General features: G+C 66.7%; 51 protein-coding genes (1 of these 51 running past the window's edge). 20 read left to right on the top strand and 31 right to left on the bottom strand.

The window, feature by feature from the left end; all coding sequences use genetic code 11:
• The 4 genes from rpsK to infA all read right to left on the bottom strand — a co-directional run.
• Positions 1-148: the 5' portion of a 30S ribosomal protein S11 gene (gene rpsK / locus GORHZ_RS25105; RefSeq protein WP_006338095.1), read on the bottom strand. It extends 260 nt beyond the left edge of the window; only the first 148 of its 408 coding nucleotides appear in the window; it begins with the start codon at positions 146-148; the stop codon falls past the left edge of the window.
• Positions 148-516 carry a 30S ribosomal protein S13 gene (gene rpsM, locus GORHZ_RS25100; RefSeq protein ID WP_006338093.1) on the bottom strand — a complete coding sequence of 123 codons (369 nt, stop codon included), beginning with the start codon at positions 514-516 and terminating at the stop codon, positions 148-150. The genes rpsK and rpsM overlap by 1 nt, the downstream gene beginning before the upstream one ends.
• Before the next feature lie 212 nt (positions 517-728).
• Positions 729-842, bottom strand: a complete 114-nt coding sequence (gene rpmJ / locus GORHZ_RS25095; RefSeq protein ID WP_005207978.1) for a 50S ribosomal protein L36 — start codon at positions 840-842, stop codon at positions 729-731.
• A gap of 78 nt (positions 843-920) precedes the next feature.
• Entirely contained in the window at positions 921-1,142 is a 222-nt protein-coding gene (gene infA, locus GORHZ_RS25090; protein ID WP_005170487.1) for a translation initiation factor IF-1, read from the bottom strand.
• A gap of 254 nt (positions 1,143-1,396) precedes the next feature.
• On the opposite strand from infA, the gene GORHZ_RS25085 reads away from it, so the two are divergent.
• The 6 genes from GORHZ_RS25085 to GORHZ_RS25060 all read left to right on the top strand — a co-directional run bounded on the left by GORHZ_RS25085 (position 1,397) and on the right by GORHZ_RS25060 (position 9,336).
• A complete protein-coding gene (locus GORHZ_RS25085) occupies positions 1,397-2,527 on the top strand; it encodes a DUF4236 domain-containing protein (RefSeq protein WP_006338092.1) in 1,131 nt (376 codons plus the stop codon).
• Positions 2,528-2,858: 331 nt separating this feature from the next.
• Positions 2,859-6,122 (top strand): acetyl-CoA carboxylase family protein, encoded by a 3,264-nt coding sequence (locus GORHZ_RS25080; RefSeq protein WP_006338091.1) that lies wholly within the window; start codon positions 2,859-2,861, stop codon positions 6,120-6,122.
• Positions 6,123-6,161: 39 nt separating this feature from the next.
• Positions 6,162-7,910, top strand: coding sequence for an AMP-binding protein (locus GORHZ_RS25075; RefSeq protein WP_006338090.1), 1,749 nt, complete (start codon positions 6,162-6,164; stop codon positions 7,908-7,910).
• Positions 7,907-8,566, top strand: a complete 660-nt coding sequence (locus GORHZ_RS25070) for a TetR/AcrR family transcriptional regulator (protein WP_006338089.1) — start codon at positions 7,907-7,909, stop codon at positions 8,564-8,566. The genes GORHZ_RS25075 and GORHZ_RS25070 overlap by 4 nt, the downstream gene beginning before the upstream one ends.
• 86 nt (positions 8,567-8,652) lie before the next feature.
• Complete coding sequence (locus GORHZ_RS25065) at positions 8,653-8,904, top strand: hypothetical protein (RefSeq protein ID WP_157205357.1); 252 nt, start codon at positions 8,653-8,655, stop codon at positions 8,902-8,904.
• A gap of 45 nt (positions 8,905-8,949) precedes the next feature.
• Positions 8,950-9,336: a phage holin family protein gene (locus GORHZ_RS25060; RefSeq protein ID WP_040533415.1), complete on the top strand. Its 387-nt coding sequence runs from the start codon at positions 8,950-8,952 to the stop codon at positions 9,334-9,336.
• A gap of 97 nt (positions 9,337-9,433) precedes the next feature.
• Here GORHZ_RS25060 and GORHZ_RS25055 read toward each other — a convergent pair whose 3' ends face one another.
• Positions 9,434-10,633, bottom strand: coding sequence for an FAD-dependent monooxygenase (locus GORHZ_RS25055; RefSeq protein WP_040533402.1), 1,200 nt, complete (start codon positions 10,631-10,633; stop codon positions 9,434-9,436).
• Positions 10,634-10,704: 71 nt separating this feature from the next.
• On the opposite strand from GORHZ_RS25055, the gene GORHZ_RS32020 reads away from it, so the two are divergent.
• The 4 genes from GORHZ_RS32020 to GORHZ_RS25035 all read left to right on the top strand — a co-directional run bounded on the left by GORHZ_RS32020 (position 10,705) and on the right by GORHZ_RS25035 (position 12,713).
• Positions 10,705-11,166 carry a MarR family winged helix-turn-helix transcriptional regulator gene (locus GORHZ_RS32020; RefSeq protein WP_006338085.1) on the top strand — a complete coding sequence of 154 codons (462 nt, stop codon included), beginning with the start codon at positions 10,705-10,707 and terminating at the stop codon, positions 11,164-11,166.
• A gap of 9 nt (positions 11,167-11,175) precedes the next feature.
• A complete protein-coding gene (locus tag GORHZ_RS25045) occupies positions 11,176-11,517 on the top strand; it encodes an iron chaperone (protein ID WP_006338083.1) in 342 nt (113 codons plus the stop codon).
• An 81-nt stretch (positions 11,518-11,598) separates the two neighbouring features.
• A complete protein-coding gene (locus GORHZ_RS25040) occupies positions 11,599-11,985 on the top strand; it encodes a phage holin family protein (RefSeq protein WP_006338081.1) in 387 nt (128 codons plus the stop codon).
• Positions 11,982-12,713 (top strand): SIMPL domain-containing protein, encoded by a 732-nt coding sequence (locus GORHZ_RS25035; protein ID WP_006338080.1) that lies wholly within the window; start codon positions 11,982-11,984, stop codon positions 12,711-12,713. Before GORHZ_RS25040 ends, GORHZ_RS25035 begins: the two co-directional genes overlap by 4 nt.
• 25 nt (positions 12,714-12,738) lie before the next feature.
• On the opposite strand, the gene GORHZ_RS25030 is transcribed toward GORHZ_RS25035, so the two are convergent.
• Positions 12,739-13,266 (bottom strand): flavodoxin domain-containing protein, encoded by a 528-nt coding sequence (locus GORHZ_RS25030; protein WP_006338078.1) that lies wholly within the window; start codon positions 13,264-13,266, stop codon positions 12,739-12,741.
• Positions 13,267-13,442: 176 nt separating this feature from the next.
• Here GORHZ_RS25030 and dtd point away from each other — a divergent pair, with 176 nt between their 5' ends.
• Both dtd and fdhD read left to right on the top strand, forming a co-directional pair.
• The gene (gene dtd / locus GORHZ_RS25025) at positions 13,443-13,895 is read left to right on the top strand and encodes a D-aminoacyl-tRNA deacylase (RefSeq protein WP_040533413.1); all 453 of its coding nucleotides are present in this window, start codon (positions 13,443-13,445) and stop codon (positions 13,893-13,895) included.
• A 31-nt stretch (positions 13,896-13,926) separates the two neighbouring features.
• Positions 13,927-14,790, top strand: a complete 864-nt coding sequence (gene fdhD / locus GORHZ_RS25020; RefSeq protein WP_040533400.1) for a formate dehydrogenase accessory sulfurtransferase FdhD — start codon at positions 13,927-13,929, stop codon at positions 14,788-14,790.
• Positions 14,791-14,834: 44 nt separating this feature from the next.
• Here the strand turns inward: fdhD and GORHZ_RS25015 are convergent, their stop codons facing one another.
• The 10 genes from GORHZ_RS25015 to rpsH all read right to left on the bottom strand — a co-directional run bounded on the left by GORHZ_RS25015 (position 14,835) and on the right by rpsH (position 22,851).
• The gene (locus GORHZ_RS25015) at positions 14,835-16,946 is read right to left on the bottom strand and encodes a bifunctional lysylphosphatidylglycerol flippase/synthetase MprF (RefSeq protein ID WP_006338074.1); all 2,112 of its coding nucleotides are present in this window, start codon (positions 16,944-16,946) and stop codon (positions 14,835-14,837) included.
• Between the two features lie 284 nt (positions 16,947-17,230).
• On the bottom strand, positions 17,231-18,025 hold the full coding sequence (gene map / locus GORHZ_RS25010; protein WP_006338073.1) for a type I methionyl aminopeptidase: 795 nt from the start codon (positions 18,023-18,025) through the stop codon (positions 17,231-17,233).
• Positions 18,026-18,061: 36 nt separating this feature from the next.
• Positions 18,062-18,616: an adenylate kinase gene (locus tag GORHZ_RS25005; RefSeq protein WP_006338072.1), complete on the bottom strand. Its 555-nt coding sequence runs from the start codon at positions 18,614-18,616 to the stop codon at positions 18,062-18,064.
• Positions 18,613-19,938 carry a preprotein translocase subunit SecY gene (secY, locus tag GORHZ_RS25000; RefSeq protein WP_006338071.1) on the bottom strand — a complete coding sequence of 442 codons (1,326 nt, stop codon included), beginning with the start codon at positions 19,936-19,938 and terminating at the stop codon, positions 18,613-18,615. The genes GORHZ_RS25005 and secY overlap by 4 nt, the downstream gene beginning before the upstream one ends.
• 227 nt (positions 19,939-20,165) lie before the next feature.
• On the bottom strand, positions 20,166-20,606 hold the full coding sequence (gene rplO, locus GORHZ_RS24995) for a 50S ribosomal protein L15 (protein WP_006338070.1): 441 nt from the start codon (positions 20,604-20,606) through the stop codon (positions 20,166-20,168).
• Positions 20,606-20,788 carry a 50S ribosomal protein L30 gene (gene rpmD, locus GORHZ_RS24990; RefSeq protein ID WP_006338069.1) on the bottom strand — a complete coding sequence of 61 codons (183 nt, stop codon included), beginning with the start codon at positions 20,786-20,788 and terminating at the stop codon, positions 20,606-20,608. Before rpmD ends, rplO begins: the two co-directional genes overlap by 1 nt.
• Positions 20,789-20,793: 5 nt before the next feature.
• Positions 20,794-21,447, bottom strand: coding sequence for a 30S ribosomal protein S5 (rpsE, locus tag GORHZ_RS24985; RefSeq protein WP_006338068.1), 654 nt, complete (start codon positions 21,445-21,447; stop codon positions 20,794-20,796).
• A gap of 46 nt (positions 21,448-21,493) precedes the next feature.
• Entirely contained in the window at positions 21,494-21,895 is a 402-nt protein-coding gene (gene rplR, locus GORHZ_RS24980) for a 50S ribosomal protein L18 (protein ID WP_006338067.1), read from the bottom strand.
• Positions 21,896-21,898: 3 nt separating this feature from the next.
• A complete protein-coding gene (rplF, locus tag GORHZ_RS24975) occupies positions 21,899-22,435 on the bottom strand; it encodes a 50S ribosomal protein L6 (RefSeq protein WP_006338066.1) in 537 nt (178 codons plus the stop codon).
• Positions 22,436-22,452: 17 nt separating this feature from the next.
• Positions 22,453-22,851, bottom strand: coding sequence for a 30S ribosomal protein S8 (gene rpsH, locus GORHZ_RS24970; protein ID WP_006338065.1), 399 nt, complete (start codon positions 22,849-22,851; stop codon positions 22,453-22,455).
• Positions 22,852-23,255: 404 nt separating this feature from the next.
• On the opposite strand from rpsH, the gene GORHZ_RS24965 reads away from it, so the two are divergent.
• Together GORHZ_RS24965 and GORHZ_RS24960 are read left to right on the top strand one after the other, a co-directional pair.
• Positions 23,256-23,585, top strand: coding sequence for a cupin domain-containing protein (locus GORHZ_RS24965; RefSeq protein ID WP_040533398.1), 330 nt, complete (start codon positions 23,256-23,258; stop codon positions 23,583-23,585).
• Positions 23,586-23,624: 39 nt separating this feature from the next.
• Positions 23,625-24,284 (top strand): TMEM175 family protein, encoded by a 660-nt coding sequence (locus tag GORHZ_RS24960; RefSeq protein ID WP_006338063.1) that lies wholly within the window; start codon positions 23,625-23,627, stop codon positions 24,282-24,284.
• Between the two features lie 39 nt (positions 24,285-24,323).
• Here the strand turns inward: GORHZ_RS24960 and GORHZ_RS24955 are convergent, their stop codons facing one another.
• The 5 genes from GORHZ_RS24955 to GORHZ_RS24935 are packed head-to-tail and all read right to left on the bottom strand — an operon-like array spanning position 24,324 to position 32,054.
• Positions 24,324-24,836 carry a hypothetical protein gene (locus tag GORHZ_RS24955; protein WP_006338062.1) on the bottom strand — a complete coding sequence of 171 codons (513 nt, stop codon included), beginning with the start codon at positions 24,834-24,836 and terminating at the stop codon, positions 24,324-24,326.
• Complete coding sequence (locus GORHZ_RS24950) at positions 24,833-25,687, bottom strand: ParA family protein (RefSeq protein ID WP_006338061.1); 855 nt, start codon at positions 25,685-25,687, stop codon at positions 24,833-24,835. The genes GORHZ_RS24955 and GORHZ_RS24950 overlap by 4 nt, the downstream gene beginning before the upstream one ends.
• A gap of 24 nt (positions 25,688-25,711) precedes the next feature.
• Positions 25,712-28,642 carry a Z1 domain-containing protein gene (locus GORHZ_RS24945; protein ID WP_006338060.1) on the bottom strand — a complete coding sequence of 977 codons (2,931 nt, stop codon included), beginning with the start codon at positions 28,640-28,642 and terminating at the stop codon, positions 25,712-25,714.
• Positions 28,639-30,099 carry an ATP-binding protein gene (locus tag GORHZ_RS24940; protein ID WP_245551508.1) on the bottom strand — a complete coding sequence of 487 codons (1,461 nt, stop codon included), beginning with the start codon at positions 30,097-30,099 and terminating at the stop codon, positions 28,639-28,641. Before GORHZ_RS24940 ends, GORHZ_RS24945 begins: the two co-directional genes overlap by 4 nt.
• The gene (locus GORHZ_RS24935) at positions 30,078-32,054 is read right to left on the bottom strand and encodes a hypothetical protein (RefSeq protein WP_006338058.1); all 1,977 of its coding nucleotides are present in this window, start codon (positions 32,052-32,054) and stop codon (positions 30,078-30,080) included. Before GORHZ_RS24935 ends, GORHZ_RS24940 begins: the two co-directional genes overlap by 22 nt.
• A 420-nt stretch (positions 32,055-32,474) precedes the next feature.
• Between GORHZ_RS24935 and GORHZ_RS24930 the strand changes: the two genes are divergently transcribed.
• Together GORHZ_RS24930 and GORHZ_RS24925 are read left to right on the top strand one after the other, a co-directional pair.
• Positions 32,475-33,827, top strand: a complete 1,353-nt coding sequence (locus tag GORHZ_RS24930) for a S1 family peptidase (RefSeq protein WP_006338057.1) — start codon at positions 32,475-32,477, stop codon at positions 33,825-33,827.
• 122 nt (positions 33,828-33,949) lie between these two features.
• Complete coding sequence (locus GORHZ_RS24925) at positions 33,950-34,543, top strand: DUF4262 domain-containing protein (RefSeq protein ID WP_006338056.1); 594 nt, start codon at positions 33,950-33,952, stop codon at positions 34,541-34,543.
• 232 nt (positions 34,544-34,775) lie between these two features.
• On the opposite strand, the gene GORHZ_RS24920 is transcribed toward GORHZ_RS24925, so the two are convergent.
• From GORHZ_RS24920 to rplN, 4 genes are read right to left on the bottom strand one after another with little or no spacing between them, the layout of a single operon-like run.
• A complete protein-coding gene (locus GORHZ_RS24920) occupies positions 34,776-34,961 on the bottom strand; it encodes a type Z 30S ribosomal protein S14 (RefSeq protein WP_006338055.1) in 186 nt (61 codons plus the stop codon).
• A 1-nt stretch (position 34,962) separates the two neighbouring features.
• Positions 34,963-35,541, bottom strand: a complete 579-nt coding sequence (gene rplE, locus GORHZ_RS24915) for a 50S ribosomal protein L5 (RefSeq protein WP_006338053.1) — start codon at positions 35,539-35,541, stop codon at positions 34,963-34,965.
• A gap of 1 nt (position 35,542) precedes the next feature.
• Positions 35,543-35,860: a 50S ribosomal protein L24 gene (gene rplX, locus GORHZ_RS24910; protein WP_006338052.1), complete on the bottom strand. Its 318-nt coding sequence runs from the start codon at positions 35,858-35,860 to the stop codon at positions 35,543-35,545.
• A gap of 1 nt (position 35,861) precedes the next feature.
• The gene (gene rplN, locus GORHZ_RS24905; protein WP_006338051.1) at positions 35,862-36,230 is read right to left on the bottom strand and encodes a 50S ribosomal protein L14; all 369 of its coding nucleotides are present in this window, start codon (positions 36,228-36,230) and stop codon (positions 35,862-35,864) included.
• 345 nt (positions 36,231-36,575) lie between these two features.
• Here rplN and GORHZ_RS24900 point away from each other — a divergent pair, with 345 nt between their 5' ends.
• On the top strand, positions 36,576-37,547 hold the full coding sequence (locus tag GORHZ_RS24900; RefSeq protein WP_006338050.1) for an alpha/beta hydrolase: 972 nt from the start codon (positions 36,576-36,578) through the stop codon (positions 37,545-37,547).
• A gap of 24 nt (positions 37,548-37,571) precedes the next feature.
• Here GORHZ_RS24900 and GORHZ_RS31830 read toward each other — a convergent pair whose 3' ends face one another.
• Positions 37,572-37,910, bottom strand: coding sequence for a response regulator transcription factor (locus GORHZ_RS31830; protein WP_373279632.1), 339 nt, complete (start codon positions 37,908-37,910; stop codon positions 37,572-37,574).
• 531 nt (positions 37,911-38,441) lie between these two features.
• Between GORHZ_RS31830 and GORHZ_RS24890 the strand changes: the two genes are divergently transcribed.
• Both GORHZ_RS24890 and GORHZ_RS24885 read left to right on the top strand, forming a co-directional pair.
• Positions 38,442-39,209 carry an acetoacetate decarboxylase family protein gene (locus tag GORHZ_RS24890; protein WP_006338032.1) on the top strand — a complete coding sequence of 256 codons (768 nt, stop codon included), beginning with the start codon at positions 38,442-38,444 and terminating at the stop codon, positions 39,207-39,209.
• A gap of 41 nt (positions 39,210-39,250) precedes the next feature.
• Positions 39,251-40,264 (top strand): pirin family protein, encoded by a 1,014-nt coding sequence (locus tag GORHZ_RS24885; protein ID WP_006338031.1) that lies wholly within the window; start codon positions 39,251-39,253, stop codon positions 40,262-40,264.
• A gap of 9 nt (positions 40,265-40,273) precedes the next feature.
• On the opposite strand, the gene GORHZ_RS24880 is transcribed toward GORHZ_RS24885, so the two are convergent.
• Both GORHZ_RS24880 and GORHZ_RS24875 read right to left on the bottom strand, forming a co-directional pair.
• Positions 40,274-40,951 carry a CE1759 family FMN reductase gene (locus GORHZ_RS24880; protein ID WP_006338030.1) on the bottom strand — a complete coding sequence of 226 codons (678 nt, stop codon included), beginning with the start codon at positions 40,949-40,951 and terminating at the stop codon, positions 40,274-40,276.
• Positions 40,948-42,057, bottom strand: coding sequence for an LLM class flavin-dependent oxidoreductase (locus GORHZ_RS24875; RefSeq protein WP_006338029.1), 1,110 nt, complete (start codon positions 42,055-42,057; stop codon positions 40,948-40,950). The genes GORHZ_RS24880 and GORHZ_RS24875 overlap by 4 nt, the downstream gene beginning before the upstream one ends.
• A 132-nt stretch (positions 42,058-42,189) precedes the next feature.
• On the opposite strand from GORHZ_RS24875, the gene GORHZ_RS24870 reads away from it, so the two are divergent.
• Positions 42,190-42,738 (top strand): MTB12 C-terminal domain-containing protein, encoded by a 549-nt coding sequence (locus tag GORHZ_RS24870; protein ID WP_006338028.1) that lies wholly within the window; start codon positions 42,190-42,192, stop codon positions 42,736-42,738.
• Between the two features lie 160 nt (positions 42,739-42,898).
• Here the strand turns inward: GORHZ_RS24870 and GORHZ_RS24865 are convergent, their stop codons facing one another.
• The 3 genes from GORHZ_RS24865 to GORHZ_RS24855 all read right to left on the bottom strand — a co-directional run.
• Complete coding sequence (locus tag GORHZ_RS24865) at positions 42,899-43,207, bottom strand: hypothetical protein (RefSeq protein WP_245551507.1); 309 nt, start codon at positions 43,205-43,207, stop codon at positions 42,899-42,901.
• A 276-nt stretch (positions 43,208-43,483) separates the two neighbouring features.
• Positions 43,484-43,705 carry an MbtH family protein gene (locus GORHZ_RS24860; protein WP_006338025.1) on the bottom strand — a complete coding sequence of 74 codons (222 nt, stop codon included), beginning with the start codon at positions 43,703-43,705 and terminating at the stop codon, positions 43,484-43,486.
• Between the two features lie 2 nt (positions 43,706-43,707).
• Positions 43,708-57,671: non-ribosomal peptide synthetase (locus tag GORHZ_RS24855; protein ID WP_006338024.1), on the bottom strand; the 13,964-nt coding region annotated here is incomplete at its 5' end.

Below are 57,671 nucleotides of genomic sequence, written 5' to 3'. Positions count from 1 at the left end.
AGCTGATGACGTTGCCGTTGGGGTCGGTGATCGACACGATGGTGTTGTTGAACGTCGACTTGATGTGTGCGTTGCCGTGCGGGACGTTCTTCTTATCGCGACGGCGTGCGCCCTTCTTGGGGCCTGCGCTACGTGACTTAGGAGGCATTACTTCTTCTTCCCGGCGATGGTCTTCTTCGGGCCCTTACGAGTACGGGCATTGGTCTTGGTGCGCTGTCCGCGGACGGGCAGGCCACGACGGTGGCGCAGACCCTGGTAGCAGCCGATCTCGATCTTGCGACGGATGTCGGCCTGCACCTCGCGGCGCAGGTCACCCTCGACCTTCACCGAGGCCTCGATGTACTCACGCAGCTTTGCGACGTCTGCGTCGGTGAGATCCTTCGCGCGCAGGTCGGGGCTCAGCCCGGTGCCCTCGAGGATCTCCTTGGAGGTGGTACGGCCAACTCCATAGATGTAGGTCAGTGCGATCTCCAGCCGCTTCTCACGGGGGAGATCCACACCAGCAACACGTGCCATGTGGCAGATTTCCTTTACTTCTCAGAGGTCTGCTCCTGGTCCGTCCCCGACTCTTCTCTACTGCTTGTGCTGCGGGGCTCCGGCCTCTGAACCGGAGGTGGGCGCCGACCCGTTTGTCGACGCTGGTGCCAGGAGGGCTTCACAATGTGCTGTTCAGCTCTGTCATCGATATTCAGTTATGTTTCTCAAGCGACCCCGAGGGTTGCGAGTGATCAGCCCTGACGCTGCTTGTGACGCAGGTTCTCGCAGATCACCATGACCCGGCCGTTGCGGCGGATCACCTTGCACTTCTCGCAGATCGGCTTGACGCTCGGCTGAACCTTCACGTCCGCTTCTCCTTGAATGGTCCAGGCACGACGAAAGCCGCACCTGTCGGTGTCCTCACCCGAAATTCGGGGGAAGTCCTACTTGTACCGATAAACGATGCGCCCACGACCGAGGTCGTAGGGCGAGAGTTCCACGACGACCCGGTCCTCGGGCAGGATGCGGATGTAGTGCTGCCGCATCTTGCCGCTGATGTGGGCGAGAACCTTGTGACCGTTCTCCAGCTCAATGCGAAACATCGCATTGGGCAGGGGTTCGATGACTCGTCCCTCGACCTCAATGGCCCCGTCTTTTTTCGCCATGTCCTCCGCGATCCTGGCCGCTCATCCGATTGGCCCGGTTGACTCCGTGTTTATCCGTTACGGTGTTGGCACCGAGTCGGCTGACCGGTACCGGTGGTGGGTGTCCCAACCCGGCCCCACGTGTACAAACTCGTTGTCGACACGCCGAGGCCGGCATGCGACGCACACCGACGTTCTATGTTACGCGAACTGCTGTAACAGACCAAACCGCCCACTTGGACCGCGCTCGCCGGGTCTGCGGTGAAAATAGAGCCGTGGCTGGTTTCTTCTCCGTCCGACTCGCACCCGGCCTGCGGATCAGTGCCTCGCGGCGCGGTCTGCGCGCCCACGTCGGACCACGCGGCGCGCGTCTGCACGTTGGTGGTGGCCGCACCGGCGTGTCCACCGGGGCCGGTCCGTTCACCTACTACACGAGCCTCCCCCGGCCCGGGGGCACCGGGACCGCCGCCGCATCGCGGCAGCTCGTCGAGGTCCGCACGCAGGCGCAGCGGGCGAAGCTCGGGCAGGCGCAAGAGATTTCCGCGACCCTCGACGCGATCATGGCGATCCACCGCACCGAGTTCCCCCCGGCCATCCGACCGCAAGCACCCCCGGCACCGCCGGTCGACTTCGCCCCGATCCTGGCCGGACACCGCAAAGCCGCCAAACGTGCCACGAGCGTCTTCGACCGAACGGCTCGAAAGAACGCGCTCGCGTGGGCCGAGCACAACGCCCGCCTCGAATGGGAGCACGTCAACGCCGGGCGCGAAGCGGAGCGTGCCCACCGGCAGGCCGATGTGGATGCCTGGTGGGCGAGGCTGTGCGGCTGCGATCCCGACACGGTCCTCGCCGCGCTCGCCGCGGCCTTCGAGGACAACGAGGCTGCCGCGGCCGCGGTCGGGGTCAGGGGCACCGAGGTGTCGCTGGTCGTCGAGGTGCCGGCCGAGGACGCGATCCCCGAACGGCTGCCGACCACCACCGAGGCCGGCAACCTGTCGCTGCGCAGGATGACCAAGACCGAGGTCGCCGAGTTCTACATGGCACTGGTCGCCGGCTACGTGCTGGTCACACTGCGCGAGGCGTTCGCCGTCGCGCCCGGGCTCACCGCCGCACGGATCGTCGCGGTCCGCGCATCGGGCATCAACGCTTATGGTGCCCGTACGGCCGAGGTGATTCTCGCAGCCCGATGCACCCGCATCGCCCTCGACGGCGTGCGGTGGGATCAGGTCGACGCCACCCGGATCATGGACGACTGCCTCACCGATCGCCTCACCAACCGCAACGGCCGGACCGGCGCGCTGCGCCCCGTCGACCTGACCGACGAGCCCGATCTGCGGGCCGTCGTCGATGCTTTCGACCTCGACGACGACGACGTCGCGGCCTTCGACGTCGACTCCGCAGTGTGACCCCGCGGCCCCGTCATCCCGTCATCCCGTCATCCGACGACGCGCGCCCGCCGATCGAGCGCAACCCGGTGGTCAAACATCCACGCCTGCGCTTTCTCGGTGACGACATACCGGAAGACGAGCCGCATCGCCGCGTCGTTGAGGACCCGGCGAATCCCGCGGGGGATTTTGGTGCTGCTCGCGCGCCCCCTCCGGCGACGATCCGCTCCGCCGAGCGGCGCCGGGTGTGCTCGAGACCTTGTCACAGCGTCCTTTCACGCCTATCCTCGCTGACAGTGACGTCAGCGTCAGCGCCGGTGGCGCAGATGCCGAATTGATGAGGAGCAGGAGAATGGGCAGGATAATCGTGGCAAATCGCGGCGAGATCGCGGTTCGGGTCCTTCGGGCAATCGGTGAGGCCGGAGAGGAATCCGTCGCGGTGTATGCACGCGACGACTCCGGGGCAGCCCATGTGAACCGGGCCGACGCGTCAATCGAGCTGCCCGGAAACGGCCCGGCGGCTTACCTCGATATCGGCGCGGTAATTGCGGCTGCCGTCGCCTCCGGCGCCGACGCTCTTCATCCCGGCTATGGATTCCTGAGTGAGAACGCAGCACTCGCGCGCGCCACGCGAGATGCCGGGGTTGAGTTCATCGGTCCCTCGCCTGAGGTTCTCGAGACCCTGGGTGACAAGACGGCCGCCCGAGCCCTGGCCGAAAAGTGCGGTATCCCGGTCGTCCCCGGGACGACCGGGGCCACTTCACTCGAGGAGGCGAATGCGTTCTTCGGTGCGCACGGTCCCCTGATGATCAAGGCCGCGGCCGGTGGCGGCGGGCGAGGCATGCGCGAGGTGCACCGAGTCGGCGATCTCGACGAGGCATACTCCCGTTGTGCCTCCGAAGCGCGCTCCGCGTTCGGCGACGACACGCTGTTCGTCGAGAAGCTGATCGATCGTCCGCGCCACATCGAGGTCCAGATTGTCGCCGACCACAGCGGCGCGGTAACGCATCTATGGGAGCGCGACTGCAGTATCCAGCGCCGTCATCAGAAACTCATCGAGGTCGCTCCGAGCCCACGCCTGGCAGAGGGGTTGCGTGACCAGATTCTTGCGGCCGCCCTGCAGGTCGCGGCCACCGTCGGGTACCACGGCATCGGCACCGTCGAATTCCTTGTCGGCGACGATGAGTTCTGGTTCATGGAAGCCAATCCGCGTCTGCAGGTCGAACACACCGTCACCGAAGAAATCACCGGCGTCGACCTCGTCGCGACGCAGATCAGGCTGGCCGGCGGCGCGCTGCTCGCCGACTGCGGCCTGGATATGCCGCCTGTCCCCCGCGGATTCGCGATCCAGGCGCGAGTGAACGCCGAGACCGTCGAGGCAGACGGCAGCCCACGCGCCAGTTCCGGGAATCTCACGGCCTGTCGGCTCCCGTCTGGTCCCGGTGTGCGTGTCGACACCGCCGCGTATCAGGGTTGGACGCTCAGCCCGCGCTACGACCCATTGCTGGCCAAGGTCATCACCCGGGCCGACGACTTCGCCGCCGCGGCCCGCCGCTGCGCGAACGCCCTCGAGGATCTCGAAGTCACCGGCGTCGGCACGAACCGTTCCCTGCTGCACGCCGTGATGACCGATCCCGAGTTCACCACCGGAGTCTTCGACACCGGCTACCTGACCGACCGTCTGCCAGCCCTGCTCGACCATGAACTCCCAGATCGTGCCGGCCCCGCCGCGACAACGCGGTTCGACGACTCGTCAACGACCGACCGGCATGCCGGTGGACTCGAGATACCCGCGGGCGCGCACGTCGTCCGAGCACCGATGGCGGGGGCGGTGCTCACCATCAGCGCCGACATCGGTGAAGCCGTGCGAGCCGACGGTGTGGTGGCGGTACTCGAATCGATGAAGATGGAACACGCTGTGCGCACCGATACCGAGATTCGCGTCATCCGGTGCCTGGTGGCGCCGGGCGAGGTTGTCGAAGCCGGGGCACCCATGCTGCTCGTCGACACCGCGACCGACTGGGCGACAGCTGCATCTCGTACCGGTCATGTCTCCGGGCAGGACGGCGACTGGTCCGCCGAGGTCGCCGAGATATCTCGCCGCAAGGGGTTCGCCGCACAGATGGGTGGCCCCGACAAGGTCGGGCGGCACCATGCGGCGGGGCGGCTCACCGCACGCGAGCGCATCGAGTCGTTCGCCGACCGCGGAACGTTCGCCGAGATCGGCGCGCTCACGGGATTCCCCACCGGGCATGACAACGGGCAACCTCGGTCCGTGCTTCCGGCCAACTTCGTGGGCGGCACCGCCCGGGTCGATGGCCGCAAGGTGGTACTCGGCGTCGATGACTTCACCGTTCGCGGCGGCGCAGGCGATGCCGCGATCCACGCCAAACAGGTCTTTCTCGAGGAGTACGCGAACGAGATGCGCCTTCCGATGGTTCGCCTGCTGGACGGACAGAGTGGCGGCGGCTCGGTCAAGATGGCCCTCGACGCGGGCTACACATACGTCCCGGCCAACCCGGGCTGGGATGCGGTCATCGACAGCCTGTCGGTGATACCGGTCGCCGCGGCGTGCCTGGGGCCGACGGTCGGACTGGGTGCCGCTCGACTGGTGACGTCGCACTTCTCGGTGATGGTCGATGGGGTCGGTCAGGTGTTCACTGCGGGTCCACCCGTCGTCGAGAACGCCACCGGCGAACGACTCACCAAGGAAGAACTCGGCGGCAGTGCGGTCCATCGCGACAACGGGATCGTCGAGCGCATCGTCGCCGACGAGCAGTCCGCGTTCACCGTCATCCGCGACTTCTTGTCGTATCTGCCCACCAACGCGTTCGAGCTCCCACCCGTTGTCGACTCCGCCGACCCGGTCGACCGCCGCGAGGAGTCGCTGCTGTCCGCCGTTCCACGCAACCGGCGTCAACCCTACGTCATCGACGACATCCTCAGCGGAGTCTTCGACGGCGGTTCGGTCTTGCGATATGCAGAATATGGCGGCGGCACGTTGACCGCGCTGGCACGCCTGGACGGCCACCCCGTCGGGGTGATCGCCGCCGATCCGCTCTGCGGCGCCACCATGTCGGCTGAGGGGGCTCAGGCACTGACCCGGCTGGTCGACCTGTGCGAGACCTTCCATCTGCCCGTCGTAAGTCTCACCGACCAGGCCGGGATGACGATAGGCCTGGAAGCCGAACGACGCGCGACAATCCGCCACGGAGCACGGGCCATCGCCGCGGTGTACCAGGCCCGGGTCCCGCAGGCCGAGGTGATCGTTCGACGGGTCTACGGCGTCGGCGGCGCAGGTATCGTGAATCGACATCGCGCACTGCGGAGTTGGGCGTGGCCGTCGGGCGACTGGGGCTCACTCCCGGTACAGGGCGGCGTCGAGGCGGCATTCCGCGCACAGATCGAAGCAGCCGACGATCCAGCCGCGGAGGCACAGCGTCTGCGCGACGAGATCTCGGCGCTGGGTTCCCCGTTCCGCACCGCGGAGAGATTCGGCGTGGCCGACATCATCGACCCGCGCGACACCCGCCAGTTGCTGTGCGAATGGGTGCACGACGCTTACCGAGTGTTGCCGACGCTCGTAGGCCGACCCGCCTTCGGCACACGCCCCTGAATCCGCTCCACCAAACCTGTTGACCAGAGGAATCTTTCGATGACCGCACGCACTCTGCCCGAGCTACACGTACACGACGACGAGCTGCTGCGCATGCTCGCCGAGCATACGGAATTGATCACCGACCGCCTCGACCACTGGGCACAAACCCGGGGGGAGCGCACATTTCTACACTACGGCGAGGACGACCTGAACCTGACCTACGCCGAGTTCGGTCGACTCACCGATCACATCGCCGGCAACCTCGCGAACCGCGGAGTCCACAAGGGGGACCGCGTCAGTGTCCTGACGACGAACTCGTATCTCGCGTCGGTGCTCATGTTCGCGATCTGGAAGACGGGTGCAATCTACTGCCCGGTGAATTTCGCATACACCGGAAAGCTCCTCACCTACCAGCTCAACGATACCGAGCCGATCCTGCTGGTGACCGATGCGAGGCTGATCGGCGTCGTCAATGATGTTGCCGCCACACTCAATTCGCCGCCGATGATTACGGTTTTCAACCCGGCACAGGGTATGCACGACCACGTTCCAGACGTCGTCACACCCGATGCGCGGTATACCGTCGTCGAGTGGGCAGACCTCGTCGCAGAGTCGGACCGGCCCGATATCGAGGTGGACTTCGACGACCCGGCCAACATCGTCTACACCTCCGGGACCACCGGACCCCCAAAGGGTGTGCGACAGCCCTATCGCTGGATGGCCCAGTACACCTTCGGATTATGCGCGCCCCTGACCGAGGACGACGTCATTTACAACGACCTGCCGCTTTATCACGTCGGCGGCGCCATCGCCAACGTCGGTCGCGCCGCGTGGGTCGGCTGCGAGGTCGCAGTATGGGACCGCTTCAGCCCCAGCGATTTCTGGCGCCGCATCAAGTCCCGCGGTGTCACCACCGCAATCCTGCTCGATGTGATGATCCCGTGGCTGATGAATGCCGTGCCGAGGCCCGACGATCGAGCCAACACACTCAACAAGGTGTACATGCAACCGCTACCGCTGCACCATCATGAGGTCGCAAGCCGGTTCGGTTTCGACTTCGTACTCGCGGGATTCGGCCAGACCGAATCCGGCGCACCACTGATTGCGCTCCTCGAAGAGACCATCGAGGGCGGCGGCACTCCCGCCCAGCGATATCGCGGCCTCGACCATGCGTCGATCATCGACCGCGCCGCGCGCCTCGGTATCCGGACCATTGACGGCTCGGCTGTCAAACGCAAAGGCTTCATGGGCAGGCCCGGACCGTTCTGCGAGGTCACGATCCGCGACGAACACGATCGAATCTGCGCTGTGGGCGAGCCCGGCCAGCTCGCGCTCCGGCCCCGACTACCCGCACTGACCATGCTCGGCTATCACGGCAAACCCGAGGCCACCATCAAAGCATGGCGAAATCTGTGGTTGCACACCGGCGACGCGGCAGTGATGGACGAGCGCGGAGACTTCTATTTCGTCGACCGCCTCGGCGACCGAATCCGGGTGCGCGGCGAGAACCTCTCCTCGTTCCAGGTCGAAGACATGCTCAACCAGCACCCAGGGGTCCAGTACTGCGCCGCGTTCGCCATCGACTCCGACGACGGCGACGAGGATTGCGTGGTTGCCTTCGTCGTCCCGACGCCGGGAGATGCTGTCACTGCCGACGACATCCATGACCATGCTCGCGCGGTGATGCCCAAGTACATGCGTCCGAGTATCGTTCGCATCGTGGACGATCTCCCACGTACGGCGACCAATAAGATCGATAAGTACAAGCTGCGCAAGCAGATCCTCCAAGACTTGGAGTCATCGTGACCGAGCCGGCCGCGTGGGGACGCGCCCGCAGCTCCCGGGAGGGCAAGGACCACGAGACGCGCACCGCATTGCTGGAACGGGCCGCGGAAGTGTTCGCAACAGAAGGCTATGCGGCAACCACCATCGCAGACATCACCGCGGCGGCAGGTGTGTCTCGTGCGTCGTTCTACCTGTACTTCACTTCCAAGGCAGATGTCTTCGCGTCCGTGGCAGTCGCCGTCCGCGACGATTTCCTCGCTGCCCACGAGATGACCGGGGTCGACGAGACGGATCCCGTTGCGCTGGGTCGTGCATCGAGCGCTGCTTTCCTCAGGGCCAACACCAGGCATCACGACCTGATGGCGGTCATCGAGCATCAATCCCTGTCGGACGAATCGATCGCCGCGATCTGGTCCGAGATCAGGGAACGACCACGCCGTCGCATGGTCCGTTATGTCGAGCAGCTCACCGAGCTCGGCTTGGCGTCGCCCGCCGCCGACGCCGAGTCGGTGGCAACTGCGGTGGTGGGTATGTTCGCCGAGTTCGCACACCAAAGGATCACCGATCCGTTGGAGTTCGAGCGGACCGTCGACGCATTGAACGCGATGTACCTGAGGCTTCTGGGGGCCGAGCCGCTTGAGTCCGACCCGATGGTTCTGCAGGACGACCCGTCCTAGAACATCCATCATTGCGACTTTTCGGTGACCGAGTACCGGAACCCACGACGATGTCCTTGAACAGCCACGCGATTTCCTGTGGTGTCTTGGCGCGGCCCGATCGGGCACCAACGGTCACGATCTTCTCGACGCGCGCGTCTCAAGCCGGCTACGGGATGCTGGCCCTCGTCTACCCCGACCAGCCGTTGCTGTCGATGACGCACGCCAAGAAGCACTTCGGCGCCTACCTGTTCTCCGATGAGGCGGTGGCAGCGGCCGCACCGGACTCGAGGGTTCGGCCGCGGCAAGGGCACGGCGCGATTCACGCGTGGACGCCGCTGGCAGCTGAGTCCAGATGAGTCGATTCCCGCGGGGTGAGCGCCGAACCTGGCACACTCGCTGCCATGTCCGCGTTCTTGATTCGCTCCGCGTTCACCGGATTCGCGCTGTGGATCGCAACCCTGATCGTGCCGGGTCTCTCTTTCGTCGGCGGGACCACCGGCTGGGAACAGTTCGGCATCGTCGTCGTGGTGTCGCTGATCTTCGGTGTGGTCAACGCCTTCATCAAGCCGATCGTGCAGATCCTGTCGATCCCCCTCTACATCCTCACGCTCGGCCTCATCCACATCGCCATCAACGCGTTCATGCTGGAGATCACCGCCTGGATCACCCGTAACACGACGCACTGGGGACTCGAGGTCGACAGCTTCTTCTGGTCGGCGATCTTCGGCGCCATCGTCATCTCGATCGTGGGATGGATGCTCGATCTATTGCTCAAGGAGCCGATATGATCTTGGGTCGCACGACATTCACCCGACTGCTGACCCTCGTGGCCATCGACGTCGACTCCGCGGTCTGACCCCGCGGCCCCGTCATCCCGTCAACCCGTCATCCGACGACGCGCGCCCGCGGATCGAGCGCAACCCGGTGGTCGAACATCCACGCCTGCGATTTCTCGGTGACGACATGCCGGAAGACGAGCCGCATCGCCGCGTCGTTGAGGACCCGGCGAATCCCGCGCGGGGTCTTGGTGCTGCTCGCCCGTGCCCCGACGGCGACGATCCGCTCGACCCGGGCCCGTCGGGCCCTCTCGAAACCCTCGAAACCGGCCTCGATCGTCGTCGCGGCCGCCAACGACGACGCCATGACGACCGCATCCTCCAGGGCCATCGAGGCGCCCTGCCCCGAACTCGGTGCGGGCGCGTGGATCGCATCCCCGACCAGGCCGAGCCGGCCCCGGTGCCAGACCGGAACCGACGGCAGGTCGTAGGTGTTGTCCGCGGCGAGTTCGAGGCGACCTCGCGCGATCAGTCCGGCGAACGGGCCGGCATCCGGAGCTGCCAACGCGCCGAGCCGGTCGCGCCACCCCGACTCCGAGGTGGCCGACCGCTGCGCACCCGAGATCGGTGCCTCCGGCACGTTGACGAACCACACGACGTCGCCGGTCGGCGTCGGCAGGGCGCCGAAGAAGGCGCGACGTCCGAACACGAAGTACCAGGACTCGGCGGGCAACGTCGCCGCGATCGTCGGATCGTGGGTGACGCCGCCGAAGTTGGTGAGCCCGACGTAGCGGCCCGTCGGCGTATCCGGGTCGATCGCGGTGCGTATCGCGGAGTGGATGCCGTCGGCACCGATGACGAGATCCCCGGTCAGGCGCGTTCCGTCATCGCACACCACCGCGGCGCCGCGAGCGTCCTGCTCCGCACCCGACACACGCACACCGTCGAGGACCTCGATGCCCCGTCGTCGCGCCTCGTCGACGAGCGCTCCGGCCAGCCGCGGTCGTTTGAATGACAACGCGGGGGTGCCGTCGGGCAGCGGTGTCCCCAGCGACAGCGCACCGAGTCCCCGCCCGGTGGCGCCGACGATCACATTGCGCCTCGTCGGCACCCCCAACGCGCGCACCGGACCGAGTGCGTCGAGGACATCGAGGGCCGCGAGTCCGTTCGGCGAGATGGTGAACCAGGAGCCCTCGTCGCGATCGGTCACCGACCTCGCCTCGATCACGACAGGTTCCACACCAACCGCCCGCAATGCCATCGCGGTCGCCGGTCCGGCGATTCCTCCACCAACTATCACAGCCCGCATGTCATGATCCCTTCGTACGAAACTTGTACCTTTCAAAAATCGAATCTTTCGTATTTCGAAAGGAAACCACGATGGCCGTCTCACGTCAAGAGGCGATCGGCGCCGTCGGCCGCGCTCTACAGGGCTATCAGCGCACGGTGCAGTCCTTCGACGACGCCGTCGCGCGCCGGCTCGGCGTCGGCCCGGCCGACCTGCGCTGTCTGGACTGGCTGTCGGAGGCCCCGCGCACCGCGGGCGAGCTGTCGGTGGCCACCGGTCTGCGGCCGGCCGCGACGACGGCTCTCATCGATCGGCTCACCGACAAGGGGTTCGTCCGGCGCATCGCCTCGCCCACCGATCGCCGCCGCGTCCTCGTCGAGCTCACCGACGAAGGGCGACAACGGATCTGGGAGTGCTACGGCCCGATGGTCAACGAGGGTCAACATTTGTTCGACGGGTATTCGGCGGCCCAACTGGCGATGCTCGGCGCGCTGCTCGACGAGATGTCGGCCCTCACCGAACGACACCGCGAACACATCGAGAACCAGACCTGAGAGGCACTCATGGGAACCATCGACGACTACCTCGGCGGCCTCGACGACCACGACCGCGCAGCAATCGAACGTGTCTATGCGATCGCGCGCGAACTCGTACCCGAGGCCGAGCAAGGCACGAGCTACGGGATGCCCGCGCTCATTTATCACGGCAAACCGCTGTTGTCGGTGATGCGTACCAAGAAGCACATCGGCGTGTATCCGTTCGGCCAGGACGCGGTGACCGCGGCGGCACCCCTGCTCGACGGGTTCGACCACGACAAGGGCACGATCCGCTTCCAGCCGAACACACCACTACCCGACGACACGATCGCGGCGTTCGTGCTGTTTCGGCGCGATCAGATCGGCTAGCGAGCCTCGAGCCCCAGACCGACCACCACGCGGCCCGATGGGTACACCGCCGAACCGGTCGAACCTGGCACACTGGCTGCCATGTCCGCGTTCTTGATTCGCTCCGCGTTCACCGGATTCGCGCTGTGGATCGCAACCCTTATCGTGCCGGGTCTCTCCTTCGTCGGCGGGACCACCGGCTGGGAACAGTTCGGCATCGTCGTCGTGGTCTCGCTGATCTTCGGTGTGGTCAACGCCTTCATCAAGCCGATCGTGCAGATCCTGTCGATCCCCCTCTACATCCTCACGCTCGGCCTCATCCACATCGCCATCAACGCGTTCATGCTGGAGATCACCGCCTGGATCACCCGTAACACGACGCACTGGGGACTCGAGGTCGACAGCTTCTTCTGGTCGGCGATCTTCGGCGCCATCGTCATCTCGATCGTGGGATGGATGCTCGATCTATTGCTCAAGGAGCCGGTATGAGTTCTGGTCGCACTACCGTCACCCGACTGCTGACTCTGGTGGCCATCGTCGCGGCGGTCCTCGGGGTGGCCGCCTGCGGCGACGACGGCGGCGACGGCGACAAGCCACGGACGGTGACCGTGGTCGGCTCGGGCAAGGTCACCGGAACCCCGGACACGCTGCGCGCGGACATCGGTGTCGAGGCCACCGCGGCCGACGTCTCGAGTGCGCTCAACGAGTCCAGCGCCCAGGTCACCAAGGTGACCGACGCCGTCGTCGCGGCCGGAGTGGACCGCAAGGACATCCAGACCCAGCAGGTCAGTCTGACCCCGCGATATTCGACGGCCGCACCCGGCGGTTCCTCGGAGATCACCGGATATCAGGCCACCAACACCATCCGGGTGACCATCCGCGACCTCGCCAAGGCATCGGACATCCTCGCCGCAGCGGCCACCGCCGGCGGCGACAACACCCGCATCGGCAACGTCGCCTTCGCCATCGACGACGATTCGGAGCTGATGAAGCAGGCCCGCGAGGCCGCGTTCGACGACGCGCGGTCGCGCGCCGAACAGTACGCCTCGCTGGCCGGCGATTCACTGGGCAAGGTACAGACCATCACCGAAGAGACCAGCGGCCAAACCCAACCGGTCACCGTGCAGCGCGATGCCGCCGCGGCATCACCGGTTCCGATCGAGCCGGGCGAGCAGACGCTGACCTTCTCGGTGACCGTCACCTACGCATTGACGTGACCGCATTGACCTGAACCGCCGACGATCAGGTCTGTGGTTGCGCCGACGCGCCGAGTTCGGTGGCGATCTCCGCGCCCCACTTCCGGATCTGATCCCAGTCGCGGGAATCGCGGAACTCCTCGGGGGTGTTGCGCGCCATCGCCTTCTCGATGAAGCCGTGCGGGTCCTCCGGAATGCGCCCGGCGAAGACCACGTGACCGCGCACCCCGACCGACTCGGCCAGCCCGAGCACATGATGGGGCTCGAGCCACTTGGAGTCCTCTTCGAGCTCCTTGTCCACGTTCTCCCCGACCGGACCGGACGTGAAGATCCAGAACGGGACCTGCTTGAGCGCGTCGAGATTGTGTTTGAGGAAGGTTCGCGCGTGCCGCAGCCAGCGGCCCGTGTACATCGCGCTGCCGAGGACGACGGCGTCGTAGCCCTCGGCGCTCGTCTCCCCGGCTTCGAGGCACTCGACATCGAGCCCGTGCGCGCGCAACTCGTCGGCGATGGCGTCGGCGATCTCCGCGGTCGAGTGATGCTTACTTGCGTATGCGACCAGCACCTTTGTCATGACTCAAATTGTCCGCCGCTGACTCTCGTGTGAGCCAGGGCACAAGGACTCACGCGCACACGCCGCGTTCGCGCGCATGTAGCGACGTGAGCGTAGAGGTGAGGAGTGCGCGTTTGCAGCGGACGGCACGCCTGCCCGGTCACCGCCGAGTCCGAGCCCATGGCACGCTGATGCGCATGCGTGCTGTGGTTCAACGTGTCACCGAGGCCTCCGTGGTCGTCGACGGCAAGAAGGTCGGCGAACTCGAACTCGCCGACGGTACCCAGGGGCTCGTCGCCCTCATCGGCGTCACCCACGATGACACGCCCGAGCGGGCCGCCGCCCTCGCCGACAAGATCTGGCGGCTGCGCATCCTCGACCCCGACGACGACGGCAGGGAGCGCTCGGCCTCCGACGTCGATGCGCCGATCCTGGTGGTCAGCCAGTTCACGCTGCATGCCAACACGGCCAAGGGCCGCCGTCCGTCGTGGAACGCCGCGGCACCCGGCCCGGTGGCGCAACCGCTCGTCGACGCGGTGGTCGACGCGCTGCGCTCGGCCGGTGCGACGGTCGCCACCGGCGAGTTCGGTGCGCACATGCACGTGCGGTTGGTCAACGACGGCCCGGTGACCCTGATCCTCGACGTCTGATCTCCGGGTCACCGTCACTATCGTTGAGTCCGTGGGACGTATCACGACCCAAACACGGGTGACCCGGATCCGGCGCGACGCGGCGCCGACGACACGCGCCGACGTCCTCGCCGTGGAGGAACCCCTCGAGATGCGGGTGAACGGCCGGCGTCTGGCGGTGACGATGCGCACCCCGGGTAACGACGTCGAACTCGCGGCCGGTTTCCTGGTCGCCGAGGGCGTGATCACCCGGGCCGGCGACGTCTCGGTCGCCCGCTACTGCGCGGGAGCCACCGGCGCCGACGACCTGACCAACACCTACAACGTGCTCGACGTGACCCTCGCACCGGAGGTGGACCCGCCTGGTCCGGAGTCGTCCCGCAACTTCACCACCACAAGTGCGTGCGGCGTGTGCGGGAAGACGAGCATCGAGTCGGTGACCCTCCGTTCGGCGTTCGACCCGGCCGACGACGGCCTTCTCGTCGACGCCGACGCGATGCTGCGGCTCCCTGACCGGCTCCGCGCCGGACAATCGGTCTTCGACAAAACCGGTGGCCTGCACGCCGCCGCGCTCATCGACGGGCACAGCGGTGAGATACGGGTGCTACGCGAGGACGTCGGACGGCACAATGCGGTCGACAAGGTCATCGGCTGGGCTGTGCTGGCCGATCTGCTCCCACTGCGCGGGCACATCCTTCAGGTGTCGGGGCGGGCCAGTTTCGAACTCGTGCAGAAGGCGGCGATGGCCGGGGTCCCGGTGCTGTCGGCGGTCTCGGCACCGTCGTCGCTGGCGGCCGAGCTCGCCGAGGAACGCGGGATCACGCTCGCCGGGTTCGTCCGCGGCGACTCGATGGTGCTCTACGCGCGGCCCGATCGGGTGCAGGTGACCCCCGCACGATCCTCGTCGCACATCTGAGGGTCCCACCCGCAGCGCCAACCGAGCGGAGCACCAACCGGGTGCTAACCGTCACCCGACGACGCCGCCAACCGAATGAGCTGCGCCGGGGTGGCGTCCGGCAGATACGCACGGCTGATCGCCAACCCGATCCGCGGAAGATCCGCCTCGTCCCGGTACGCGAGATACACCGGTTCATAGCGGGGGTTGAACTTCTTCTTGAAGGTGTGCAGCGACCGGAACCCGTAGAACGGCTCCAATGCCGCACCCAGGCTGTCGAGGACACGATCCATGTGCTCGGCCTCCTCGGCCTCACCCGTGTGTGCCAGCGGCGCCCCGGACAGCGAGATGAACTCTGCCCCTTCGTCTTTGAACGCATGCGCGGACGACGCGATCAGGTACTCGACCACCGGGCCGAAACCGTCGGTGCGTCGGCGCATGATGTCGAGGGTCCAGCCGCGGACCACACCCGTGGGCCCGAACACGGGCAGCCACGACAGCACGCCGTGCACGCTGCCGTCGCCATCGAGGGCCAACGCGACACGGACCTCGGGATCCAGCGCCTCGTCGACGGTGCCGAGGGTGAAGCCCATCTCCGGTAATCCCTTGTCGCCGACCCACTCCTCGGAGATCGCCCGCACCTGGGCCTTGATCGAGAACGGTTCGTCGGCGAGGACCGTCATCCGAAACGAGATGCCCTCCTTGCGCGCCTTGTTCAGAGCCGACCGCACGTGCTGCCACTTCTTGCCCTTGAACTCGAGATCGGGCAGGTCCACGATCGTGTCCTCGGCGATCTGTACACTGCGCCAACCGAGTTCCTCGGCCGCACGAGCGGTGGCGGAGCCGACCGAGAACCAGCACGGTGTCTTGCCGGTGCGCTCGGCGAGATCGATGAAGCCCTTCACGGTCGGCGCCAGGCGCGCCTCGTCGCACACGGGATCGGCGAGTGCCAGCAGTGTGCCCATGTGATTCTGGTAGGCGACTACCCCGTCGCCGTCGTCGGAGAACAGATAGTCGTTACCCGGCCACGTGATCATCCACGACATGGTCCCGCCGCCGTGTTCACGCAGCAGCTCCCTCACCGCGTCGAGGGGGTCCTCGCCGCCGGTCGGGCCGACATGACGCACCCGCCACGGCACGCGGAACGCGAAGCGGCCCGGGATCAGGATGGCAAGCAGCACCACCCACAACAGGGTCGTGCCCACCGTGACGTTGCCGGACGTCTCGAAGTCCCGCGTCACGGCGAGGATCACCACCACGATCACGGTCGCGACCACGTTCAGCGAGCCGAGCACCACTACCACCCACCACGCCCAACGACGCCCGCGGCGTAGCTGATCGGCGATCAACACGTTGATCACCACACCGATGAGCAGCCCCACGAACGATTCGTCGTCGCCGGTATCGGTCGGGCCGAACGGACCACTGGTCGGAAAGAACCACACGACCACACTCGCCGCGGCGATGATGAGTACACCCACGCACGCCAGCAGCCGCACCTCGCGTCGGGTCCGGGGCAGCAGCCCCTTCTCCCCCGAGCTGTACCATTTCTCGCCGACCGCGAGCATCACCACGACGACCACGACAAACTCGGCCGTCGCCAATGTGCCTTCGAACAGGAAGGTGATGGCCACCGTCGCCGCCAACAGCGCCCGAATCCGCAACCGCCACGGGGATCGCAGGGTGGCCGTGGCCGCCGCGAGCGCAGCCACGACCATCGTCATCGCACCGCCGGCGCGGGCATCGGAGAGTTCTCGCGCCCATTGCCAGGACAAGTCGCCTCGCGTGACCAGCCACAGCAGCGCCGCACAGATCAACTCGGCGGACACGAGTCCGCCCACCGCCACGATGGCCACCCGAGCCGTCCCCAGACGCCACTCCGCCCAGCCGATGCCGAAGCCGATCGCGACCAGGGCGAGGACGTAGGTACCGGGACTGGGCGCGATGACCGCCGAGGACAGCACGGTCCACCACTTGCCGTCCTCCAGGGCCGGCAGACCGAATGCGACGTCGGCATACCAGCCCTTGTCGGAGGCCCGGCCCCAGAGTGAGCCGGTCGTAACGGCGACGACGAACACCATGACCCACAGCCCGATGGTGAAAGGGAGTCGGCGCAGTGCGGCGATCACGGGATCGAAGCCGTGTGACGGGGCGTCGAGTGCGGACTCGTCCGTCATGGTCGTCGCTCACCATCCGATCCGGGGCAGCCGATGACTCGGTGCGGTCACCGGGTCGATCCTAAGTGGTGCTGTTCGGAAATTCGTCGGGGTATTTCGGTGGAGCGATAGGCGACTGGCAAGGCGGAGGAGGGAGCGATGACAGCGTCATCGTGACCGACGACAACGCCGCCAGTCGTTCATCGAACGCCGAAGACCCCCGACGAATTTCCGAACAGCACCACTAAGACGTCAGGTTAGCAATCGGCGCACAACGCGCAATTCGGATCCGCCGGGACCGGCAATCATTCCGGGCGCGGGGTGAGAATCAGGGGCCCGTCGGCGGTGACCGCCACGGTGTGCTCCCAGTGTGCGGCACGGGAACCGTCGTCGGTGACGACGGTCCAGTCGTCGTCGAGGACAGTGGTCTCGGTGGTGCCGAGGGTGAGCATCGGTTCGATCGCCAGGGTGGAGCCGACCACCAGCAACGGACCGCGGTTCGGTTTGCCCTCGTTGGCGAGGAAGGGTTCCATGTGCATCTCGCGGCCGATGCCGTGACCGCCGTAGCCCTCGACGATGCCGAAGGAGCGGGAGAACTTCTGTTCCGCGGCGCGGGTACCGCGTTCGATCGCGTGTGAGACGTCGGTCAGCCGGGCGCCGTCGACCATCGCGGCGATCCCCGCCTCCATCGACAGGCGCGTCGCCTCCGAGAGTTCGGCGTCGGCCTCCGACAGGTCCCCGACACCGAAGGTCCACGCCGAGTCACCGTGCCACCCCTCCAGGATGGCACCGCAGTCGATCGACACGAGATCGCCTTCGGCGAGGATCACCGCGGCGGACGGGATGCCGTGCACGACGACGTCGTTGACCGAGCTGCAGATCGACCCGGGGAAGCCGTGATAGCCCTTGAACGAGGGCACCGCGCCGGCCTCACGGATGACGGTCTCGGCCACCTCGTCGAGTTCGAGGGTGCTCACCCCCGACTTCGACGCGGCCCGCACGGCCACCAGCGCCCGGCCGACGACGGCACCGGCCGCGGCCATGGCTTCGAGTTCACCCGGTGACTTGAACGGCACCGGTTTCGGTTTACGAAATGCCATGGACGCGGCCGATCTCCGTCGTTGAGCGTGTCGAGGTCAGGAGACGCCGGCGCCGAGCGCGCTCAGCACACGCTGGTGCACGTCCTTGACGTCACCCACGGCGTCGATGGTCTTGACCTGGTCGCCGTAGTACTCGAGCAGCGGAGCGGTCTCAGAGGTGTAGACCGACATGCGGTTGCGGATGACCTCTTCGGTGTCGTCGGCGCGACCACGGGCCAGCATGCGCTCGACCACGACGTCGGTGTCGACCACGAACGACAGCACCGCGTCGAGCGAGGTGTCGAGTCCGGCGAGGATCTCGGCGAGAGCATCGGCCTGCTCGGTGGAGCGGGGGAAGCCGTCGAGGATGAATCCCTTGGTGGCGTCGGGCTCGCCGACGCGGGCACGCACCATGTCGACGGTGATCTCCGGCGGCACCAGATCACCGGCGTCGAGGTAACGCTTCGCCTCGATGCCGATCGCCGTGCCCTGCGAGATATTCGCACGGAAGAGATCTCCGGTGGAGATGTGGGGAATGCCGAGGGCTTCGGAAAGCAGTTCTGCTTGCGTACCCTTGCCGGCACCGGGGGGGCCGAGAAGAACGAGTCTCACTTGAGGAACCCTTCGTACTTGCGTTGCATCAATTGACTGTTGACTTGCTTCATCGTGTCCAGACCCACACCGACCATGATCAGGACGGCCGTGCCCCCAAATGGCAGGTTCTGTACACCACCGCTGTTACCGATCTCGAGGAACAGGTTTGGCAGTACCGCGATGATACCGAGGTAGATCGAGCCCGGCAGAGTGATGCGGCTGAGGACGTAGCCGAGATAGTCGGCCGTGGGTTGTCCCGGACGGATGCCGGGGATGAAGCCGCCGTACTTCTTCATGTCGTCCGCGCGCTCCTCCGGGTTGAAGGTGACGGCGACGTAGAAGTACGTGAAGAAGATGATCATCAGGAAGTACACGGAGATGTAGACCCAGCTGCTGGGGTCCGTCAGGTACTGGTTGATCCATCGTTGCCAGCTCGACTGTTCGCCGGTGGAACTCTGGGTCAGCTGGATGATCAGCTGCGGTAGGTAGAGCAGCGATGAGGCGAAGATCACGGGGATGACGCCGGCCTGGTTGACCTTGAGCGGCAGGTATGTCGACGAACCGCCGTACATCTTGCGGCCGACCATGCGCTTGGCGTACTGCACGGGGATGCGACGCTGACCCTGCTCGATGAAGACCACACCGATGACGATCAGCAGCGCCGCGAGGCAGACGAGACCGAACACCAGGCCACCGCGGGTGTCGAGGATGTTCTTACCCTCGGCCGGGATGCGGGCCGCGATGCCGGCGAAGATGAGCAACGACATACCGTTGCCGACGCCGCGTTCGGTGATCAGCTCGCCGAACCACATGACCACACAGGCACCGGCGGTCATCACCAGCACGATGATCGCAAGTCCGAAGATGGACTGGTCGGCGAGGATCTGATCGCCTGTCGAACAGTCCGCGAGCAGCTGACCTCGGTCGGCGAGTGCCACGATGCCGGTGGACTGCAGCAGCGCGAGCGCCACGGTGAGGTAGCGCGTGTACTGCGTCATCTTGGCCTGGCCGGATTGGCCTTCTTTACGCAGCTGTTCGAAGCGCGGGATGACCACGGTGAGCAGCTGCACGATGATGCTGGCGGTGATGTAGGGCATGATGCCGATCGCGAACACCGACAGCTGCAGCAACGCGCCGCCGGAGAACATGCTGATCAGCGAGTAGATATTGGCCGAGCTGCCCTGCGACACCTCGTCCAGACAGGCGTGGACGGTCTTGTAGTCGACACCGGGCGAGGGAATGGTCGCACCAAGTCGGTACAGCACCAGGATGCCGATGACGAAGAGGATCTTCTTCCTCAGGTCAGGCGTCCGGATGGCCGCGACAAGGGGGGAAAACACTTATTCCTCCTAGGAACGACCACGCGGGGATCCTGTAGCCCCCACGTGCTCGGCAATCGACGTTGATCGAAGCGTCAAGACAACGCTTGCACTGTAACAGTCACGTCTCGACCACCCGACGCCGCAACGGACCCGCGTCCGCCGGGTTCGGGTGCACCGACGCCGACACCGCCGGAAGGCGGGCAGCGTGTCTCCACACTGCCCGCCGCCGGCGGTCTCATGACTGCTCAGAGCTCGGTGACGCTGCCACCGGCAGCGGCGATCTTCTCCTTGGCCGAAGCCGTGAACTTGTTGGCGGTGACGTCGACCTTGACGCCGAGGTCCCCGTCGCCGAGGACCTTCACCAGCTGGTTCTTGCGAACCGCGCCGGCGGCGACGAGCTCGTCGACGCCGATGGTGCCACCCTGCGGGAAGAGCCGGGCGATGTCGCCGACGTTGACGACCTGGTACTCGACCCGGTTGCGGTTGGTGAAGCCCTTCAGCTTCGGGAGCCGCATGTGGATCGGCATCTGGCCACCCTCGAAGGCGGCGGGCACGTTCTTGCGTGCCTTGGTGCCCTTGGTGCCGCGCCCGGCGGTCTTACCCTTGGAGCCCTCACCGCGACCCACGCGGGTCTTGTCGGTCTTCGCGCCCGGGGCGGGGCGAAGGTGATGGAGCTTGATGGTCATTACTTAACCTCTTCGACTGTCACGAGGTGCCGGACAACGTTGACGAGGCCGCGGTTGACCGCGTTGTCCTCACGGGTGACCGACTTGCGGATGCCGCGCAGACCGAGGGTCCGCAGGCTGTCACGCTGGTTCTGCTTGGTACCGATGGTGCCTTTGACCTGGGTGATCTTCAGCTGTGCCATGTCTTTCACACTCCCTGGCCGGCACGGGCGCGGAGCATGCCGGCCGGTGCCACGTCTTCGATCGGCAGACCACGACGTGCGGCGACCTCTTCGGGGCGCTGCAGCATCTTCAGCGCGGCAACGGTGGCGTGCACCACGTTGATCGCATTGTCGCTGCCGAGGCTCTTGGCGAGGACGTCGTGGACCCCCGCGCACTCCAGCACGGCACGCACCGCGCCACCGGCGATGACACCGGTACCGGGGCTGGCCGGACGGAGCATCACGACACCGGCGGCGGCCTCACCCTGAACCGGGTGAGTGATGGTGCTGCCGATCAGCGGGACGCGGAAGAAGTTCTTGCGAGCCTCTTCGACACCCTTCTGGATCGCGGCGGGAACTTCCTTGGCCTTGCCGTAGCCGACACCGACCATGCCCTGACCGTCGCCGACGATCACGAGGGCGGTGAAGGAGAACCGACGTCCACCCTTGACCACCTTGGAGACACGGTTGATGGCGACCACACGCTCGAGCTGGTTGCGATCCTCGCGATCGCGCCCACCGCGGTCGTCGCGGCCGCGGCCACGGCCACGGCGCTCGCCGCGCTGGTCGTTGCCGCCGGCGGCGGTGGTGTTGTCGTTTCCGGCGGGTCCGTTTCCGCCGTCACGCTGACGTCCGGGCATCAGAGGTTCCCTCCGGTCATGTTGGTGAAGCTGTAGAAGTTGGTCATCAGAACTGCAGGCCTCCCTCGCGGGCGGCATCGGCGAGCGCCGCGATCCGGCCGTGGTAGTCCTTGCCACCACGGTCGAAGACGACGGTTTCCACGCCGGCTGCCTTGGCACGGGCGGCGATCAGCTCGCCGACCTTGCGGGCCTGCGCGGACTTGTCGCCGCCGGCCGCACGCACGTCGGCCTCGATCGTCGACGCGGCGGCAATGGTCTTGCCGGCCAGGTCGTCGATGAGCTGGACGTGGATGTGGCGCGAGCTGCGCTTGACCAACAGACGCGGACGTTCCGAGGTCCCGCTGACCTTCTTGCGAAGGCGGAAGTGGCGGTTCGCGGTCGCGGTGCGACGACGGGTCGACACGTCCTTGCCGAGCGGCTTGCGGTTCTTGGTTGCTGTATCAGTCATGGCTTACTTACCCGTCTTTCCGACCTTGCGACGGATCTGCTCACCCTCGTAGCGAATGCCCTTGCCCTTGTAGGGGTCCGGACGACGCAGGCGGCGGATGTTCGCCGAGATCTGGCCGACTTGCTGCTTGTCGATACCCGAGACCGAGAACTTGGTGGGCGACTCCACGGCGAAGGTGATGCCTTCGGGAGCCTCGATCGGCACGGGGTGGCTGTAACCGAGGGCGAACTCGAGGTCGCGGCCCTTCGCCTGCACGCGGTAGCCGACACCGAAGATCTCCATCTTCGTGGTGTAGCCCTGCGTGACGCCGATGACCAGGTTGTTCACCAGCGACCGCGACAGGCCGTGCAGCGCGCGGCTGCGACGCTCGTCATTGGGCCGGGTGACCACGATGGCGCCGTCTTCGGCTGCGATGGTGATCGGCTGCGAGATGGTCAGTGAGAGCTCCCCCTTGGGGCCCTTGACCTTGACGTTCTGGCCGTCGATGGTGACGTCGACGCCCGACGGGATCTGGATGGGGTTCTTGCCAATACGCGACATGTTTCTTTAACCCTCCCTCACCAGACGTAGGCGAGGACTTCGCCGCCCACGCCCTGGTTGGCTGCCTGACGATCGGTGAGCAGGCCAGACGACGTGGAGATGATCGCCACGCCGAGGCCACCGAGCACCTTGGGCAGGTTTGTGGACTTCGCATACACCCGCAGACCCGGCTTGGACACGCGGCGCAGACCGGCGATGCTGCGCTCACGGGACGGGCCGTACTTGAGGGAGACGACGAGGTTCTTGCCGACCTCCGCATCTTCGGTGCGGTAGTCGGTGATGTACCCCTCGCGCTTCAGGATCTCGGCGATGTTCACCTTGAGCTTCGACGACGGGAGGGTCACCTCGTCGTGATACGCCGAATTGGCGTTGCGCAGACGTGTCAAGAAGTCTGCGATCGGGTCAGTCATGGTCATGGGTGACCGTCAACCTTTCTCGTGGCGGTTCCCATGCAGCGCCGGTCGGCGGGAAATGATCCCTGACCTGCGGTGGGCCTTCCACGAAGTGGATAGTTGTAGATAAGGTTCTCGCCACCGGTGCCCTTGGTTTTTCACCGGCACCGGCGACTATTCACTTGTGGTGTGCGCGCCCCGGAGATGCCCCACAGGACACAGGCAACCGCTCTAGTGTAGAGAATTCGCTGGCCAGACCCAAATCGCCCCAGCTCCCCCGCGTTCTTCCCCGCGGTCTGGTTTCGTCCACCGCGTGTGCATGCGGACGAAGAAGCGATACCCGAGGGACGAACGTCGAAGGCCCGACGAAACCCGAGATGTTCCTCGGAACGACCCCGGGCCGTCGAGCGCGGTGCCACAGTGTGGTCATGGATGCCACACGCCTGCCTGACCTCGTCGATGAACTCCTGACGAAGGCCCGTTCGGCCCACAGCGGACGCGCCGCTCACACGCTCTACGGCAGCAAGGATCATCACCTGCGTCAGACGGTGATCGCGCTGGCCGCCGGCCACAGCCTGTCCGACCACGAGAGCCCTGGCGAATCGAGCCTTCAGGTACTGCGGGGCGATGTCACCCTCACTGCCACGAACGGGCAATGGGCCGGGTCCGTGGGTGACCTCGTCGCGATCCCGAACGAACGGCATGGTCTCACCGCGCAGAGCGATTCGGCGGTTCTGCTCACCGTCGTCACGGGATGATCGTCGGCGCCACCGCGGGCGACGAGGCACGATATCCGAATGAGCGAGCGGGAGCTGACCTCGGCCGAGCGACGACGGGGCGAGAGCGATCGGGTGAAGGCGTTCAGCGACGGGGTCTTCGCCATCATCATCACGATCCTTGTGCTCGAGATCGGGGTACCTGCCGGGCTCGATGAGCTGTCACTGACGCAGGCCCTCGACGACGTGTGGCCGGAGCTGGCCGCCTGGACGATCAGCTTTCTGCTCACCGGCATGTACTGGACCTGGCATCGAGACCTGTTCAACCAGGTCCGCTACGTTGACCGCGGCGTCGTCTGGCTGAACCTGCTGCTACTGCTGCCGACCGCGCTGATCCCGTTCGCCGCCTCGGTGCTGGGTGAGTACCCAACGGACCCCATCGGCATCCACGTGTACGGCACCGTGCTCATCGCGACTGCACTGATGCGCTGGGTGCTCTACGCGTACGCGATGCGCCGGCCGGAATTGCTGTGGACGGCCATATCGCCGCGGCATCGGCGAATCGGCGCCGCGATCAGTCTCGCTCCGGTCCCGGTGTATGCGATCGCGATGCTGGTCGCCGAACCGGCGCCCTACCTGAGCCTTTCCCTCTACTTGCTGTTGCCGCTGCTCTATTTCGCACTGATCACGGCGCTGCGACGCCGACCCGGCACCCAGAGCGAGGCCGAGGACTATGCATAGGCGGAGCCGATGCGTGGCCGGCGCGCAGGTGTAGCAGCGCTATCGGAACACTCGGCCCTTGTTCTCCGACGCATGGACTCGTTCGACGATCCAGGTGACGAGAACCTCGGGCTTGCGCTTGCGGCCGGTCTCCTTGCGTGTGTCGAGTTCCTGGTCGGCGATGATGTCGCGGAGTTGTTCGAGGTCCAGGGAGGCGAGCCGCTCGGTGAGGCCCTCGCTTCCCGACTCCCGGAAGACGACGAACGGATCGAACGCACCAGGCTGTCGCGAGGTCTTCTTGGATGGCGCCGCGGTGCGCTTACGTGGCGCCGCGGTGCGCTGCGGTGCCACCCCGAGAAGCGTGGTGTCCGGCACCGCATCAACCGAGGCCAGCGAGTCGACCACGTCGGTCAGTGCCTTGGCGAACCGCGTCGATCGCTCGGCCTCGACGATGATGGCCTTGGCCAGACCGGCGATCAGCTGCGCGGCCTGGGGATTGCGGGCATCGAGCTGCATCAGGGCTCCGCCCACGGCCTGGTACTCGACGCGACGTCGAGCTTCGTCTGCGCTCATAGCTTTTCCTGTGCCTCGGTCATGACATCGGTGGTCAGTCCACGGAACTGATCGAACTGGCCCTGGTTGCCGTACTTCCTCTTCAGGGTGCCGTAGGGCACGAACTCGGCAGAGGCGGCGATGGCGTTTGCCTCGTTGATGTAGCTCGGTAACACGTTTTGGATGGTGGGGTCGCGACGAAGGCGTTTGGTCGTGGAGCCGTGCACGCTCGAGTTCGACTTGAACTTCGTGATGACGACGCCGAGTTCGACGATCTCGCGACCGATCTCGTCGCCGAACTTCCGCACCCGGTTCTGGATCTGGGGGATGCCGTAGGTCGACAGGTGATCAGGGACGGTGGGAATGATGTAGGCGTCGGCGGCGGCCAGCCCATTCAGGGTCACCGGACCGATGTTGGGCGGGCAGTCGATGAGGACGTAGTCGTAGAAGTCGACGACGGGTGCGATCGCCTTGCGCAGGAACATGACACCGCCGTCGGACCGCTCCCCCGCGACCCTCAGTGCACTCATCTCTTCCTGGAGTTCGACGAGGTCGAGCGATGAGGCGAGTAGGTCGACCGTGGCCACCCGCTTCACGGGTGACACCCCCCGCTGGATTGCGCTGTCGAGGTCGAAGTCGCTGGTGCCGTGCACCGCGTCGGCGAACAATGCCGCAAGGGTGTCCCCGTTGGTGTTGAGCTCGAACCAGCGTTCCTCGCTGATCATCATCGTGGTGAGATTGATCTGGGAATCGAGATCGATCAACAACACCCGCTGACCGAACTCCGCCGACATGAACTCCGCGAGCCCAGCGGTCACGGTGGTCTTGCCCACCCCACCTTTCAGGCTGATCGTCGCGATCACCTTTGCCATCGAATACTCCTGACTTTCTTGCTGTTACGCATCGACGATGGCTCCCGCATCGGACTTTCGGACGGTGAATCCGATGGCCGGGCTTGGGTATGCCGCGAACGGTAGGGCGTAGGAGAAGAGCGTGGCGACATCGACCGGATTCACCTTCCCCCGACCCGGGTCCTTGAACTGACGAGCCCCGTACGGGTCGCTCGCGAACAGTAGGATCATTCCTCCGCGTGTGGGTTTACGCAGCTGCTGCGCCAGCGGACCGCCGACGAGTTTGTCCGGGTTGCCGGCGATGTGCTCGATCGCATCCCGCTCCCGGACCGCGGTTCCCGTGAAACCGGTCCGATAGGCGACCGGCTGACGCTTGCGGTTCACCAGCGGTAGCGGCACCGGGTAGTCGCCGATGAGAACCGGTGGCCGCTTCTTCGGTACCGGGACCAGGATCGCGAAGTCGTCGAGAGCGCCGCGCTCCATCGCCCGCGCAAACGCCTCGCGGTGCGGGCCGAAGTCCCAGTTGGCATCCCACACGAACCGATCGACGACATCCAGAACCAGATGCGCAGCAACCGTTCCGAAACGCGCCTCGAACATGCGGGATCGTCCGTCCTTGTCGATGAAGGCGAACTCTCCGGTCTCCTCGAGTGCGTCGAGCAGAGGACGAACGAGTCGGAAATGAGTGACGTTGTTCGAGCCGTCGTCACGCGGCCCCTGCATGGTGAAACTGAAGCTCTGGCCGCCGACGCTGCGGTAGGTCATCTCGGCGTTGTACATCTTGTTGGCAGCGGTGGGCCGGAGCCATGGCAGCCGCTGGAACACCATCGGCGGAACGTCACGGGGTGTCACCATCGGTTCACCGGCCGCGTTCATACCGCTGAATCGATCGAGTTCCTCGCGGAAGTCCTCCTCGTCGTCGACGATCGCCTCGAACGCCCGATACATGTCGACGATCCTGCCCGCCGGCCCCGGGACCTCGCGCCCGATGAACAGTCGCACCAGATCCCGATACCCGGGCCGGAAACCGAACCATCTGCCCATCTGCATCAGCGTGTCCGCCTGCGCCGTCCGACGGGTGTAGTACGTCGTCGTCAGCCCCTCGACGGTGAACCCCCGGCTGAGCTTCGTCCCGCCCACCAGGATCTTCCACACCTGATGCTCCTGGAAGTTGAGCGGTTGCTGCAGATAGTCCTTGTCGGCCTCACCGTTGACGACGATGATCGGCCGCACTCCCTCGCCGATCTTGTCGCACGCGGCGCCGATGAATGTCTCGAGGTCGGCGAAGGATTCCGGGCTCGGTACCCCTGGTTGCGCACGGTGCTCGGAGACGACCCGAAAATCGTTGTTCCACAGCTCTTCGAGCCGCACGAGACCGGATGGCTGGCTGTAGGAGGCCGACTTCCACAGGGCTTCGAACTCGGTCGCGAGTGCCTTGTGCTCGGCCTGTTTGACCGATTCGTGGACCAGCATGGTGTGGTGGCGGAAGTCGCCCGGCACACCTCGGTCACGTCGGAACAGCTTGACGGCCCCGGCGAGGACAAAGGAGTCGAGTGCACGCAGTCGCTCCGCATCACGGTCTTCATCACTCTGCGCGACAAGATCCCGGACGAATGCACTCTCGTTCGAGTTCGCGGGTGTCTTCTCCACGCCGACACCGAGATCGACGTCTCGATCGTGAAAGTCGGCACCGCCCATATAGTCCGCCGGACGTTCCAGGCTGACGATGAAGTCGTTCGGGAAGATGTTCACCGAGTCGTCCGGGTCCACGAACACGTTGGCGAACGGTGTCGCCGTGTAGCCGATGTACTGACTGCGTGGCAGAAGTCCTAGCAGCAACGAGATCTGTTCGTTGATCGCGGTCCGTTCAACCCGCCCGTTGGCGAAGTTCTTCGGGTTCTGGGTGTTCACCGACGCCTGATCGGCCTCGTCGTCGATGATCAGCGCCGGAATCTGGTCGAGTGGCGTGGGAATCTTCTGGACATCGGACACCAGCTTCTTCAGCACCGCAGAGTTCTTCTTCACCACGGCGACGCGGACATTGCTGGAGTAGAGGTTGACCGGATCGATCAGCGGCAGATCATGATCGACGAACTCATAGTGCAGGGTGCCGATGCCCTTTGCGAGCGCCTTGTAGTCGTCGACCACACCGGTCAGACGCCGGATGGCCGGGGCGTCGTTGGAGTGATTGGGGTCGATGACGTGGCTCAGGAACGCTCCGTTGTGCCAGTCCTCGTCGTTGCAGTACTCGGTCTCGTCGATGTTCTGCATCCCGATGAGCTCCATGTCCAGACGCCGCTGCGTCTGACTGCGCAGGAGCTCGATCGTCCCGGTGAGGACGATGACGAGACGGTACCCGGCGTCGACGGCCTTGGCGATCACGCCGGTGAAGTTGGCCGTCTTCCCGCTCTGGACGTACCCGACGACGAGCCCTTTGGATTGGTACGACTCGGTTCGGGTCGGATCGGCAAGTCGCCGAACGACTTCGGTGGTGGCGACGTCGAGCTTGTCGACGGTGTCCTGCGTCCACCCCTTCCGGCCGAGGATCCCTCGGTAGGCATACCAATAGAAGTCGTGCGCCGCACGGCGTTCCGGCGTGTACCAGGGCTCCCACGGCTGTTGCGCAGCAACGACGGTGGGTCCAGTCGCGACGGGATACCTGTCGTTGAGCGCGGCGAAGGCGGGTTCGGGTATACCCAAGCGTGTGTAGATCACCGCGCGCCGGTCGAGCGAATGTGGTTGCGTCCCGTCCACCCACTCGGCCACGCCCTCCGCATCCCATCGCGTCAGCGCCGACCGGACGGCCCGGTGAACCGGCGGGACGCGCTCGTCGACCATCACATCGACGATCACCTCGATATCGACGAGTCCGCCGCCCGCATCGGCGACACGTCCGGTCACCGCACCGAGGAGGCGAGCGGGGGGATGGTCTCCGACGAACTCGCGTGCGACCGCATCGATGAGTGTCTGGGTCATGACACCACCTCCTCCGCGGACATCGCCGCGATCAGCACCCGCTGCCACGAATCCAATTGCTCGGCCTGCTTGGAACTGTGTCTGGTTGCGTCGAACATGTCCTGGGAGAGCAGGAAGAGCAAGGTGCGCAGCAGTGGAACATCGCTGCCACCTTTCCTGCTACCACCGAGACGCCGCCGAAATCGGGCATTGATCCACAGCGACCGGTTCTCGAGATCCACCTCGAAGAATCGGTCACCTGCCAGGACCCGCCAACCGATCTCAACCGGATCGGCCGAGTCCACGAAGGTGAAGCAATCCGCGAACTCGTCGAGTACCTCGTCGGGGAGTCCCGCGCCCGGCTCGACGACGGTGACGGGACGCCGTTGGACCCTGCGGGCCGCCCGTGCCGCCGCCTCGGCATCGTCGAGGTAACCGCTGCTCAGCACGTCACGCCAGGCGGCGGAGAGGGCTGCGTCGATCGTCACGCCGGATTTCTCCGGGTTGATCACGACATGGTCGCCGGTGGCTGAGTCGAGTTCCACGGCAACCCGCGCGAGGCCCCATTCGGGACGGGGCCGGACGACGCCGAGCCAACCACCCGCGTGCAGGAGTCGGTCGTTGCGGTAGACGAAGAATCCTTGCGAGTCGCGACCCGGCATTCCGCCGAGCTTGTATTCGGGCACCGCGGTGCGCGCGGGCCAGATGTGCGCGGCCATCGTCGTCGGGTCGGCGAGCCGCACGGAGAGCTCACGCGGGTAGTCCGGGTCGCCCGACCGCCGGTAGCCGAACGGATCGATCGCACGCACCGATCGGGACGCGCCGGCGCGCCGCTCGACATCGTCGAAGACGTCGACGGTGATGGAGATCCCCCGCGTGATCAACCGATGAAACACCAGTCCCAACCAGTCCCGAAGGTCTCCGATCGCCCCTTCCAGCCACGCGGCCTGATCATCGGGGTCGGCGGAGGTCGGGAAGGTCCGGATGCCCCGCCACTCGACGATGGTCCCGGTGTCGAATGGGAATCGCGGGTGGGCCACGTCCATCGCGGCTTGCGCGTCGTCGTCGTCGATCGCCTCGAGTCGCGGGACGTCGTCGCGGTCGGAAACCGTGAGCCGCCGACCGTGAGTGACGCAGCCGGGCGCCCGCGAGTAGACGGTGAGAGTGTCGGCCTGGCTGATCGACGCCGCTTTCATGCCGACGCCGAAGTGGCCCTGTTCGTCGGTGCCGTAGCCGCGCGTGGCCCCATACCGCATGGCCGCGTCGATCGTCTGACCGTCCATGCCCCGTCCGTCGTCGATCACCCGCAACCCGGTGACACGGCGGCCTGCCTGGAGAAATCGGATCAGGATGTGCCGGGCCTGCGCATCGACGCTGTTGTCGACGAGGTCGGCGACGGCGGTCGGCAACGTGTGGTGCAGACCGAGCGCACGGGCGACCCGGGACGCCTCGCGGTTCATCGGGACGCCACCACCCATTTCTCCTCCAAGAGGCGGGCCACCGCATCGTCGCGGGATTGATAGGCGCTGAGGATGCGGCGAGGTTTCGTCTCGGGTGGCAGCCCGGCTACCTGGGCGAGAACGGTCGCGAGACGGTCCTCGGCGACGTCGGTGGGGGCCGGATGGCCGACAAGGGCGAGTGCGCGTCGGAGCGGATCGTCGGTGTCGGACACTGCGGCCGCTCGCCGCACCCCGAAACCCTCGCGTTCGGAGCACGTCAGGATCACCACGTCTCCCGGCCGGCTGTCGAGTTCGGTGAGGAAGCGCCGGATGGTTCCCGATGTCGGGCTTGCGGCTGTCCACCGCAACGTCTGCGGGCCGAGCGGGCTGGGGAGCTCGTGGACCGTTCCGGGCCGGCATCCGAAAGCCGTCGCCACACCGGCCGGCACGGCCAGGCTCGCGCCCCGGAGATGATCGGCCGCCACCGAGATCCGGAAGCACCAGGTGTCGTCGATCCGATAGAGGCGTCGGGTCTGTCGGACATCTTTGAACCTGCGCTGCTCGCCGAGCGCGCCCGGGACGTCGTCACGCAGCCGCCAGCGTCCCGATTCGTCACGAGTGACCCGGTCGTCGTCGTTCAGAATCCGTTCCACGGATCCACGGGATCGATAGGTGTCCAGGTGGTCCATGACCTCGTCGGTGGTCAGCGACCGGGATGCGGCGTCCAGGATGCCGGCGATGTGGTCCTCCGGCCGTCTGGTCATGAGCAGGGCGTGACCGTCGACGATGGGGATCTCACAGAACTCGATCCAGGCCCCGGCCTCATCGGGCGCGAGGTTGAGCGATCGGGCGACCGTCGACAGTGCGACGGCGCCGTTGTCCGATTCGAACTGCTCGAGCATCACGATGGTTCGCCCCTTGGCGGCGTGCACATCGGGCGCGGCCGCCCAGCCCTCGCTGACCTCGAAGAAGTCGTCGAGTCGGTCGAGTACCAGCCACAGCGGAACGCCCAACGAGGGCACCGCCCGATCGAGAATCGGATGCAGCGTGAGGAGCCTGACCAGCGGTGTGACCGGTGCGATCTCGGTGCGGATGCTCGCCAGCAGACCACCCGCCGCGGTGTCGAACCCACATGCCGTCGCGAATCTCTCCTTCACTGCGGCGACCAGTGTGCCGGCGCGGCTCTTGGTCACATGCAGTCGGGCGCTCAACTCCCCCATCGTCACGGGGTCGGCCGCCATGAGGCGATCGCGCAGGACAATGCACTCGCGTTCATCGAGTTGTTCGACGAGATTCTCGATCTCGTCGATGGGATTGGCCTCGACGAGGATGTCGAGGTCACGCGCAGTCACCGCCGAAACGCGTGAGGCCGCGTCTTGCACCCCTTCCGGTGCATCGTCCTCGATCTCGACCTCGATCAGGGGTGCATCGAGCCGGTCGCGGAGCCTGCGCCACCGGGCGAGGAACCGGAGATCGTCGACGAGCTGGGTGACCGCGGGGTTGTCGCCCTCCTGGTCGGGCGCCGTGCCCTGCTCCGGATCGGCCAGGATCGACGCGGCCACGATTCCCGCAGCTATCTGCTGCACCGTCTCGAGGCTCGTGCCGCGCAGAGTGAAGAGCGTCTCCACATTGGCCGACATCAGGGTTTTCACGAAGTCGCGGGTGCCGAGTCGACGGACCACCGTCTCGGCACGTGGGGGAAGGTGGAGCGCGGCGAGTCCGATCCCCGTATCCAGCGTCGGGGCGATCTCACCGAACAGCACCGAGCGATGATTCCGGGCGACGAGTTGGCCCAACGACGCGACAAGTGAATCCATCGACACATCGGTGCGGGTGTCACGCGGCGAATCCGAGATCCACCAATCCGCTACCTCGGGAACCAACGCTTCGAGTCGGGCGGCCGCCGCCGATTCGTATGTGTCGAGCCACGGGAACAGCTCGACCCAGGTCTCTTCACGCAGGTCAGTGCCGTCACACTGCGAAAACGCGAACATCTACGGCAACGGCTCTTTCTGGTGCAGTCACTGCAACCCTGCTGATCACTCCGTCGAGGAGCTTATCCGACGACATGTGAACTCGCTTTCTGCCACCTGCCGATGTCGGGCGACCCGCCTCGACGCTGCGGGGATACGGCCTGACGACCTCGGGCCTGGGCCTGACACGTCAGCGCCCGAAGCGGTGGCGGCCCGGTGGCGAACGGCCGCCAAATCCTTAGCGAGACAAAGCAACAGTCGCTTATCACCACTGAATGAATCAGCAAAGTTGGGCGGACAGCGTCGCCGGAAAGCGGTAAATTTCGACATACTGCACCGACGATTGACCGCCTTGTCTGGTGGTCGTCGTTGCATGGGCGATCACCAGGCGACTCACCGGCACCGTGGCCTTCGAGCCTCCATGGCAGTAGGAGACACAAGATGAAGAGGACAGGATGTCTGGCGCTTGTCGCCGGCGTCGTCGCAGCCACCGCACTCATGGGTCAGGGTGCCGCGCATGCCGCCCCGGACACCCACGAAGTCCTCACCTCGCGGGTGAAACCGGCCCTCGTGCAACTGGGCATCGTGATGACCGGATACGTGAAGTACCCGCCGACCACATCCGGGACGCCGGCACGATGGTCGGACAAGGTGGAGGTCGATTCGACCTGTACCGGATTCGTGGTCGACCCCTCGGGCTACATCGCGACCGCGGCGCACTGCGTGGACTCCACATCCGAGGAGGTCAAATCACTCTTCCGGCAACAGTTCTTGACCGGGGCCCTCGAAGATCCGGCCGCGGACCTCGCCGCCAACCTGCAGGTAGCCAACGCGAATCAGTGGCCCGTCGAGGGCAAGGAGACCGGCGCGGCCCCGGATGTCCACGTCGAGGTCATCCAGGCTCCCCAGGACGGTCGGGTCATCGACAGTTGGACCACGGTTCAGGTGGTGGCCAATCAGAAGTTCTCCGGCGGCGACAACGCCCTGCTCAAGCTCAACGGCATGCCGACCTTGAAGGCACTGCCGGTGTCCTCCACCGCACTCGAGGAGGGCCAGGACGTCACGTCGGTCGGGTTCCCCGCGAACGTGGGCGCCACCACCGACCAGTCGCGAATCCAGCAACCGTCGTTCAAGTCGGGCACCGTCTCGTCGAATCAGGTCACACCGGACGGGGTGGCCGGCACCGAGGTGAACGCCGACCTCTCACCGGGAATGAGCGGCGGGCCCACCGTCGACGAGCAGGGCAACGTCGTGGGTGTGAACTCGTACACACTGACCGGGAACGACCAGGCCCCGCAGAACTTCAACTTCATCACCAGCGGGGAGGCGCTCGCGACCTTCCTCACTCAGTCCGGTGTGGACCTGCAACCCGTCTGGGCCGCACCGGAGGGCAACTCGCCCCCCGTTTGGGTGTGGATCGCCATCGCGGCCGGTGCCGTCCTGATCGTCCTCGTCGTCGGCGGAATCCTGTTGTCCAGGCGTGGGAAGAAGGGCCCACAACCGGCACCGCAAGGCTACGCACCAGGCCCGTATCCCGGACCCGCTCCCGGCTCTTATCCGGGTCCCGCGCCCGGCCAGTATCCGGGTGCTGCACCCGGCCAATATGCGGGAGGCCCTGCCCAGGGTTCGGGCCCGGCAACCGCTCAATACCCCACGCCGACTCAATATCCGGGACCGGCCCCGGCCCCGTACCCGCAACAGCCGACCACCGGACCGGCCACGACGATGCCGCCCAACCCCCAGCAGTTCCCGCCTGGGCAGCCCTCCCCACCCCCACCCCCGCCGACGACGTAGCGAGAATCGGCGCCCCCGGACGTTTCTCGCCACGTCTGGGGCTCGTCGGCGTGTGCCAGGCCCGACCTCCTGTCGGACCCGAGTGGTGAACTGGACGACATCACTCGAACAAAGGAGCGAACATGTCGGACCACACCGCTGCCCACCGAGGTCTCCGCCGCTGGCATCCGGATCCCGTCGTACGGTCGACGATCAGCACCATCCGCTCAAAGGGCTGGGCGGTCACCGCGGTCAGCGGCGTATGCGTCTGTGGATCATCGCAGTGCACATCGCCGGGCTGCTCGTTCGCCTACACCACGGGGATGGGGCTGCACGTCATTCCTGAATTGGCGGTCTACGGGCTCGACGCCCGGACGAGTTGCGCCGTTCTGAACGAGCTGGGGTCGCTGTTCCACCGACAGGACTGGCGCCGCGTCGTCGACGGACGCGTGGTCGTGTCGCTGCAGTCGCTCGACGTCGGCGTCCGGGTCATCGAGATGATCGACAAGTCCGATCTGCTCATCACCAACGAACTCTTCCCCGATGCGCCGGCCCTCCAGGTCGTGTGGCCCGACGATTCCGGCCGCTTTCCCTGGGACACGGACTACTCGCTGCCTCCGGCTGCACAAGAGATCAAGGGGACCTCGGATACCGGGGCTCGCACCACTGAGCCGCGAGTCATCAGATCCCCGGCACCCAACCGCGCCCAACGACGGGCCGCCCGGCGGCGGTGCTGACCACCGCGGGGGCCGTTGTTAGGCAACGTAAATGCAAACGTAGCGAGAATCGACGCCCAGAGACGATTCCCGCTCCGTCTGCGGGGAGCGAACGCACGAACGGGAGTGCACGCACGACGGCCCCACCTCTCACTCGAAGAGGTGGGGCCGTTGTCTGTGACTTGTACCCTGGTGGTCTCGATACACCGTTCGCTAGCGCTTCGGGTTACTCGACCAGCGACAGGGCGTCAGCTCACCAGCTGGACTTCTGCACGCCCGGCAGCTCGCCGGCGTGCGCCATCTCGCGCAGGCACACACGGCACAGGCCGAACTTCCGGAACACCGAATGCGGACGACCGCACTTGTTGCACCGGGTGTAGCCCCGCACGGCGAACTTGGGCTTCTTGTTGGCCTTGTTGACCAGAGCCTTCTTTGCCATGTCAGTTCTCCTTCACGGAGTTGTCTTTGAACGGGAAGCCGAGCTGACGCAGCAGCGCGCGGCCCTCGTCGTCGGTGGTGGCCGAGGTGACGACGGTGATGTCCATACCCCGCGGCCGGTCGATCTTGTCGATGTTGATCTCGTGGAACATCGACTGCTCGTTCAGACCGAAGGTGTAGTTGCCGTTGCCGTCGAACTGGCGATCCGAGAGTCCACGGAAGTCGCGGATACGCGGGAGTGCGATGGACACGAGACGGTCCAGGAACTCCCACATCCGGTCGCCACGCAGGGTGACGCGGGCACCGATCGGCATGCCCTCACGCAGCTTGAACTGCGCGATGGACTTGCGGGCGCGACGGATTTCCGGCTTCTGGCCGGTGATCAGCGCGAGGTCGGCGACCGCACCGTTGATCAGCTTGGCGTCGCGGGCGGCGTCACCGACACCCATGTTGACGACGACCTTGACCACGCCGGGGATCTGCATGACGTTGTCGTAGTTGAATTCGCTGTTCAGCGCGTCCTTGATCTCGGCGCGGTAGCGGGTCTTCAGCCGGGGCTGAACCTTTTCACTGGTGGTCATTTCAGATGTCCTTCCCGTTCTTGCGGGAAATCCGGACCTTCTTGCCGGTCTCCTCATCCACGCGGTAGCCGACGCGGGTGGGGGTACCGTCGGAGTCCACGACCATCACGTTCGACACGTGGATGGGGGCCTCCTGGGTCACGATGCCGCCGGAGGATGCGCCACGCTCGTTCGCCGAGGCAGCGGTGTGCTTCTTGATGCGGTTGACGCCCTCGACGAGGACCCGCTGCTCCTTCGGGAAGGCCTGGATGACCTTGCCCTTGGCGCCCTTGTCCTTGCCCGAGATGACGATCACGGTGTCACCCTTGTGCACCTTCATGTCAGATCACCTCCGGTGCCAGCGACACGATCTTCATGAACTTCTTCTCACGCAGCTCACGGCCGACCGGGCCGAAGATGCGGGTACCGCGGGGATCGCTCTCACCCTTGAGGATGACGGCGGCGTTCTCGTCGAATCGGATGTAGCTGCCGTCCGGACGGCGGCGCTCCTTGGAGGTGCGCACGACGACGGCCTTGACGACCTCACCCTTCTTGACATTGCCACCGGGGATGGCGTCCTTGACAGTGGCGACGATGACATCGCCAATGCCGGCGTAGCGCCGCGAGGAACCGCCGAGCACGCGGATGCAGAGGATTTCCTTTGCTCCGGTGTTGTCGGCAACCCGCAGGCGAGACTCCTGCTGAATCACTCGTCAATCTCCTTGACCTGGATGTTGATGTCCGCCGGATTTCCGACCCGACGCACACGGTCTGTCACCATCGGGCACGCGCCTGCCTGGGGTTTTCCGCGCGAGCGGGCCATCCCAGTGGGTTCGCGAGCCGATTCGCGGCACTCTCGCGCCGCAGGCAACCCCACAAGTGTAGGCGAAACCGCAGGTCGCAACCAAATCCGTGGCCTTGTCGGCCGGATGACCGACCCGGGCGGACCGGGGGATCCCCTAGACTGGGCAGCCACGTAGGGCGCCGGAGCAGACGGGGGCATCAGTATGAGTGTCGCAGCGGGGAGACACAATCGGGTCGTGATCGCGGTGGTCATGGCGCTCGTGGCGACCGTCGTGGCGTTCACCGCCGGGGTCGGCGGGTCCGCGTCGGCGGCCCCGGCCTCTGCGATCACCACCGTCTACGACGACGACCCCCAGCAGGACACCCTCATCGTGTACTCGGCGTCGATGAACCGGACCATTCCGGTCACCGTGCTCACCCCGAAGAACGCCACGAAACCGAGTCCCGTGCTCTACCTGCTCAACGGCGCTGGCGGCGGCGAGGACTCCGCGACCTGGGACGCCCGGTCGGACTACAAGAAATACTTCTCAGACAAGAACGTGTACGTGGTGACGCCGATCGGAGGCGCGTTCTCCTACTACACCGACTGGGTCCGCGACGATCCGGCGCTCGGCCGCAACAAGTGGCAGACCTTCCTCACCAAGGAACTGCCGCCGCTCATCGATGCGCATTACCGCACCACGAAGGTCAACGCGATCGCCGGCATCTCGATGGCCGGCACGTCGGTGCTCAACCTCGCCATCGCCGCCCCCAAGCTCTATCGATCGGTCGCGGCGTTCAGCGGTTGCGCGCGCACCAGCAACCCGTCCGGCCAGCAATACATCCGCTTCGTCGTCGAGGACCGCGGCGGCGCCGACATGGAGAACATGTGGGGCCCGCTCAACGGTCCCGGCTGGCGTGCGAACGACCCGTACCTCAACGCCGCGAAGCTGCGCGGCACCAAGATCTACATGACCTCCGGCACCGGCCTGCCGGGCGCGCACGAGACTCTCACGGACCCCAGTACCGGCGGAAACGTCTGGACTCTGTCCAATCAGGTGGTGCTCGGCGGGATGATCGAGGTCGCCATCGACCAGTGCACACGGCAGATGACCACCCGCCTGGCACATCTCGGTATCCCGGCCACGGTGACGATCCGTCCGGCCGGCACCCATTCGTGGGGCTACTGGCAGGACGACCTGCACAACACGTGGCCGTCGATCGCTCGCGATCTGCGCTCGTGACGCGTGGGTGATGTCAGACCGACGTCACCAGGAGTCAAGGCTCGTGTAGCCGTCCTGCAGCGCGCGCGCCAGCAGGTGGGTCTTCGTCGGCGCATCGCGGCCGACCCCCGAATACTTCGCACGGATGCGGGCCAGATGGGTACTCACCGTCGACGCCGAGATGAACAGCTTCGACGCCGCCTCTTCTTTCGACTCCGCCGCCAGCCAGGCAAGCAGCACCTCGATCTCGCGCAAGGAGAGGTCGGGACGCCGATACCGCGCCGCCTGCGCGTCAGATTCGCGATAATCCGACATATGGGTCACCCGCGGCCCCGGCGATGTGACGGACTCTGCGACGGCTTCTCGGCATCCCTGCGTGCCCATCGGCTGCGCCAAGTGAATCGGCATTCGTGGACTCGCGGTCACCTGTCATCCCTCGCTCTGCAACAAGACTTCACAACCTGCGACGCTCCGATACCGCGACGCGAATAGAGTACAGCTTCGCACATCGACGGTTGTCCATCGTGGACAAGACCTCGACGAATCCGGCAATTACGGCAAAATTGACCACTGTGGGCGACAAGCGAGCTGGCCGACCTGGCATTTCGGCCAAATTCTTCGACATTGATACCAGATGTGACAATCGCCTCATCGCTCGGGCTGCGCGATGTATCGCGCCCCTCAGGGCCGCCTCCACGGACGTGGGGCGCCGATCCGTACCGTGCCGCGCAGACCTCCGGAGAGATCTGCGATTCGAACACCCGGGCCGATGTCGGCGACGGATCGGATCGCCCGAACACCCGTCGTCGACAGCACTCCCCCACAGGTTCCACACGGCGGTCACACCTGGCACCATGAACCCTGGGAAACGAGAACACGTTCTACCCGGACCCCGGTTCGGAGTGAGGGGTATCGATGGCGGACACGGCCTCCACGCATCAAGTACTCGGCACCACGGTCACCATGCCGGTGGAGATCCAGCACGCGCGTTGCTTCGTCGCGGGTTTCACCGCCGATCGCGCCGAGGTCGGGCGGGTCATCGGAGACGGGGTACGCCCCCTGGCCGTCCGGAAGAACCGCACCATGTGCATGCTGGTCTTCGTCGACTACGTCGACGGTGACCTCGGACCGTACAACGAGTTCGGGGTCTGCTTTCTGGTCGAGGACCCGTCACACCCACCGCCCTCGCGGCGCGCGGCACTGCGGTCCCTCGTCGGCGGCGACGCTCGGGCCCTCATCCACCGACTGCCCGTCGACGGCGAGTTCACGCTGGCGGCAGGTCGCCGCATCTGGGGATTCCCCAAGACCCTCGCCGAGTTCGAGGTCGACCACGACTCCCCCACCAAACATGGCCGGCTGACGGCGGACGGACAACTCGTCGTCGACCTCACCGTCCGGCCCGGCATCGGTGTGCCCGACACCGCCACCGACACGGTGCTGACCGCGTACTCCCGACTCGACGGGGTGCTGCGGACGACACCGTGGCGACTCACGTCGACCAACAACACCCGCACCCGCATCGGCGGGGCCACCCTCGTACTCGGCACCCACCCGATCGCCGACGAGTTGCGGTCGTTACGACTGGGCCGGCATGCGTGGATGTCGTCGTCGGTCGGCACGGTGACGATGTCCTTCGGCGACGCGACCGTCGTCGCATCCACCGAGCCTGACCCACCGGTCTAGACTCGGGAAACACAGCCGACCCTGGGAGTGGTGGTGCACCGATGAGCAACCTGGAGGTCCATCCCGCCGAAATCGATTGCCACTCAATCGTTCACCGGGCAACCGGCGACGCCGGGCGGATGATCACGGTGGAGCGGCTGACCGCGCGCGACGTGCCACTGGGTGGTCCGCGGGCGATGACCGTGCACCGCACGCTGCCCCAACGTCAACGGTCACTGATCGGCGCGTGGTGTTTCGCCGACCACTACGGACCCGACGACGTCTCGCTCACCGGCGGGATGGACGTGCCCCCGCATCCGCACACCGGGCTGCAGACCGTGAGTTGGTTGTTCTCCGGGGAGATCGAACACCGTGACACCATAGGCAATCACGCGATGGTCCGGCCCGGTGAGATGAATCTGATGACCGCCGGGCACGGCATCGCCCATACCGAGGTGTCCACGCCACAGACGACGGTGCTGCACGGCGTGCAGCTCTGGGTGGCGCTGCCCGCCGCGGCCGCCGACGCCGACCGCGACTTCGCCCACCACGTTCCGTCGGTGCTCGAACGTGACGGCGTCTCGATCCGGGTCTTTCTCGGTGAACTGCTCGGGAGCCGATCGCCGGTGCACACCTTCACCCCGCTGGTCGGAGCGGAGCTTTCCTTCGAGCCGAGCGCAGGCGTCGAGCTCCCGGTGAACCCCGACCACGAACACGGCGTCCTGGTCGACGCCGGACCGGTCCGGGTGGTCAACTCGGCCGCCGAGGCATTGCAGCGCACCGAGCTCGGCTACATCGGGCTCGGTGCGACCACGATCGGCCTGCGCAACGAATCCGACGAGCGGTCGCGCGTACTGCTTCTCGGCGGCGCCCCGCTCGACGAGCAGATCATCATGTGGTGGAACTTCGTGGGCCGGACCCACGACGACATCGCCGCGTTCCGCCGAGAGTGGAGTGAGCACAGTGACCGATTCGGGCAGGTGCAGGGCTACCGGGGCGAGATCCAGCACCTACCCGCCCCCGCCCTCCCGAACAGTCGGTTACGGCCGCGACACAACGTCCCCGGCGAGGCGTGAGGATCCGCGTCAGGCGCTCTCGCCGAGCAGCCGCGCGAAGTTGGCGATCCCGGCCGCCTCGGCCGCAGTGTCCCGCGCATCCGACCGCGGCGCCGTGACGGCACGAGTCACCTCTGCGGGCGCCGGCGCAGAACCCACGCGCAGTGCCGTCACCAGCTCACGCGCCGCACGACGCACCCGTTCGGACAGAAGCGCGGTGTCCCCCGAGGTCCCCGCCCAATCCTCGGCCGCGGCGTACACCACGGTGGGCACGACGACCGCGCGCAGATAGGAGAACAGCGGCCGCATCGCGTGATCGAGCACCATCGAATGGCGTGGACTGCCACCGGTCGCCGCGATCAGCACGGGCTTACCCTCCATCCGGTCGACGTCGACGAGGTCGAAGAACGACTTGAACAGACCGCTGTAGGAGGCGTTGAACACGGGGGTCGCGGCGATCAGGCTGTCCGCGGCCTGAACCGATTCGACGGCCTCCCGAACCGCCCCGACGGCGAAACCCGACGCCAGCGAGCGACCGATGTCGACGACGAGATCGCGCAGATCGACGATGGTGACGTCGACCGTGATCGGCGAGTCCGCGAGTTCGCCGGTGACCGCGTCGACCAGACGGTCGACGAGCAGCCGCGTCGACGACGGCTCGCCGAGCCCCGCATTGACAGCGACCAGGGACAGCGCTGCGGCGCTCACGAGTTCACCGCCTCGGTCTGCGCACCGGATCGGACGGCGTCGCGGGCGGCGACCAGCGACGCGTGCGTCGGGGCATCCGGGACATCGGCCGGACGGCCGGCAGCGAACCCGGCGCGCAGGTCGGGCAGGACCTCGCCGAGCAGGTCGAGTTGCTCGAGCACGGTCTTGAGTGGGAGGCCTGCGTGGTCGACGAGGAACAGCTGACGCTGATAGTCCCCGAACGACTCACGGAACGTCAGGGTCTTCTCGACGAACTCCTGCGGGCTGCCCACCGTAAGGGGCGTGTCCCGCATGAAGTCCTCCAGGGTCGGACCGTGCCCATACACGGGCGCGTTGACGAAATAGGGCCGGAACTCCCGGATCGCGTCCTGCGAGTTACGCCGGATGAAGAACTGGCCGCCGAGGCCGACGATCGCCTGGTGCGCCTTGCCGTGCCCGTAGTGCTCGTAGCGTTCGCGGTAGAAACCGATCAAGCGCTGGAAGTGCTCCTTGGGCCAGAAGATGTTGTTGGCGAAGAACCCGTCTCCGTAGTAGGCCGCCTGCTCGGCGATCTCGGGACTGCGAATCGAGCCGTGCCACACGAACGGTGCGACGTCGTCGAGCGGGCGCGGCGTCGAGGTGAACGAGGTCAGCGGGGTACGGAACTTGCCCTCCCAGTCGACGACGTCCTCGGTCCACAACCGGTGCAACAGGTGGTAGTTCTCGATGGCCAGCGGGATACCCTGCCGGATGTCCTGCCCGAACCAGGGGTAGACGGGGCCGGTGTTGCCGCGCCCGAGCATCAGGTCGACACGCCCGTCGGCCAGATGCTGCAGCATCGCAAAGTCCTCGGCGATCTTCACCGGGTCGTTCGTGGTGATCAGCGTCGTCGCCGTGGAGAGCTGCAGGCGCTTGGTTTGCGCGGCGATGTAGGCCAGCGTCGTCGTCGGCGAGGACGAGAAGAACGGACGGTTGTGGTGCTCACCGAGTGCGAAGACGTCGAGTCCGATGTCCTCGGCCTTTTTCGCGATCTCGACGATCGCCTTGATCCGCTCGCGCTCGGTCGGCTCGACACCCGTGGTGGGATCGACGGTGATGTCGCTGACGCTGAAGAGTCCGAACTGCATGTCGTGCCTCCTGAAGTGGTCGGAAGGTTCATCCACTGCAAGCGGACCGCGGTCCGATTAATTCCCGGGTAAAGTGACGACGCCTGTGGGCTAGGGTGAGCTCAACGCCCAACCCGTACTGATGGAGTCGACATGAAGGTTCGCAAGTCACTGGCCGCAGCGGTGCTCGCCTCGACGACGGTACTCGTCGCAGCCGGATGTTCAGAGGAGGCACAGCAGACCGCGAGTGACGCGGTGAGCAGCGCGGTCGGCAGCGCGGTCGACCGGGCCTCGGCGGCTCTCGACGAGGCGACCAGTGCGGCGAAGAGCGCGGCACGGGATGCGCTCCTCGGACTCGACAGCCAGGACGCACAGAACATCCTGCGGACCGCGGTCAACCCCGACACGACGTCGGACGAACTCGACAACGTCGTCGACGTCAGCAATCCGGCCACCAAACCGGCGATGGAGGCGTACGTGCAGGCGTCCAGCGCGGCCGGCCTCACCCCGGAGTCCTACACGGTCACCAACGTGAGCGCCGACGGCGACAACCAGGCCAACGCCTCCGTGTCGATCCAGGTCCCCAACGCCGCGCAGCCGACCGACACCACCCTGGCCTACGTCAAGGTCGACGGGAATTGGAAGCTCAGCGGCGACGCGGTCACCCAGCTCTCGTCGATGACCAGCCAGTACGGCAACTGATCCGGCGGTCTATCCCCCGATACGAAGAACTCTCGCCGCGTCCGATTCGGATGCGGCGAGAGTCGTTTCGACGATGCGCTCGAGACATCTGCTGTCCCCCGAGGCGCGAACGGAGCAGCGAGCCACGAAGGCGGCCCTGCGACGGAGCGGTCCCGACGCCTCAGCTGACGGCGCGGAGGTGGCGGCCTTCGCCGCCGTCGATGCCACGGCCGAGCCAGGCGACGATCTCGGACGTCACGCGGTTGCGTTCGGCGACACCTTCGATCTGCGTGAGCGCCGGCACGCAGTGCATGAGTCCGGCATGGAATGCGGCCTCCTGCGACATCCCGTGGCGGTCCATCACCGCCTCATACGATGTGATGCTCTCGTGCAGCGCGCCGTAGCTGACGACCTCCTCGCCCAGGCGCACCGCAACCAGACGGGGCGTCGCTTCTGCCCGCCTCCGGATGTCCTCCAACAACTCAGCCATCATCACAGCCATTCCCCCGAAATCTCATCAACGACCCTGCCACCTTGCCTCCCTGCTCGGTACGGCTCGGGTCCCTACATATAGCTTGCCTTGCTAATGGACTTTTGGAAACCGCAGCCGTCATTCACATGGCGAATACTCAGCAACACCGAGAATTCGCCGCCCAGGTTCCATGTTACTTGTGTGACCAATGGGGTTGAAGTTGTGGATATGGCTGATGTGCAAGTGTTATCGCCACGTCACGTCACCGCGACTTCATCGCCCGCTGAACCCGGCTCAGCGTGCCCGGTCCTCAGCCATGGCATCGATCAGGCTCTTGGGCCGCAGATCCGTCCAGTTCTTCTCGACGTACTCCAGGCACGCCGCCCGGCTGTCCTCACCGAACACGGTGGTCCAGCCCGCCGGGATGTCGGCGAAGGTCGGCCACAGCGAGTGCTGGTTCTCGTCGTTCACCAGGACGTAGAAACGCCCGGCCTCGTCGTCGAAGGGGTTGGTCATGGTCAGTCCTCTCCATTACTGATCGTGGTGGTGTCGTTGTCGTTCGGCTGTCCGCCTCCGGACAGCCACTGCTCGAGCGTCGGCCCGATGACGTCGAGGGCCTCCGGGTTGGCGAGACCGAGGTGGTCGGCGTCGACGTCGACGTTGGTGATCGTTCCGGCGACGTATGGCTCCCACCCGCGGGCCACCGCGGTCGGGTCCTCCTTGTCGCGGGTGGCGGTGAACACCAGCAGCGGGCCGTCGAACGGCGCGGGCCGATAGTTCTCCACCAGCGCCTCACCGGTGGCGAAGCTGTCCATCACCCACTGCACCTGGTCGGCGCCCAACAGCCCCATCGACGCGATCTGCGTCCGGATGATCTCCGCGACCTCCTCGGCGCTGTCCGCGTGCACATCCTCGTCGAGGTCGAAGAGATCCCGCCATCCACCGAGGAAGTCGCCGACGAAGTCGCCGCCGAGCTGCACCCCGACGGGGATGGTCTCCTCCGATCCTTCGGCGACCGGGATCGGTGAGGAGTCTATCACGCCGAGGAACGCGACCTCCTCGCCCTCCGCGCGCAGGCGGGCGGCGATCGCGTAGGCGATGTAACCGCCCAGAGACCACCCGAGCAGGTGATAGGGGCCCTGCGGTGAGACCCGACGGATCTCCTCGAGATAACGGTCGGCCATCGCCTCGACCGATGCGGCGCTCGGCTCCCCGCTCACCACATGCGGATCCTGCAGGCCGTAGACCGGCCGGTCGGCCAGGTAGGGCACGAAGCCGCCGTAGAACCAGGCCAGACCACCCGCCGGGTGCACGCAGAACAGCGGCGGGCGCGAACCCAGCCCGTTGAGCGTGATCAGCACCTGCCCGGCCGACGACCCGCCGCCGTCGAGGCGTGCCGCGACACCGCGCGGGGTCGGATCGTTGAACAGCCACGCGAGTTCGAGCTCGTGGCCGGCCTCACGCAGACCGGCCAGCACCCGTGTCGCCGACAGCGAGTTGCCGCCCAGGTCGAAGAAGCTCTGCGTGACCCCGACCCGATCCATGTCGAGCACCTCGGCGAACACCGCCGCGACGGCCGCCTCGGTCTTCGTCTCCGGGGCCACATACTGTGCCGCCACCTCGATCACGGGTTCGGGCAGTGCCCGCTTGTCGAGCTTGCCCACCGGGGTCATCGGCAGCGCGTCGAGCACCGCGATGCTCGACGGCACCATGTGCGACGGCAGACGTGCGGCGACGTGTTCGCGCAGCTCCGCCACGTCGACAGGCCCGTTCACCACGACGTAGCCGGCCAGCGCCGTGGCCACCGAACCACCGACCCCGATCACAACCGCCGACTCGACCGCCGGATGCGCGGCGAGCACGTTCTCGATCTCACCGAGTTCGATCCGCAGACCACGCAGCTTGACCTGATCATCGGAGCGGCCGGCGTACTCGAGCACCAGTTCGCCCTCGGCGGAGCGGCGCCAGCGGACGACGTCACCGGTGCGGTACATGCGGTCACCCGCTGCCCCGAACGGGTTGGCGACAAATCGTTCCGCGGTCAGTCCCGGACGGTCGAGGTAGCCGCGTGAGAGCGCTGCACCGGTCGCGTACAGCTCGCCCGGCACACCGACGGGCACCGGATGGAGCCGGTCGTCGAGGACGAGCAGCCCCACACCGCCGATCGGAGCGCCCATGTGGACCAGTTGTCCCGGATGCATCGGCGTGCTCAGCGAGATGCCGATCGTCGTCTCGGTCGGTCCGTACAGGTTGTGGAAGCGTACGTGCGGCGACCATTCGTCCATCAGCGCCGGTGGCACCGCCTCACCGCCGCACATCAGGGCGGACAGATCCGGCAGCTGCTCAGGATCGAGCGACGACAGCACGGTCGGGGTCAGGAACGTGTGCGCCACCTTCTGGGTGCGCAGGAAGTCCTGCAACACCACACCGCCGACCGCCTCGGCCGGCCGATAGGCCAGCGTGCCGCCGTTGACCGTGGCGAGCAGGTACTCGAGCACGGACGCGTCGAAGCTTGGCGACGCGAAGCCCAACACCACCGGCGCCTCGGCGACCGCCAGCGCTGTCGACTCCTGAGCACCGAAGTTGGCCAGTCCCGCGTGGGTCACGGACACACCCTTGGGCCGACCGGTCGACCCAGACGTGTAGATCACGTAGGCGACGTTCTCGATACGCACCGGGCGGAGGATGTCGGCCGGGGTGACCCGCCGGTCGTCGAAACCGTCGATCTCGCCGGCGACCGCGACGTCGTCGAGCCGAATCCAGTCGAAACCCCGCTCCGGCAGCTCGCCGGTGGCCGCGGTCAGACCGAGGCTCGCGCCCGAGTCCTCCACCATCGTGGCCACGCGCTCGGCCGGATAGTCGGGATCGACCGGGACATAGCCGGCCCCCGTCTTCGCCACCGCCCAGATGGCGGTCAGCAATTCGGCTGACCGGCCGATTGCCAGCGCGACCAGCGACTCGGTGCCGACACCGCGGGCGATCAACCACCGTGCCAGGCGATTCGATCGCGCATCCAGCTCCGCGTAGGTGAGCGAAGCGCCGCCACCGTCGACAACGGCGATTCGGTCGGGGTGCCGGTCGGCGGCGTCGGTGAAGATGTCCGCCAACAGTCGCGGCTCGGTGCCCGGCCCACCGGACACCGGTGTCAGGGTCCGCATCACGTGGGGAGCCACCAGACCGATGTCGGCGGTCAGAGTGTCGGGACACGTCGCCACCGTCCGCAGGATCTCCACCAGAGCGTCGCTGAACACCTGGATCTGGTCGGCGTCGAAGGCGCTCGGCAGGTACTTGACGGTGAGCGAGAGCCGGCCGCCGGATACCGGCGAGGTGGCCATGTTGAGCGGGTAGTGCGTGGCGTCGGAACCCTCGAAGTCCTGGATCTCGAGTCCACCGGTGACCGACGCATCCGTCGTCGTCAACGACTCGGTGTTCACCGGGTAGGACTCGTGCACCGTGAGGGTGTCGAACAGCGGGCCGGCGACACCGGCTCCCCCGCCGGCCAGGGCCGTCAGCTCCGGCAGCGCGAGGTGCTGATGATCGAGCACCGACACCTTCGCCGCCTGCAAGCGCGACAGCACCTCGGTGATCGGCGCCTGCGGATCGACATCGACCACCGCGGGCAGCGTGTTGATGAAGAGACCGACCATCGACTCGACACCCTCGATGTCGGCGGGCCGACCCGAGACCGTCTCCGCGAACGATACGACACGGTTTCCGGTGAGTCGGGACAGCAACACCGCCCACGCGAACTGCAGCACCGTCGCCACCGTCGCACCCTCGGCCCGGGCCACCGCCTCGATCCCGGAGACAAGTTCGGAATCCAGGATCACTGCATGATCCTGCGGCAGCGCGTCGCTGGTCGCCTCGGCACCCGGCGCGACCAGCGTCGGCGTGTCGACCGGGGCGAGCACCTCGCGCCACGCCGCCCGCCCGGCGGCCTTGTCGATCGACGCGATGTGGGTCAGGTAGTCCTCGAAATCGCCACCGCCGCTGCCGATCTGACCGGTGTAGGTGGTGCCGGTCGCATACAGCGCGAGCAGATCGGCGAGCACCAGCGGACCCGACCAGCCGTCGATCAGGATGTGGTGATTGGTCACCACGAGGTGGGCACTGTCCCCGTGCCGGACCACGGCGAACCGCATCAGCGGCGGGCGTTCGAGATCGAACGGCTCCCGCCGTTGCGCCTGCGCCGCCTGCCGGATGCGGGTGTCGACCGCATCGGCGGTCTCACCGGCGTCGAGGTCGATCACCTGCCAGCCCACCTCGACCGATTCGGGCACCACGGCCACGACCGCACCGCTGCCGGTGCGCACGAAGCCCGACCGCAGCGCGCGGTGTTCGGCGAACAGCGCCTGCGCCGCGCCGCGCAGCCGGTCCAGGTCGATGGTGCCACCGAGCTTCAGGATCGACTGCACCACATAGACGTCGACTGCGGCGTTGTGCTGGGTCGAGGCCAGCATGGACTCGAAGTGCAGCCCGGACTGCAGCGGCGACAAGGGCCAGATGTCGGCGCCCGGGAACCGGTGCGCCAGCTCGTCGAGATCGGCCTGTGTCACGCCGGTACCCGGCACATCCGACGGGGACAGGCCCGGATCGCCGGCGCTCGCGAGATGTTCGACGACGGCGGTCAATTCCCGCTGCCAGCGCCCCGCGATGTCGGCGACGTCGTCGGCGGACAGCACCGAGGAGACGAACATGAAGTCCGCGGACAGCTCACGGCCGGATTCGACCGCCCGCGCACCGACGTTGACGGTCAGCGTGTTCATCGCGGCCATCGCCCCGGAGACCGTCGCCGGCAGCACCGGCGCCGCGGCGTCGGCCAGGAACGGCACGTCGAGGTCGTCGGCGGCCGAGCGCGCTCCGCCGCCGAGGAAGTTGAATCCGATCGACGGCAACGCGGTGCCCGCGAGCCGCTCGTCGCCGCCGAAGCGCAGCGTGCCGAATCCGACACCGCGGTCGGGCTGCCCGAGCCGCTCCTCCTTGGCCGCCTTGACCGCGTGCACGATGTCGGCGGCGGGGTCGAGGTTCGTCGGCGCGATGGTGGTGAACCATCCCACGGTGCGCGACAGATCGGCCGTGGCCGGGTGCGCACCGCTCGCCAGCACCTCCTCGTAGCGGCCGTGGCCCTCCATCAACACCGACACCGGATTGTCGTCGGCGATCCCGCGGTCGACCTGCCACGAGCGCACCGCTCGTGCCAGAGCCGCCACCAGGGCGTCGTTGACGTGTCCGGCGTACGCCTCGGGCACCGTGGTGAGCAGCGCCTCGGTGACCGCGGCATCCACGGCGACCGTTACGGATTCGGTGGTGGAGAACCGGTCCCGGCTCCGGTCGAATGCGACACCGAAGTCCGTCGGCGCCCGATCCACCCGGGCCGCCCAGTAGGCCACCTCGTCGGCGCGGTCTTCGGCCTGATCGGCGAGCGCCGCATGCCACGCACGTGCCGATGTCACCTCACGGCGGACGTTCGGCTCGAATCCCGCCTGCAGCTGACCCCACACGGTGATCACGTCCTCGATGAGGATCGGCCACGAGACGGCGTCGACACCGAGATGGTGGATCGCGAGGACCACACGCGCGCCGCCCTGGCCCGAGACCAGCACCGCGGACACGATGACCCCCGCCTCCGGGTCCAGCCGGCCCAGCGCATCGGCATGGGCGACGCGCAGCGACTCACCGAACTCCGGCGAGGACACCGGTACTTCGGTGGACATCTCTGCGACCACGCAGCCCGTGCCGTCACCGACCCGATACGTCCACTGCCCGTCGACCTGCGCCAGTCGCGCCGAGAGCATCGGGTGCGCCGCGGCGACCTCGGTCAGCACCCGGGTCAGACCCTCGACGTCGAGACCGTCCGGGGCCGTCAGCACCATCGCCTGCGAGAAGTCGGCGAAATCGCTTGGCGTATCCGACAACTCGAGCATCCACGAGGCGACCGGGGAGATCTCGATGCGGTCGTCGCCGGTGTCCGGCTCGGTGATCATCGGCAGTTGTGCGCCACCGACCGCCAGCGCGTGCGCCATCGCGCGCACCGACTTGTGCTCGAAGATGTCGCGTGGCGACACCTGCAGTCCCGCGGCCCGGGCCGCCGAGGACAGCTGGATGGCCAGGATCGAATCTCCGCCGAGGGCGAAGAACGACTCGACGACGCTGATCCGGTCGACACCGAGAACGCCGGCGACGACTCGTGCGAGCGTCTCCTCGGTCGAGGTCTCCGGCGCCACGTAATCCTCGCCGTGGCCCTCGAGTTCGGGCATCGGCAGGGCCCGACGATCGAGTTTCCCGTTGGCCGTCAGCGGCAGCGACCCCACCGTGATGATCACGCTCGGCACCATGTAGCCGGGCACCGCGCGGGTCACGACGTCGCGGACGTGCGCAGCGTCGACGTCCCCAGCACCCTCGGCGACGACGTATCCGATGAGTTGTTCACCGCGACCTGGCAGTTCGACGACATTGGCCGCGGCCGCCGACACCCCGTCGACACCGAGGAGCGCGGCCTCGATCTCGCCGTATTCGATGCGGAACCCACGCAGCTGCACCTGTGCGTCACCACGACCGAGGTACTCGATGTCGTCACCGACTCGGCGTGCGAGGTCACCGGTCCGGTACATCCGCCCGCCGTCGCGATCGAATGGGTTGGCGACGAACCGCGTCGACGACAGTCCCGGACGGCCCAGATAGCCCTGCGCCAACTGGCCACCGGTGACATACATCTCCCCGACGACACCCGGCGGGACCGGATGCAGCCGCTCGTCGAGGATGTGGATCGCCAACGACCCCAGCGGACGGCCGATGAGCGAGGCATCCCCCACCGACACCAGTTCGCGGTCCAGCGGACGGTAGCTGACGTGCACCGTGGTCTCGGTGATGCCGTACATGTTGACCAGCTGAGCCGTCTCGGCCGGGTGGTCGTCGTACCAGCGGCGCACCTGTTCGAATCCGAGTGCCTCGCCGCCGAACACGATGTAGCGCAACGGCAGATCCACGCGGTTGCGCCGCCGCGCGTCGATCAGCTGGTAGAAGGCCGACGGTGTCTGGTTGAGTACCGTGACGCCCTCGGCGTGCAGCAGTTCGACGAAGGCATCCGGATCGCGGGCGAGGCCGCGGTCCACGATCACCAGTCGCGCACCCGACAGGAACGGACCCCACAGCTCCCACACCGAGAAGTCGAACGCGTAGGAGTGGAACATCGTCCACACGTCGGTCGGTTCGAAATCGAAATCGCCTGCCGCCGTGTCCATCAGGGTCACCACATCGCGGTGGGTGATTTCCACGCCCTTGGGCAGGCCGGTGGATCCCGAGGTGTAGATCACGTAGGCGCGCGAGGCCGGCGACACCGCCACCGACACCGGCGCGGCGCCGTCACCCTCGCGGGCCAGTTCCTCGATGTCGACGGCCGTCACGGTCTGCGGCAGAGACGAGAACAACTCGTGGCCTGCGGTCGCGGGATCGGTGATGACGATGCCCACCGCCGCATCGGACACGATGAACGCCAGGCGTTCCGCGGGATTGGTGGTGTCGAGCGGGAGATAACCCGCACCGGCCTTCATCACCGCGATGATCGACACCGCGAGATCGACCGAGCGAGCAGTGGCGATACCGACCAGGTCACCCGCTTCGACGCCGCGCGCGATCAGCGCCGCGGCCACCGCATCCGAGCGGTCGTCGAGATCGCCGTAGGACAGCGAGGCGCCCTCGGCCGTCACGGCGGTGCGCGTCCGGTGCCGCGCGACCGTCGCCGCGAACAGGTCCACGAGACTGCGTTCGGCGTTGACGGTGTCGGTCACCGGGGCCGGCAGCGACCCGAGCGCGTCGGCCTCGGTGACCGACAACACGGGAATGTCGCCGACCGGTGCGGACGGATCCTCGACACAGGCGGCGAGCACCCGCAGGAAGCGTTCCGTCATGGACTCGATCGTCGCCGCGTCGAACAGGTCGGTCGCGAAGACGATCTGCGCCGGCCACGGAAGGCCCTCTGTGCCGCCGGCGATGGCGAAGGTGAGGTCAACCTTGGCCGGTGTCTCCGGTGGTTCGACCGGCGAGATCGTCAGGCCGGCAACCGTTGTCGAGTCGGCCGTGCTCCCGAGCGCATTCGCGAACTCCGGCAGCGTCGACTGGTGGAAGGTCAGCAGCACCTGGGTCAGCGGCGCGAACGCCTCCGAACGCACCGGATCGAGGTGCTCGACCAGCGTTTCGAACGGTACGTCGGCATGCGCGAACGCGTCGAGGTCGGTGACCCGGACCTGATCGAGCAACTCGGCGAACGACATTCCCGCATCGACGTCGGCGCGGAGCACGAGGGTGTTCACGAACATGCCGACCATGGCGTCGAGCACCTGTCGGCCACGGCCCGCGATCGGGGTGCCCACCGCGATGTCGGAGGTCGCCGACAGCCGCGCCAGCAGCACCGACAGCGCCGCGTGGACGACCATGAACTGGGTGACGCCACGTGCGTGCGCGAACGCCGCGATCCGGTCGACGGTGTCGGCCGGGATCTCGAAGGAGACCTGGTCACCGCGTTGCGTCGCGACCACCGGCCGCGGCCGGTCGGATGGCAGTTCGAGCACATCCGGCAGGCCGCGCAGTTTCGACGACCAATACGACAGCTGTTGTCCCACCACGGAGTCGGCGTCGTCGGTGGAACCCAGCACCTGATGTTGCCAGATCGAGAAGTCTGCGAACTGCACCTCCATCGGCGCGAACGCGGGTTCCTGGCCGGCCGCCCGTGCGGCGTAGGCGGTGACGAGGTCGGCGACGAGCGGGGCCATCGACTCGCCGTCGGCGGCGATGTGGTGGGCGACGAGCGCGAACACGAACTCGCCGTCGGCGACACGTAGCAGGCGAGCCCGCAGCGGCCATTGACGGGTGACGTCGAAGCCGGCGGTGGCCGACGCCTGCAACTCGGCGGCCGACGCCGCCACCGCCCAGTCGAACCGTTCGCCGATGTGTTCGGCGGGCTCGACCACCTGGACCGGGACACCGTCCACCGACGGGAACGTCGTCCGCAGCACTTCGTGACGTGCCACGACGTCCTTTGTCGCCGCACGTAGCGCCGCAGTGTCCAGATCCCCCATCAGACGCAGCACCATCGGCACGTTGTAGGTCGAGGACGAGGGGTCGAACTGGTTGATGAACCACATGCGGGCCTGAGCAAAGGACACCGGCACCGGTTCGGGGCGCGGCTCGATCGCCACGATCGGCGCCAGTCCGGCGCCGCGTCCCTCGATGGCGGCGGCCAGCGACCGCGGCGTCGGCGCCTCGAAGACGTCACGGACCGCGACGTCGGCACCCACGACATCGGCCACACGGGCCGCCACTCGAGTCGCGGAGAGCGAATTGCCACCGACCTCGAAGAAGCTGTCCACCACGCTGACCCGATCTTCGCCGAGCACCTCGGCGAAGATCTCCGCCACCGCAAGCTCCAAGTCGGTCGCCGGCGCGATGTACTCCCCCGCCTCGATCTGTGGTTCGGGGAGGGCACGTTTGTCGAGTTTGCCGACCGGGGTCAGCGGCAGCGCATCCAGCACCGCGATACTCGCCGGCACCATGTGTGACGGCAGCCGCTGCCCGACGTACGCCCGCAGCTCACCGATCTCCACATGCTCGCGCAGCACCACGTAGGCGGCCAGGGCCGTCGCCACCGAGCCACCGACACCGATGACCACGGCGGACTTCACCTGCGGATGCGATGCCAGCACGGCTTCGATCTCGCCGAGCTCGATGCGCAGGCCACGCAACTTCACCTGATCGTCGCTGCGGCCGACGTATTCGAGGACGAGGTCGCCGGCCCGATCGTGGCGCCAGCGCACCACGTCGCCGGTGCGGTACATCCGTTCGCCCGGCCCGCCGAAGGGATTGACCACGAATCGGCTCGACGTCAGTCCTGGGCGACCGACGTATCCGCTGGCCAGCGCGCCACCCGCGATGTACAACTCGGCGGCGACACCCATCGGCACCGGGTGCAGCCGCGAATCCAGCACCAGCAGATCGGCACCCGGGATCGGACTGCCCATCGTCTTCGGTTCGCCGGGCAGCATGGCCTTGCTCATCACGGTGACGATGGTCGTCTCGGTCGGACCGTACCAGTCGTAGAACGAAACCAGCGGTCCCCACTGCTCCACCAGGGACGCCGCCACGTTCTCGCCGCCCGAAACGAGCGCCCGCAGGTCGGGCACCGATCCCGGTTCCAACGTGGCCAGCACCGTGGGTGTGAGGCATGCGTGGGTCACCCGCTGCGCACGCATGAACGCGGCCAGCGGTTCCCCGCCCAACGTGTCATCAGAGCGGTACAGCAACGCCGCGCCCGCCCCTGTGGGTGCCAGCCACTCGAGGATCGACATGTCGAAGCTCGGTGAGGAGAATCCGAGGACACGCGACTTGTCGGTCAATCCCCAGCGCTCGACCGCGATCCGCGTGAAGTTCTCCACACTGCGGGCGGTGACCGCCACTCCCTTCGGGGTACCGGTGGAGCCGGACGTGTAGATCAGGTAGGCGACCGCATCCGGATGTGGTGTGCCGATGATCTCGTCCGGGCTCAGCACCGACGGGTCCAGTTCCGCGGTCCGCGCACCGAAGTCCGCGGTATCCACTGCGATCCAGTCGAGGCTGGTTGGCAACGACGAACGGTGGCGCTCGCTGGTGAGTCCGACCCGGACCCCGGAGTCCGACAGCATGTGTTCGATGCGGTCCGTCGGATAGCCGGGGTCGACGGGTAGGTAACCCGCGCCGGCCTTGGCCACCGCCCAGACCATCGTCAGGAACTCGACCGACCTGCCGATCGCCAACGCCACCAGCGATTCCACGCCGACCCCCTGCGAGATCAGCCAGCGCGCAACACGGTTCGACTGCGCATCGAGCTCCGCATAGGTCAGCGCACTGCCGGAAGCGTCGGTCACCGCGAGATTGCCCGGGTAGCGGGCGGCGGTGTCCGCGAGCATCGCGTTCAGCGGCCGAGGCCCGACCACGGCCGGGCCACCGCTGACCGGCACCAGCGTCGCCGCGTCCTGCGGGGTCAGTAGATCAATGTCCCCGAGCACGACATCTGGATCGGCGACCATCGATTCGACCACCCGCATCCACGACTCGACGAAGCGGCGGACCGTCACCTCGTCGAACAGTGAATGAGCATAGACGAATTCGACCGTCATCGGCGAGGTCTCGGTCCGCGAGGTCACGCCCACCATCAGTTCGAACTTGGCGACCTGATCGGGCAGCTCCAACGGTTGCGCGACCACCCCGGCGGCCTCGAGGGTGGTCTCACCGGGTCGGCCGTCGATATGGGTGAAGGCGATCTGCGCCAACGGCGGGAAGGCGGTGGACCGCGTCGGCGCGAGCTCCTCGATCAGCTCCTCGAACTGCACGTCGGCGTGGGCGAAGGCCTCGAGGTCCTCGGTGCGCACCTTCGCGACGAAGTCGGACACCGATTGGGCCTCGTCCACCGCGGTCCGCAACACCAGCGTGTTGACGAACATGCCGACCAGTTCGCCGACCGCGGCGTCGGTGCGGCCGGCGATCGGCGTGCCGATCACCACGTCGTCGGTGGCGGCCAGCCGGGCCACCAGGATCGCCAGGGCGGCATGCGAGGCCATGAACGGGGTCACGCCGTGCGTCCTTGCGAAGCGCTCCAGTCCACGGGCCAGACCGTCGTCGACGGTCATCGACACCACTCCCGCGGTGGTCTCCATGACCGCGGGGCGAGGGCGGTCCATCGGCAGGTCGGTCACCGACGGCAGCGCGGCGAGATGTTCGCGCCAGTACGCGAGCTGCCGACCCAGCAGACTGTTCGGGTCGTCCGCGGTGCCGAGGGTGTCGCGCTGCCACAGTGCGTAGTCGGCGTACTGCACGCCCAGCGGTGCCGCGGTGGATCCGTCACCGGTCCGCGACACGTACGCCGCGAGTAGATCGCGCACGAACACCGCGGTGGACGCGCCGTCGAAGGCGATGTGATGGGCGGTCAGCACGACCTCGTAGGTGTCGTCGCCGGCCTTGCGGAGACGACCACGGATCGGCAGATCGACGGTCACGTCGAAACCCTGTGTCGCGGAGGCCGACAATTCGGCCTCGTCGTCGACCACCTGCCAGTCGAGCGCCTCACGCGCCTGCCCGGCGTCGAGAATGTGCTGGAACGGGCCGTCGGCGTCGAGCGGGTAGATGGTGCGCAGCACCTCGTGCCGCTCGAGCACATCACCGATCGCGTCCGCGAGGGCGTCGGCGTCGAGATTTCCGGTCAGCCGCAACGCCATCGGGATGTTGTATGCCGAGGACGACGGATCGAACCGGTTGATGAACCACATCCGCGACTGCGCCATCGACAGCGGCAGCCGTGCCGGGCGTGCGCCGGCGACGAGCGGGGCCACGGTCCGCCCCCGACCGGCGACGGCCTCGACGAGTTCGCGCACCGTCGGGAAGTCGAAGAGATCGCGCACCGACACGTCGACACCGAGTCCCTCGGCGACCCGGGCGGCGACCCGCATCGCCGACAGCGAGTTGCCGCCGATGTCGAAGAACGATTCGGTCACGCCGACCCGCTCGACCCCGAGGACATCGGCGATCACCGCGGCGACCAGCGCCTCGTCGTCGGTGTCCGGCGCAACGTACTCGCCGAGCTCGAACACGGGCGCGGGCAGCGCGTTGCGGTTGAGCTTGCCGGAACTGTTGAGGGCGATGTCGTCGAGGGTCATCCACACCGACGGGCGCATGTACTCCGGCAGCGCCTCGGCGACGGCGGCCTTGACCGTCTCGACGTCGACCGATGCCGGCGAGATGTAGGCGACGAGATGCTGTCCACCGGTCGGCGCGTCGACGACGGTGCAGGCGGTGTGCACGACACCGGGCGCCGACGCGATCACCGACTCGATCTCACCCAACTCGATCCGCTGACCCCGCAACTTCACCTGGAAATCCGTACGACCCAGATACTCGATCGCACCACCAGAACTCCACCGCACCAGATCCCCGGTCCGATACAACCGCGCACCCGCCACCCCGAACGGATCCGCCACAAACCGCTCCGCGGTCAACCCCGACCGCGACGCATACCCACGAGCAACCTGCACCCCACCCAGATACAACTCACCCGGCACACCCGGCGGCACCAAACGCAACCGCGCATCCAACACATATGTCGACGTATTCCACACCGGCACACCGATGGTGACGTGGTCGGCGCCGGTGACGTCGATGGACGTCACGTCGACGGTCGCCTCGGTGGGCCCGTACAGGTTGTGGATCGCGGTGTGCCCCAGCAACTCGTGCGCCCGGGCGGCCACCGAGGCCGGCAACGCCTCACCCGAGGTGAGCAGCCACTTCAGCGACGCAAGCGAGCGGATCTGTTCGGCGGGCACCACGTCGAGGAACACCGACAACATCGACGGCACGAAATGCACCGACGTCGCCCGCTCATCGGCAAGGAGCTGCGCGAGGTACACCGGATCGGCATGACCACCCGGCCGCGCCACGATGGTCGTCGCACCGACCAGCATCGGCGCGAACAACTCCGGCACCGACACGTCGAAGGTGAACGGCGTCTTGAGCATCACCCGGTCGGCCGGAGTCCAGTCGAATTCGTTCACGCACCAACGCAGGCGGTTCACCAACGACCGATGCGACACCGTCACACCCTTGGGCCGACCCGTCGACCCCGATGTGAACAGCGTGTACACGGCGTCGTCGGACCGCAACGGCGCCAACCGGTCCGCATCCGTGACCGGTGCGACCGACAGATCCACGTCACCGGTGGTGTCAACCTCGATCGTCGGCACGTCCGGGAGCGAGTCAGGGGTTGCGCCGGCCGCGACAAGCACGAACGCCACGTCGGCGGTCTCGACCATGTACTGCACTCGATCGGCCGGGGTGTCCGGGTCGATCGGCACGTACTGGCCACCCGCCGCGACCACCGCATGAATCGCGACGACCAGCTCCACCGAACGGTCCATCGAGACACCCACGGCCACATCGGGTCCCACACCCGCGGCGATCAACTCCCGCGCCAACACGGCGACTCGCGCGCCGAACTCGGCGAAGGACACACTACGCCCCTCGAACACCAGCGCGGTACTCTCGGGCGTCCGGAGCACCTGCGCGGCAACGACATCAGGGACGAGATCGGCCCGAACGGCGACCTCGGCACCCACGGACCATTCCCCGACGACCGTGCGTTCGTCGGCGGAGATGATCTCGATGTCGCCGACCGCCGCGTCCGGACGGGCGAGCAGCCCGCCGAGCAGGGCGGCGAAACGCGCCGCCATCTGTTCAATCCGCGACCGGTCGAACAGATCGGTGGCGTAGACCATCGAGCACGACCAGTCCTCGCCCGCACCGGCCGAACCGACGACGACCGAGAGGTCGAGTTGTGCGGGCACCCAGGACGGCTCCACCGATGACACCGTGAGCCCACCCACCGACCAGTCGGCGCCCTCGACCGACACGGCCGGATCGAAGGACAACATCACCTGGGCGAGCGGCGCGAAACCTTCTGAGCGGG

Source organism: Gordonia rhizosphera NBRC 16068, assembly GCF_000298195.1.
Lineage (GTDB): Bacteria > Actinomycetota > Actinomycetes > Mycobacteriales > Mycobacteriaceae > Gordonia > Gordonia rhizosphera.
This window is presented reverse-complemented; position numbering and strand designations above follow the sequence as displayed.

Excerpts from the sequence above, each read along its gene's own strand:
- GORHZ_RS24885 (WP_006338031.1), top strand. The coding sequence starts at position 39,251 with ATGAGCAACCTGGAGGTCCATCCCGCCGAAATCGATTGCCACTCAATC.
- GORHZ_RS24950 (WP_006338061.1), bottom strand. The coding sequence starts at position 25,687 with ATGGCAAAGGTGATCGCGACGATCAGCCTGAAAGGTGGGGTGGGCAAG.
- GORHZ_RS31830 (WP_373279632.1), bottom strand. The coding sequence starts at position 37,910 with ATGGGCACGCAGGGATGCCGAGAAGCCGTCGCAGAGTCCGTCACATCG.
- GORHZ_RS25040 (WP_006338081.1), top strand. The coding sequence starts at position 11,599 with ATGTCCGCGTTCTTGATTCGCTCCGCGTTCACCGGATTCGCGCTGTGG.
- GORHZ_RS25080 (WP_006338091.1), top strand. The coding sequence starts at position 2,859 with ATGGGCAGGATAATCGTGGCAAATCGCGGCGAGATCGCGGTTCGGGTC.
- GORHZ_RS24900 (WP_006338050.1), top strand. The coding sequence starts at position 36,576 with ATGGCGCTCGTGGCGACCGTCGTGGCGTTCACCGCCGGGGTCGGCGGG.
- GORHZ_RS24940 (WP_245551508.1), bottom strand. The coding sequence starts at position 30,099 with ATGGGTGGTGGCGTCCCGATGAACCGCGAGGCGTCCCGGGTCGCCCGT.
- GORHZ_RS25035 (WP_006338080.1), top strand. The coding sequence starts at position 11,982 with ATGAGTTCTGGTCGCACTACCGTCACCCGACTGCTGACTCTGGTGGCC.
- GORHZ_RS24925 (WP_006338056.1), top strand. The coding sequence starts at position 33,950 with ATGTCGGACCACACCGCTGCCCACCGAGGTCTCCGCCGCTGGCATCCG.
- GORHZ_RS24935 (WP_006338058.1), bottom strand. The coding sequence starts at position 32,054 with ATGTTCGCGTTTTCGCAGTGTGACGGCACTGACCTGCGTGAAGAGACC.
- GORHZ_RS32020 (WP_006338085.1), top strand. The coding sequence starts at position 10,705 with ATGGCCGTCTCACGTCAAGAGGCGATCGGCGCCGTCGGCCGCGCTCTA.
- GORHZ_RS24920 (WP_006338055.1), bottom strand. The coding sequence starts at position 34,961 with ATGGCAAAGAAGGCTCTGGTCAACAAGGCCAACAAGAAGCCCAAGTTC.
- GORHZ_RS24870 (WP_006338028.1), top strand. The coding sequence starts at position 42,190 with ATGAAGGTTCGCAAGTCACTGGCCGCAGCGGTGCTCGCCTCGACGACG.
- GORHZ_RS25055 (WP_040533402.1), bottom strand. The coding sequence starts at position 10,633 with ATGCGGGCTGTGATAGTTGGTGGAGGAATCGCCGGACCGGCGACCGCG.
- GORHZ_RS24930 (WP_006338057.1), top strand. The coding sequence starts at position 32,475 with ATGAAGAGGACAGGATGTCTGGCGCTTGTCGCCGGCGTCGTCGCAGCC.
- rpsE (WP_006338068.1), bottom strand. The coding sequence starts at position 21,447 with ATGCCCGGACGTCAGCGTGACGGCGGAAACGGACCCGCCGGAAACGAC.
- GORHZ_RS25060 (WP_040533415.1), top strand. The coding sequence starts at position 8,950 with ATGTCCGCGTTCTTGATTCGCTCCGCGTTCACCGGATTCGCGCTGTGG.
- GORHZ_RS24955 (WP_006338062.1), bottom strand. The coding sequence starts at position 24,836 with ATGAGCGCAGACGAAGCTCGACGTCGCGTCGAGTACCAGGCCGTGGGC.
- GORHZ_RS25015 (WP_006338074.1), bottom strand. The coding sequence starts at position 16,946 with ATGACGGACGAGTCCGCACTCGACGCCCCGTCACACGGCTTCGATCCC.
- rpsH (WP_006338065.1), bottom strand. The coding sequence starts at position 22,851 with ATGACCATGACTGACCCGATCGCAGACTTCTTGACACGTCTGCGCAAC.
- GORHZ_RS24865 (WP_245551507.1), bottom strand. The coding sequence starts at position 43,207 with ATGGCTGAGTTGTTGGAGGACATCCGGAGGCGGGCAGAAGCGACGCCC.
- GORHZ_RS24965 (WP_040533398.1), top strand. The coding sequence starts at position 23,256 with ATGGATGCCACACGCCTGCCTGACCTCGTCGATGAACTCCTGACGAAG.
- rplE (WP_006338053.1), bottom strand. The coding sequence starts at position 35,541 with ATGACCACCAGTGAAAAGGTTCAGCCCCGGCTGAAGACCCGCTACCGC.
- GORHZ_RS24890 (WP_006338032.1), top strand. The coding sequence starts at position 38,442 with ATGGCGGACACGGCCTCCACGCATCAAGTACTCGGCACCACGGTCACC.
- rplR (WP_006338067.1), bottom strand. The coding sequence starts at position 21,895 with ATGACTGATACAGCAACCAAGAACCGCAAGCCGCTCGGCAAGGACGTG.
- rplX (WP_006338052.1), bottom strand. The coding sequence starts at position 35,860 with ATGAAGGTGCACAAGGGTGACACCGTGATCGTCATCTCGGGCAAGGAC.
- map (WP_006338073.1), bottom strand. The coding sequence starts at position 18,025 with ATGGCATTTCGTAAACCGAAACCGGTGCCGTTCAAGTCACCGGGTGAA.
- rpmD (WP_006338069.1), bottom strand. The coding sequence starts at position 20,788 with ATGGCACAGCTGAAGATCACCCAGGTCAAAGGCACCATCGGTACCAAG.
- dtd (WP_040533413.1), top strand. The coding sequence starts at position 13,443 with ATGCGTGCTGTGGTTCAACGTGTCACCGAGGCCTCCGTGGTCGTCGAC.
- GORHZ_RS24860 (WP_006338025.1), bottom strand. The coding sequence starts at position 43,705 with ATGACCAACCCCTTCGACGACGAGGCCGGGCGTTTCTACGTCCTGGTG.
- rplF (WP_006338066.1), bottom strand. The coding sequence starts at position 22,435 with ATGTCGCGTATTGGCAAGAACCCCATCCAGATCCCGTCGGGCGTCGAC.
- rpsM (WP_006338093.1), bottom strand. The coding sequence starts at position 516 with ATGGCACGTGTTGCTGGTGTGGATCTCCCCCGTGAGAAGCGGCTGGAG.
- GORHZ_RS24875 (WP_006338029.1), bottom strand. The coding sequence starts at position 42,057 with ATGCAGTTCGGACTCTTCAGCGTCAGCGACATCACCGTCGATCCCACC.
- GORHZ_RS25045 (WP_006338083.1), top strand. The coding sequence starts at position 11,176 with ATGGGAACCATCGACGACTACCTCGGCGGCCTCGACGACCACGACCGC.
- GORHZ_RS24960 (WP_006338063.1), top strand. The coding sequence starts at position 23,625 with ATGAGCGAGCGGGAGCTGACCTCGGCCGAGCGACGACGGGGCGAGAGC.
- GORHZ_RS25075 (WP_006338090.1), top strand. The coding sequence starts at position 6,162 with ATGACCGCACGCACTCTGCCCGAGCTACACGTACACGACGACGAGCTG.
- infA (WP_005170487.1), bottom strand. The coding sequence starts at position 1,142 with ATGGCGAAAAAAGACGGGGCCATTGAGGTCGAGGGACGAGTCATCGAA.
- GORHZ_RS25030 (WP_006338078.1), bottom strand. The coding sequence starts at position 13,266 with ATGACAAAGGTGCTGGTCGCATACGCAAGTAAGCATCACTCGACCGCG.
- GORHZ_RS24945 (WP_006338060.1), bottom strand. The coding sequence starts at position 28,642 with ATGACCCAGACACTCATCGATGCGGTCGCACGCGAGTTCGTCGGAGAC.
- rplO (WP_006338070.1), bottom strand. The coding sequence starts at position 20,606 with ATGACCATCAAGCTCCATCACCTTCGCCCCGCCCCGGGCGCGAAGACC.